General features: G+C 71.0%; 55 protein-coding genes and 4 tRNA genes (1 of these 59 running past the window's edge). 16 read left to right on the plus strand and 43 right to left on the minus strand.

Translation table 11 applies throughout. The features are described 5' to 3' along the window. The 6 genes in view from ACZLMO_RS09700 to thrS are tightly spaced (at most 9 nt apart) and all read right to left on the minus strand, a layout consistent with a single transcriptional unit that may run on beyond the window. A protein-coding gene (locus ACZLMO_RS09700; RefSeq protein ID WP_463653609.1) for a PrsW family intramembrane metalloprotease crosses the window boundary here: on the minus strand, positions 1-320 show its 5' portion. The gene continues 826 nt to the left of window position 1, outside the view; the window shows 320 of its 1146 coding nt (coding positions 1-320); it begins with the start codon at positions 318-320; its stop codon lies off the left edge, out of view. Between the two features lie 9 nt (positions 321-329). After that, positions 330-1688, minus strand: a complete 1359-nt coding sequence (locus ACZLMO_RS09705; RefSeq protein ID WP_463653610.1) for a glycosyltransferase family 4 protein — start codon at positions 1686-1688, stop codon at positions 330-332. Then, on the minus strand, positions 1685-2743 hold the full coding sequence (locus tag ACZLMO_RS09710; protein ID WP_463653611.1) for a phosphatidylinositol mannoside acyltransferase: 1059 nt from the start codon (positions 2741-2743) through the stop codon (positions 1685-1687). Before ACZLMO_RS09710 ends, ACZLMO_RS09705 begins: the two co-directional genes overlap by 4 nt. Then, positions 2740-3369 (minus strand): phosphatidylinositol phosphate synthase, encoded by a 630-nt coding sequence (gene pgsA, locus ACZLMO_RS09715; RefSeq protein WP_463653612.1) that lies wholly within the window; start codon positions 3367-3369, stop codon positions 2740-2742. The genes ACZLMO_RS09710 and pgsA overlap by 4 nt, the downstream gene beginning before the upstream one ends. Then, positions 3369-4001, minus strand: a complete 633-nt coding sequence (locus tag ACZLMO_RS09720) for an HIT family protein (RefSeq protein ID WP_463653613.1) — start codon at positions 3999-4001, stop codon at positions 3369-3371. The genes pgsA and ACZLMO_RS09720 overlap by 1 nt, the downstream gene beginning before the upstream one ends. Before the next feature lie 7 nt (positions 4002-4008). After that, positions 4009-6141: a threonine--tRNA ligase gene (thrS, locus tag ACZLMO_RS09725; RefSeq protein ID WP_463653614.1), complete on the minus strand. Its 2133-nt coding sequence runs from the start codon at positions 6139-6141 to the stop codon at positions 4009-4011. A 139-nt stretch (positions 6142-6280) separates the two neighbouring features. Here thrS and ACZLMO_RS09730 point away from each other — a divergent pair, with 139 nt between their 5' ends. After that, entirely contained in the window at positions 6281-6850 is a 570-nt protein-coding gene (locus ACZLMO_RS09730; RefSeq protein WP_463653615.1) for a hypothetical protein, read from the plus strand. Positions 6851-6984: 134 nt separating this feature from the next. Here the strand turns inward: ACZLMO_RS09730 and ACZLMO_RS09735 are convergent. From ACZLMO_RS09735 to ACZLMO_RS09745, 3 genes are all read right to left on the minus strand, one after another. Further along, positions 6985-7056, minus strand: a tRNA-Val gene (locus tag ACZLMO_RS09735). A 1-nt stretch (position 7057) separates the two neighbouring features. Continuing rightward, positions 7058-7128: transfer RNA gene (locus ACZLMO_RS09740), tRNA-Cys, on the minus strand. Between the two features lie 55 nt (positions 7129-7183). Continuing rightward, positions 7184-7255 (minus strand) — tRNA-Gly (locus tag ACZLMO_RS09745). A gap of 182 nt (positions 7256-7437) precedes the next feature. Here ACZLMO_RS09745 and ACZLMO_RS09750 point away from each other — a divergent pair. The 4 genes from ACZLMO_RS09750 to ACZLMO_RS09765 all read left to right on the plus strand — a co-directional run bounded on the left by ACZLMO_RS09750 (position 7438) and on the right by ACZLMO_RS09765 (position 8602). Next, positions 7438-7512 (plus strand) — tRNA-Val (locus tag ACZLMO_RS09750). Between the two features lie 108 nt (positions 7513-7620). Further along, on the plus strand, positions 7621-7974 hold the full coding sequence (locus ACZLMO_RS09755) for a DUF6907 domain-containing protein (protein ID WP_463653616.1): 354 nt from the start codon (positions 7621-7623) through the stop codon (positions 7972-7974). After that, the gene (locus tag ACZLMO_RS09760) at positions 7971-8276 is read left to right on the plus strand and encodes a hypothetical protein (protein ID WP_463653617.1); all 306 of its coding nucleotides are present in this window, start codon (positions 7971-7973) and stop codon (positions 8274-8276) included. Before ACZLMO_RS09755 ends, ACZLMO_RS09760 begins: the two co-directional genes overlap by 4 nt. Before the next feature lie 116 nt (positions 8277-8392). Then, the gene (locus tag ACZLMO_RS09765; protein ID WP_463653618.1) at positions 8393-8602 is read left to right on the plus strand and encodes a hypothetical protein; all 210 of its coding nucleotides are present in this window, start codon (positions 8393-8395) and stop codon (positions 8600-8602) included. Between the two features lie 3 nt (positions 8603-8605). Here ACZLMO_RS09765 and ACZLMO_RS09770 read toward each other — a convergent pair whose 3' ends face one another. The 15 genes from ACZLMO_RS09770 to ACZLMO_RS09840 form a co-directional block, all read right to left on the minus strand. Next, positions 8606-9172, minus strand: coding sequence for a bifunctional DNA primase/polymerase (locus tag ACZLMO_RS09770; RefSeq protein WP_463653619.1), 567 nt, complete (start codon positions 9170-9172; stop codon positions 8606-8608). A 544-nt stretch (positions 9173-9716) separates the two neighbouring features. Then, positions 9717-9902: a hypothetical protein gene (locus tag ACZLMO_RS09775; RefSeq protein WP_463653620.1), complete on the minus strand. Its 186-nt coding sequence runs from the start codon at positions 9900-9902 to the stop codon at positions 9717-9719. A gap of 9 nt (positions 9903-9911) precedes the next feature. After that, on the minus strand, positions 9912-10721 hold the full coding sequence (locus ACZLMO_RS09780) for a hypothetical protein (protein WP_463653621.1): 810 nt from the start codon (positions 10719-10721) through the stop codon (positions 9912-9914). A gap of 14 nt (positions 10722-10735) precedes the next feature. After that, a complete protein-coding gene (locus ACZLMO_RS09785) occupies positions 10736-11065 on the minus strand; it encodes a hypothetical protein (RefSeq protein ID WP_463653622.1) in 330 nt (109 codons plus the stop codon). Between the two features lies 1 nt (position 11066). Further along, complete coding sequence (locus ACZLMO_RS09790) at positions 11067-11255, minus strand: hypothetical protein (protein ID WP_463653623.1); 189 nt, start codon at positions 11253-11255, stop codon at positions 11067-11069. Positions 11256-11323: 68 nt separating this feature from the next. After that, on the minus strand, positions 11324-11473 hold the full coding sequence (locus ACZLMO_RS09795) for a hypothetical protein (RefSeq protein WP_463653624.1): 150 nt from the start codon (positions 11471-11473) through the stop codon (positions 11324-11326). Beyond that, positions 11470-11760 (minus strand): WhiB family transcriptional regulator, encoded by a 291-nt coding sequence (locus ACZLMO_RS09800; RefSeq protein ID WP_463653625.1) that lies wholly within the window; start codon positions 11758-11760, stop codon positions 11470-11472. Before ACZLMO_RS09800 ends, ACZLMO_RS09795 begins: the two co-directional genes overlap by 4 nt. After that, positions 11757-13313 carry a DUF3631 domain-containing protein gene (locus ACZLMO_RS09805; RefSeq protein WP_463653626.1) on the minus strand — a complete coding sequence of 519 codons (1557 nt, stop codon included), beginning with the start codon at positions 13311-13313 and terminating at the stop codon, positions 11757-11759. The genes ACZLMO_RS09800 and ACZLMO_RS09805 overlap by 4 nt, the downstream gene beginning before the upstream one ends. After that, positions 13310-13570: a hypothetical protein gene (locus ACZLMO_RS09810; protein WP_463653627.1), complete on the minus strand. Its 261-nt coding sequence runs from the start codon at positions 13568-13570 to the stop codon at positions 13310-13312. The genes ACZLMO_RS09805 and ACZLMO_RS09810 overlap by 4 nt, the downstream gene beginning before the upstream one ends. Continuing rightward, on the minus strand, positions 13567-13896 hold the full coding sequence (locus ACZLMO_RS09815; protein WP_463653628.1) for a hypothetical protein: 330 nt from the start codon (positions 13894-13896) through the stop codon (positions 13567-13569). The genes ACZLMO_RS09810 and ACZLMO_RS09815 overlap by 4 nt, the downstream gene beginning before the upstream one ends. Next, positions 13889-14104: a hypothetical protein gene (locus tag ACZLMO_RS09820; protein ID WP_463653629.1), complete on the minus strand. Its 216-nt coding sequence runs from the start codon at positions 14102-14104 to the stop codon at positions 13889-13891. The genes ACZLMO_RS09815 and ACZLMO_RS09820 overlap by 8 nt, the downstream gene beginning before the upstream one ends. Further along, on the minus strand, positions 14101-14349 hold the full coding sequence (locus tag ACZLMO_RS09825) for an excisionase family DNA-binding protein (RefSeq protein WP_463653630.1): 249 nt from the start codon (positions 14347-14349) through the stop codon (positions 14101-14103). Before ACZLMO_RS09825 ends, ACZLMO_RS09820 begins: the two co-directional genes overlap by 4 nt. A gap of 98 nt (positions 14350-14447) precedes the next feature. Further along, positions 14448-14723 carry a hypothetical protein gene (locus tag ACZLMO_RS09830; protein WP_463653631.1) on the minus strand — a complete coding sequence of 92 codons (276 nt, stop codon included), beginning with the start codon at positions 14721-14723 and terminating at the stop codon, positions 14448-14450. A gap of 170 nt (positions 14724-14893) precedes the next feature. Continuing rightward, on the minus strand, positions 14894-16042 hold the full coding sequence (locus tag ACZLMO_RS09835; protein WP_463653632.1) for a tyrosine-type recombinase/integrase: 1149 nt from the start codon (positions 16040-16042) through the stop codon (positions 14894-14896). 199 nt (positions 16043-16241) lie between these two features. Beyond that, positions 16242-17705 (minus strand): serine hydrolase domain-containing protein, encoded by a 1464-nt coding sequence (locus tag ACZLMO_RS09840; RefSeq protein WP_463653633.1) that lies wholly within the window; start codon positions 17703-17705, stop codon positions 16242-16244. Positions 17706-17750: 45 nt separating this feature from the next. Between ACZLMO_RS09840 and ACZLMO_RS09845 the strand changes: the two genes are divergently transcribed. Continuing rightward, positions 17751-18386 (plus strand): TetR/AcrR family transcriptional regulator, encoded by a 636-nt coding sequence (locus tag ACZLMO_RS09845; protein WP_463653634.1) that lies wholly within the window; start codon positions 17751-17753, stop codon positions 18384-18386. 75 nt (positions 18387-18461) lie between these two features. Here ACZLMO_RS09845 and ACZLMO_RS09850 read toward each other — a convergent pair whose 3' ends face one another. Beyond that, positions 18462-19178: a TetR/AcrR family transcriptional regulator gene (locus ACZLMO_RS09850; protein ID WP_463653635.1), complete on the minus strand. Its 717-nt coding sequence runs from the start codon at positions 19176-19178 to the stop codon at positions 18462-18464. 127 nt (positions 19179-19305) lie between these two features. On the opposite strand from ACZLMO_RS09850, the gene ACZLMO_RS09855 reads away from it, so the two are divergent. Together ACZLMO_RS09855 and ACZLMO_RS09860 are read left to right on the plus strand one after the other, a co-directional pair. After that, positions 19306-19968 carry a DUF4386 family protein gene (locus ACZLMO_RS09855; protein ID WP_463653636.1) on the plus strand — a complete coding sequence of 221 codons (663 nt, stop codon included), beginning with the start codon at positions 19306-19308 and terminating at the stop codon, positions 19966-19968. A gap of 61 nt (positions 19969-20029) precedes the next feature. After that, a complete protein-coding gene (locus tag ACZLMO_RS09860) occupies positions 20030-20563 on the plus strand; it encodes a sugar O-acetyltransferase (RefSeq protein ID WP_463653663.1) in 534 nt (177 codons plus the stop codon). Between the two features lie 45 nt (positions 20564-20608). Here ACZLMO_RS09860 and ACZLMO_RS09865 read toward each other — a convergent pair whose 3' ends face one another. Next, entirely contained in the window at positions 20609-21745 is a 1137-nt protein-coding gene (locus ACZLMO_RS09865; protein WP_463653637.1) for a cytochrome P450, read from the minus strand. Positions 21746-21858: 113 nt separating this feature from the next. Here ACZLMO_RS09865 and ACZLMO_RS09870 point away from each other — a divergent pair, with 113 nt between their 5' ends. Continuing rightward, the gene (locus tag ACZLMO_RS09870) at positions 21859-22896 is read left to right on the plus strand and encodes a YeiH family protein (RefSeq protein WP_463653638.1); all 1038 of its coding nucleotides are present in this window, start codon (positions 21859-21861) and stop codon (positions 22894-22896) included. 67 nt (positions 22897-22963) lie between these two features. On the opposite strand, the gene ACZLMO_RS09875 is transcribed toward ACZLMO_RS09870, so the two are convergent. Beyond that, complete coding sequence (locus ACZLMO_RS09875; protein WP_425714112.1) at positions 22964-23272, minus strand: DUF2249 domain-containing protein; 309 nt, start codon at positions 23270-23272, stop codon at positions 22964-22966. 51 nt (positions 23273-23323) lie between these two features. Here ACZLMO_RS09875 and ACZLMO_RS09880 point away from each other — a divergent pair, with 51 nt between their 5' ends. From ACZLMO_RS09880 to ACZLMO_RS09890, 3 genes are read left to right on the plus strand one after another with little or no spacing between them, the layout of a single operon-like run. Further along, the gene (locus tag ACZLMO_RS09880; protein ID WP_463653639.1) at positions 23324-23989 is read left to right on the plus strand and encodes a helix-turn-helix transcriptional regulator; all 666 of its coding nucleotides are present in this window, start codon (positions 23324-23326) and stop codon (positions 23987-23989) included. Then, a complete protein-coding gene (locus ACZLMO_RS09885; RefSeq protein ID WP_463653640.1) occupies positions 23982-25181 on the plus strand; it encodes a hypothetical protein in 1200 nt (399 codons plus the stop codon). The genes ACZLMO_RS09880 and ACZLMO_RS09885 overlap by 8 nt, the downstream gene beginning before the upstream one ends. Further along, the gene (locus tag ACZLMO_RS09890; protein WP_463653641.1) at positions 25178-27895 is read left to right on the plus strand and encodes a multicopper oxidase domain-containing protein; all 2718 of its coding nucleotides are present in this window, start codon (positions 25178-25180) and stop codon (positions 27893-27895) included. Before ACZLMO_RS09885 ends, ACZLMO_RS09890 begins: the two co-directional genes overlap by 4 nt. A 35-nt stretch (positions 27896-27930) precedes the next feature. On the opposite strand, the gene ACZLMO_RS09895 is transcribed toward ACZLMO_RS09890, so the two are convergent. Then, complete coding sequence (locus tag ACZLMO_RS09895) at positions 27931-28599, minus strand: response regulator transcription factor (protein ID WP_463653642.1); 669 nt, start codon at positions 28597-28599, stop codon at positions 27931-27933. Next, complete coding sequence (locus ACZLMO_RS09900; RefSeq protein ID WP_463653643.1) at positions 28596-29819, minus strand: sensor histidine kinase; 1224 nt, start codon at positions 29817-29819, stop codon at positions 28596-28598. The genes ACZLMO_RS09895 and ACZLMO_RS09900 overlap by 4 nt, the downstream gene beginning before the upstream one ends. A gap of 155 nt (positions 29820-29974) precedes the next feature. Between ACZLMO_RS09900 and ACZLMO_RS09905 the strand changes: the two genes are divergently transcribed. Continuing rightward, entirely contained in the window at positions 29975-30430 is a 456-nt protein-coding gene (locus tag ACZLMO_RS09905) for a hypothetical protein (RefSeq protein ID WP_463653644.1), read from the plus strand. A gap of 226 nt (positions 30431-30656) precedes the next feature. On the opposite strand, the gene ACZLMO_RS09910 is transcribed toward ACZLMO_RS09905, so the two are convergent. The 7 genes from ACZLMO_RS09910 to ACZLMO_RS09940 form a co-directional block, all read right to left on the minus strand. Further along, positions 30657-31910, minus strand: coding sequence for a Gfo/Idh/MocA family protein (locus ACZLMO_RS09910; RefSeq protein ID WP_463653645.1), 1254 nt, complete (start codon positions 31908-31910; stop codon positions 30657-30659). Between the two features lie 32 nt (positions 31911-31942). Then, entirely contained in the window at positions 31943-32938 is a 996-nt protein-coding gene (locus tag ACZLMO_RS09915) for an ABC transporter permease (protein ID WP_463653646.1), read from the minus strand. Continuing rightward, positions 32935-33951 carry an ABC transporter permease gene (locus ACZLMO_RS09920; protein WP_463653647.1) on the minus strand — a complete coding sequence of 339 codons (1017 nt, stop codon included), beginning with the start codon at positions 33949-33951 and terminating at the stop codon, positions 32935-32937. Before ACZLMO_RS09920 ends, ACZLMO_RS09915 begins: the two co-directional genes overlap by 4 nt. Then, complete coding sequence (locus tag ACZLMO_RS09925; protein WP_463653648.1) at positions 33948-35474, minus strand: sugar ABC transporter ATP-binding protein; 1527 nt, start codon at positions 35472-35474, stop codon at positions 33948-33950. The genes ACZLMO_RS09920 and ACZLMO_RS09925 overlap by 4 nt, the downstream gene beginning before the upstream one ends. A 109-nt stretch (positions 35475-35583) precedes the next feature. After that, positions 35584-36666 carry a substrate-binding domain-containing protein gene (locus ACZLMO_RS09930; protein WP_463653649.1) on the minus strand — a complete coding sequence of 361 codons (1083 nt, stop codon included), beginning with the start codon at positions 36664-36666 and terminating at the stop codon, positions 35584-35586. Between the two features lie 374 nt (positions 36667-37040). After that, positions 37041-38186, minus strand: a complete 1146-nt coding sequence (locus ACZLMO_RS09935; RefSeq protein WP_463653650.1) for an ROK family protein — start codon at positions 38184-38186, stop codon at positions 37041-37043. Between the two features lie 86 nt (positions 38187-38272). Next, positions 38273-39463, minus strand: a complete 1191-nt coding sequence (locus tag ACZLMO_RS09940; RefSeq protein ID WP_463653651.1) for a GDSL-type esterase/lipase family protein — start codon at positions 39461-39463, stop codon at positions 38273-38275. 119 nt (positions 39464-39582) lie between these two features. Here ACZLMO_RS09940 and ACZLMO_RS09945 point away from each other — a divergent pair, with 119 nt between their 5' ends. Then, complete coding sequence (locus ACZLMO_RS09945) at positions 39583-40716, plus strand: aminotransferase class V-fold PLP-dependent enzyme (RefSeq protein ID WP_463653652.1); 1134 nt, start codon at positions 39583-39585, stop codon at positions 40714-40716. Positions 40717-41034: 318 nt separating this feature from the next. Further along, positions 41035-41757, plus strand: a complete 723-nt coding sequence (locus tag ACZLMO_RS09950; protein ID WP_425714127.1) for a LysM peptidoglycan-binding domain-containing protein — start codon at positions 41035-41037, stop codon at positions 41755-41757. A 391-nt stretch (positions 41758-42148) separates the two neighbouring features. Here ACZLMO_RS09950 and ACZLMO_RS09955 read toward each other — a convergent pair whose 3' ends face one another. From ACZLMO_RS09955 to ACZLMO_RS09975, 5 genes are read right to left on the minus strand one after another with little or no spacing between them, the layout of a single operon-like run. Further along, the gene (locus ACZLMO_RS09955) at positions 42149-42418 is read right to left on the minus strand and encodes a hypothetical protein (protein ID WP_463653653.1); all 270 of its coding nucleotides are present in this window, start codon (positions 42416-42418) and stop codon (positions 42149-42151) included. Next, the gene (locus tag ACZLMO_RS09960) at positions 42415-44940 is read right to left on the minus strand and encodes an AAA family ATPase (protein WP_463653654.1); all 2526 of its coding nucleotides are present in this window, start codon (positions 44938-44940) and stop codon (positions 42415-42417) included. Before ACZLMO_RS09960 ends, ACZLMO_RS09955 begins: the two co-directional genes overlap by 4 nt. 43 nt (positions 44941-44983) lie before the next feature. Beyond that, positions 44984-48289: a DEAD/DEAH box helicase gene (locus tag ACZLMO_RS09965; protein WP_463653655.1), complete on the minus strand. Its 3306-nt coding sequence runs from the start codon at positions 48287-48289 to the stop codon at positions 44984-44986. Beyond that, positions 48286-49065 carry a hypothetical protein gene (locus tag ACZLMO_RS09970; protein WP_463653656.1) on the minus strand — a complete coding sequence of 260 codons (780 nt, stop codon included), beginning with the start codon at positions 49063-49065 and terminating at the stop codon, positions 48286-48288. Before ACZLMO_RS09970 ends, ACZLMO_RS09965 begins: the two co-directional genes overlap by 4 nt. Before the next feature lie 56 nt (positions 49066-49121). Next, the gene (locus ACZLMO_RS09975; protein ID WP_463653657.1) at positions 49122-49451 is read right to left on the minus strand and encodes a sulfate permease; all 330 of its coding nucleotides are present in this window, start codon (positions 49449-49451) and stop codon (positions 49122-49124) included. Positions 49452-49661: 210 nt separating this feature from the next. Between ACZLMO_RS09975 and ACZLMO_RS09980 the strand changes: the two genes are divergently transcribed. Continuing rightward, positions 49662-50663, plus strand: coding sequence for a DNA-processing protein DprA (locus tag ACZLMO_RS09980; protein ID WP_463653658.1), 1002 nt, complete (start codon positions 49662-49664; stop codon positions 50661-50663). A gap of 42 nt (positions 50664-50705) precedes the next feature. On the opposite strand, the gene mobF is transcribed toward ACZLMO_RS09980, so the two are convergent. Continuing rightward, the gene (gene mobF / locus ACZLMO_RS09985) at positions 50706-54266 is read right to left on the minus strand and encodes a MobF family relaxase (protein WP_463653659.1); all 3561 of its coding nucleotides are present in this window, start codon (positions 54264-54266) and stop codon (positions 50706-50708) included. Between the two features lie 383 nt (positions 54267-54649). Next, positions 54650-54879 (minus strand): hypothetical protein (locus ACZLMO_RS09990; RefSeq protein WP_463653660.1); only part of this gene is annotated, 230 nt, incomplete at its 5' end.

The raw sequence follows: 54879 nt of genomic DNA on the forward strand, positions 1-54879 counted from the left end.
GTGGCGACGCCTGCGCCCCAGGCCACGGCGACGATGAGGAGACCGCGCGGCTCCGGCTCCCACGCGTCGATCCACCGCACGAGGAGGAGCATCGCGACGAACGGGACGATCGCGAGGGCGACGGCCACGAGGATCTGGCCGGCACCCGAGGCGCCGCCGACGAGGCGCGGGAGGATCCACGCCAGACCCCCGACGGCAATCGCGACGGCGACGATCTCGGTGACGGTGAAGGCGCGGGAGCGGCGACGCGGGACGGGCCAGGCTGCGGGTGGCGGACCGTAGGACCCGGGACCTGGCGCGATGCCCATGTGCTGACTCACCGGGACACCCTACGAGGGACCCGGGTCTCCGTCCGACGACCGGGGCGGGGAGGTCTCGCCGGGGGTGCCCACGACCCGGCGGTAGACCTCCTCGACCCGGGCGGCGACGACGGACCAGTCGTACCGTTCGACCGCCCGGGCGGCCCGGGCGGCGCGCTCGAGGGCCGCGGTGCGCTCCGACAACGCCTCGCCGACGCGGTCGGCGAGATCGGCCGGGTCGTCGCGGCGGGCGAGGAGCCCGAGCGGGGCGGGGTGCGCCCCGAGGATCGCCGTGAAGGCCGGCAGGTCCGTGGCGACGACGGGTGCCCCGGCCGCCATCGCCTCGAGCAGGACGATCCCGAAGCTCTCGCCTCCGGTGTGCGGGGCGACGAACACGTCGGCGCCCCGCAGGAGCCGGACCTTCTCGTCCTCGCTCACGCGGCCCCGGACGTCGACGCGCCCGGCGGCGGCCGTTCCGGCGGTGTCGGCCGTGCCGGTCGTGCCGTCGCCGCCGTGCCCCGGGTCGAGGCGGCTGGCCAACGCCTCGACGGCCCGGTCGCCGCCTGGGCCCGCGACGACGAGGGTGGCTCCCGGGTGGGCGGCCCGGATCCGCGGCCACGCCTCGGCGAGGACGCGGAACCCCTTGCGCGGCTCCTCCGCGCGGCCGAGGAAGAGCACGCGCGGACCGCGGACCGGCGCCTCGCCGTCGGCCGGGGCGCCGACACGGTCCGCGGCGGGACCCGGGTGCTCGAGCGCACGACGCTCGTCGTCGTCGGCCGGCCCGTCGCCGGGTTCGGGGGCGGGACGCGGGTCCACGACCGCGCCACGCTCGTCGTCGTCGGCATCCGCCTCCCGAGGCCGGAACGCGGCGACGTCGAGGCCGTTGGGCACGACCTCGCACTCCGCCCCGAGCCAGCGGCTCTGGGTCCGGGCGGCCTCCTCGGACACGGCGATCCGGGCGGCGATCCCGCGCAGGTGCCGGCGCTGGAGCGCGGCCAGCGGCCCGAGGCGGTCGACGCGGTCGATCGCTGCGTGGAACGTGGCGACGACCGGGACGCCCTCGGCCCGGGCCGCGCGCAGGGCGAAGGCCGACGCCGAGGGGACGGTCGGCTCGTGGACGTGGAGCACGTCGAGCCCGCTCTCCCGCACCCAGCGGCGGGCGCGCCGCGCGGCGGCCGGGTGCGGGGCCACGTTCGCCACGGAGCCGTTGAAGCGGACCGGCAGCGACCGGCCGGCGACCTGCTCGTCCGTGCCTCGCGGCCGGCGTCCCGGCGCGAAGGTGACGACCTCGTGGCCGCGGGAGCGCAGCGCGGCGGCGAGCTGGCGGACGTGTACGTCGACCCCGCCGGGGTGCGCGACGTCGTACGGGTGCGCGATGCCGATCCTCACGCGAGACCGCCGGCGGCCCGCGCCTCCCGCGCGCGACCGGCGGCGAGCCGTTCGGCGTCGAGGTCCTCGACGAAGACCCGCTGGAGCATGTGCCACTGCTCGGGGTGCCGGAGCAGGAACGGCTCCGCCACCTCGACCCACGCGCGGGTCAGCGCGACGACGTCGGCGCGGTCGACGGGCCTGGTCGGCGAGGAGCCCGGCCGCGTGCCCGCTCCGCCGCCGGCACCGGAACCGGCACCGGAACCGGCCGCGGACCGCCCGGGCGCGATCCCCGGCGCCTCGGCCGGCGCACTGAACTCGGTGACGATCCCCCACCGCGAACCGGCGCGCCGTGCCCGCTCGCCGTCGAGGCGCTCGTGCCGGATGGTGATGACGACGAGCGGGGCGTCGAGCGCGAGCGCCAGGGCCGCGGGACCGGCGGCGACGAGGACGGGCCGCCCGGCCACCTCGGCCTCGACGCCCGTGCGGCCGAGGTCCCGGTCGGCGAGCAACGGGACCAGGTGGGGCCGGGTCGGCGCCAGCTCGGTGAGCCGGGGCAGGACCGGTGACCCGTCGTCGACGACGATCGTCATGCCGAGCTCGGTGCGCAGGCGGACGAACTGCTCGTGCAGGGCGTCGGGCTGCAGCCGCTCGGCGACGGTGAGCACCGGCGCCATCGCGAGGCAGGACCAGGCGCCGGCGAGGTCCCAGTTGCCCGCGTGCAGAAGGGCGGCGACGACGGGCCGTCCGGCGTCGAAGGTCGGCTGGACGTTCTCCCGGTGGACGTCGCGGAACCGGGCGAGGACCTGCTCGTCGGTCAGTCGGCCGAGCGTGAGGGCCTCGGCGAAGTAGCGCAGGTAGCCGCGCATGTTGGCCCGGACGGCGCGGCGCAGCTGGGGCGGTGTGAGGTCGGGGCGCAGGCGCGCGGTGTGGGCGGCGATGCGGCGCGTGCGCTCCGACGGCAGGGAGCCCGCGATGCTCCCCGCGGCGCCGACGATCCGGTCGACGACCGGTTCCGGCGTGCGCGCGACCAGCCGCGCGGCCGCGGGGAGCAGCCGGATGGGGTCGAGGCTCACGAGGCCTCCGTGGACCGGCGGGCCTGCGCGCGCACCTGGGCGACCCGCTGCCCGGCGGTGACGAACGACGCCAGCGCCGTCAGTGCGAGGACCGTCGTCAGCACCCAGGCGGGCGCGCCGAGCCCGTGCACGAGGACGCCGGCGAGGACGAGGACGAGCCGGTCGGCGCGCTCGGCGAGCCCGCCGCCCACCGCGAAGCCCTCGGCCTCGCCCCGGGCCTTCGTATACGGCACGAGCTGGTCGGCGACGAGGGCGGCGAGCGCGGCGACCACCAGGGCGTCGCCCTGGTCGCCGGGGACGTGCCGCAGGGCGTAGACGACGATCGACCCGAGCAGTACGGCGTCGACGAGCCGGTCGGTCGTCGCGTCGACGAACGCGCCGAAGGGCGACACGGTCCCCGTGGCGCGCGCGACCTGGCCGTCGAGGGAGTCGACGAGCACGACGACGCCGAGCACGAGCGCGCCGATCCACAGGTGGCCGGTCGGGATGAGAGCGAGGGTGATCGCGACGGTCAGCGCCCCGCCGGTCACGGTGACGGCCGTGGCCGGTACCCGGCGACGCACGAGCGCCCGGGTGACCGGAGCCAGCATCGCCTCCGTGATCCCACGGCCGCTCGAGGACAGCATCAGGGCCTCGGTCCTGATCTAGCCGGGTCGGCGGACGTCCGGGGGTCGTCGTCGGGCTGTTCGTCGTCGTACACCTCGTCGTCCCAGGCGTCCGCGAGCAGGGTGCGGGTCTCGGACAGCAGCTGGGGCACGGCCTTGGTGCGGGCGACGATCGGCAGGAAGTTGGCGTCGCCGGCCCACCGGGGCACCACGTGCTGGTGGATGTGCGCGGCGATGCCCGCCCCCGCGACCGCGCCCTGGTTCATCCCGAGGTTGAAGCCGGCCGGCGAGGACACGCCGCGCAGCACCCGCATCGCGCGCGCCGAGAGTCGGCCGATCTCGTCCCGCTCGGCGACCGTGAGGTCGGTGAGGTCGGCGACGTGCCGGTAGGTGCACACGAGCAGGTGGCCGGGGTTGTACGGGAAGAGGTTGAGCACGACGTACGCGTGCTCGCCCCGGTGGACGACGAGCCCGTCGGCGTCGTCGCGGGTGGGTGTCGCGCAGAACGGGCACGCCGCCGACTCCCCCGTGCGCGGGCGCACGTCTCCGCCGGTGTCGCCGACGTAGACCATCCGGTGCGGCGTCCAGAGCCGCTGGAGGGCGTCGGGCACGCAGGGCTGCGCGAGGGGGTCCTCGACCTCGTCGGCGCTCACGATCGGCTCAGGCTCCCGCCGGGGCCCCGGCGTCGGAGGAGGCGTCGGCCGCGCCCCCTGCCGAGGCGTCCTCCGAGGCGTCGTGCGGTGCCGCCGGGTCGGCGTTCACTCGCGAGCGGATGTGGGCGACGATCTCGGCAACGGCGTCGTCGACGGGCACCTGGTTGCGCTGGCTGCCGTCGCGGTAGCGGAAGGACACAGCGCCCGCCTCCTCGTCCTCGCCGCCGGCGATGAGGACGAACGGGGCCTTGACCTTCGCGGCGTTGCGGATCTTCTTGCCGAACCGGTCGTCGGACAGGTCGAGGTCGACCCGGACACCCTCGGCGCGGAGCTTGTCCGCCACCGAGGACAGGTGCCCCTCGAAGGCCTCCGCCACGGGGATCCCAAGGACCTGGACCGGGGAGAGCCAGGCCGGGAAGGCGCCCGCGTAGTGCTCGAGCAGGACGCCGAAGAACCGCTCGATCGAGCCGAAGAGCGCACGGTGGATCATCACCGGCCGCTGCCGCGAGCCGTCGCCGGCCGTGTACTCGAGCTCGAACAGCTCGGGCTCGAAGAAGTCGAGCTGGATGGTGGACAGCTGCCAGGTGCGGCCGATCGCGTCCTTGGCCTGGACGGAGATCTTCGGCCCGTAGAACGCCGCGCCGCCCGGGTCGTCGACGAGCTGGAGACCGGACTCGGTCGCGACCTCCGCAAGCGTGCGGGACGCGTCCTCCCAGGTCTGCTCGTCGCCGACCGACTTCTCCGGGTTGCGGGTCGAGAGCTCGAGGTAGAAGTCGTCGAGCCCGTAGTCCTTCAGCAGGTCGAGGACGAAGGTGAGCAGACCGGACAGCTCCTCCTTCATCTGCTCGCGCGTGGTGTAGATGTGCGCGTCGTCCTGCGTGAAGCCGCGCGCCCGGGTGAGGCCGTGGACCACACCGGACTTCTCGTACCGGTACACGTGCCCGAACTCGAACAGCCGCATGGGCAGCTCGCGGTACGAGCGGCCGCGCGAGCGGTAGACGAGGTTGTGCATCGGGCAGTTCATCGGCTTGAGGTAGTAGTCCTGGCCCTGCTTGGTCACCTGACCGTCGGCGCCGACCTCCTCGTCGATGTGCATCGGCGGGTACATGCCGTCGGCGTACCACTCGAGGTGCTTGGAGGTCTCGAAGAGGTTCTTCTTCGTGATGTGCGGGGTCTGGACGAACGAGTAGCCGGCCTCGACGTGGCGGCGACGCGAGTACTCCTCCATCTCCATGCGGATCATCGCGCCCTTGGGGTGGAACACCGGCAGGCCGGACCCGATCTCGTCCGGGAAGGAGAACAGGTCAAGCTCGGAGCCGAGCCGGCGGTGGTCGCGGCGCTCCGCCTCGGCGAGCCGGTCGAGGTAGGCGGTGAGCTCGGGCCTCGTCGGCCACGCGGTGCCGTAGATGCGCTGGAGCTGCGGGTTCTTCTCCGAGCCGCGCCAGTACGCGGCGGCCGATCGCATGAGCCTGAAGCCGTTGCCGATGAGCCTCGTGCTCGGCAGGTGCGGGCCCCGGCACAGGTCGCCCCAGGCCACCTCTCCCCCGCGCCGCACGTTGTCGTAGATCGTCAGCTCGGCGCCGCCGACCTCGACGCTCGCGCCCTCGGCCACCTGGGTGCCGTCCTCGGCGGCCCCGCCCGAGCCGGGACCGCCGGCGAGCGCGACGAGCTCGAGCTTGTACGGCTCCCCGGCCAGCTCGGCGTTCGCTTCCTCGAGGGTGACGACGCGGCGCACGAAGGTCTGCCCCTCCTTGACGATGCGCCCCATCACCTTCTCCAGCTCCTTGAGCTGCTCGGGCGTGAAGGGCTCGTCGACGTCGAAGTCGTAGTAGAAGCCGTCCGTGATCGGCGGGCCCACGCCGAGGCGGGCCTCCGGGTTGACCTGCTGGACCGCCTGGGCGAGCACGTGGGCCGCGGAGTGCCGCAGGATCGAGAGTCCGTCCGGGCTGTCGATCGTCACGCCCTCGACGACGGCGCCGTCCGGCAGCGTCCCGAGGTCGGTGACGAGGTCGCGCAGCTCACCGTCCACCCGGAGGGCGACGACGTCGCGACGGTCCGCGAAGTGGTCGGCACCCGTCGTCCCCGTGGTCACCTCGAGCAGCTCGTCGTCGAGGCGGACGGACACGGGCGCTGCAGACATGCGGGGCTCCTAGGAACGGGGACGGGTGCCGGCCCATGCTACCGACGCCCGGGCAGCAGTACCCGTGCATATCGCCCACGCGAGCCGGTGACCTCGGGGGACGATCGGGGCGGCAGGGACACGACGAACGGGGAGCTGGATGACGACGCGACCGGCGAGGGCCACGACGACGGACAGGCGGCCACCCCGCACGAGGCTCGCGGCGCTCGGCGTCCTCGGGGCCGTGCTCGTGCTCGCAGCATGCGGCGACGACGTCGCGGACCCCACCGGGACCGCGCCGACGGAGCCCGAGAGCCTGACCACGGTCGGGACCGGCGTCGGCGGCTGGAGCGAGGAGCCCGACCCGATCGGCGACGTCCCCGTCGACGAGATCACCGCTCTCATCCGGACCCAGGACGAGTACGACGCGTGGCTCGACGGCCTCCCGTCCCCCGAGATCGAGACCGAGACCCTGACCGCGGACGTCGACTTCGACACCTCCGTCGTCCTCACCTACGCCCAGCCGGTCTGCGACGAGTCCCTCCGCGTGGTCACCGACGGGACGGGAGCGGTCGGCGGCCATGCTGTCGCACCGACGGAGCCGGACGAGCAGTTCGAGTGCGAGATGAACTGGTTGCGGATCATCGTCCGCGAGATCACGCTCGACGAGCTCGGGGTCGACTCCGCCGACGACGTGCGGTACGACCCGTCGATCCTCGAGGACTCCTGACGGCCTACGCGGCCGTCGTCGGGACGCGACGGGCGCAGGGTGACGATCGTCATGCGGCTCCCTGGACGGCATCGGAGGGGCGCTCGGCCGGAAACGTCGAAGCCCCCGACCTGTTGGTCGGGGGCTTCGTCCGGTGGGCGATACTGGGATCGAACCAGTGACCTCTTCCGTGTCAGGGAAGCGCGCTACCGCTGCGCCAATCGCCCGAGGTGGCGACGGGATTCGAACCCGTGTGTACGGCTTTGCAGGCCGCTGCCTCGCCTCTCGGCCACGCCACCATGAGGTCCATGCCCCCTCTCGGGGACATGCTCCCACGTGGTGGTGGGACCTCCGAGCGGATGACGGGATTCGAACCCGCGACCCTCACCTTGGCAAGGTGATGCTCTACCCCTGAGCCACATCCGCATCGCACCTGGGCCGCGTGGCAGCCCCTCGTGCGACCAGAACCTTAACCATCGGTCCCGGCAAAACTCAAACCAACCGGGCCTGTCTGGAGGGTGAACGCTGTCACGTCCGTCGAGGTCGTGATCAGGGCCGTCGATCGGATAGAGTTGACGACCGTCCCCGTCGCGCGAGCGGCAGGGCGCGGGCGATTGGCTCAGTGGTAGAGCGCCTCGTTCACACCGAGGAGGTCACTGGTTCGAACCCAGTATCGCCCACCAGTACGAGACTGCCCCTGACCTGCGGAGACGCAGAGTCAGGGGCCGTTCTCGTTGGTCCGCGTGTCCCACACGTGTCCACGGTCGGCCCCCCGATGAAGGGGACCCGCAATGAGCACCACGACCACGACGACCACGACCCGCCCGAAAGTCCCGCCGATCGTCTGCCAGCCTTGGTGTCGCGACGGCGACGGGCACGTCGACGAGGTCCACGTCGACGACCAGCGTTGCCAGTCTGAGGACGACAGCACGGTCCGCAGCCTCGCCCCGAAGTGGGACGACGTCAACGGGGGTTGGCACGCCCGGCAGGTGGACGTCTTCTGCTGGGCCGGGCCTCGCGAGCCGGCGGCCGTCGTGCTCTACCAGGCTGACGACGTCGAGCTGCGCTTCACGGCCGCCGAGGCTCGGGCGCTGGCCCGGTCGATCGCGGAGACCGCGGACCTGCTTGAGGGGACGGACCGATGATCACCACGGCCACGATCCCGACGCACCGACCCTGGTGCGACCCCGACGTGTGCACGACCGACGACGGGGTGTGGACGATCCACCGATCCACGCCAGTCAGGCTCTCCTACCGCGGAGGGTCCCTCGAGGCGTATGTCTCCGACGTCGAGAACCACGACGGTCACGAGCCCGACGAGCCGGTCGGTGTATGGCTCGAGGGCGGCGCACAGGACGTCATCACGGCCGCGCAGGCACGCGAGATCGGGACCACCCTCCTCGCGCTCGCCCAGCAGGCCGAGGACGCCGTCGCAGCGGGCCGCTGAGGGTCGCCCAGGGGTACGCGCTTCTGTGTACCCCTGGGCCTCCCTGAGCGGCTCGCGCATAGCTGCGCCGCCAGATAGCGTCATGGCTCCTGGCACCAACTCGACGAGGAGACGCCATGCAGACCCGCAGAGAGGCTTTGAACGAAGCCCGAGCCAATATCGGCAACGGGACAACAACGGCTGCCGAACTGTCCGAGCGTGCGCATTCCGACGAGATCCGTCAGCTCGCCAAGGCGGTGCACCAGATCGGATATGGAGCCCAGCAGATCGCGTTGGCGCTCACGGACCCGAAGATCAACGACCTAGATCTCGACCGTCGATTCTGAGCCTCACCAGTCCAATGCGGGGCTGAGGTCTCCGAGGGTGCTCGCCGAGCCGGCCCACCGGTTCCCGGTCACGGTGACGTACCGGTCGCGGCTGTAGGTCTCGACGCTGACGCCGTTCACGGTGCGCACGGTCCCCGGGGCCTCGGGGAGCAGTCCGAGGACGTGGAGCCCGCGGCCCGAGGGCGAGATCTCCACGTAGGTCCGCGGCAGGGATGCCAGGAGCTCGGCGGCCGCCGGGTCGAGCCGGCCACGGGTGTCGAGGACGTGGTCGAGGTCGAGCGCACCGATCCCGTCACCGAGGACGAAGCCGATGCCGTCGCCCCGGGTCGAGCTCTTCACGGCCGTGTGCGACGTCCAGGTCGTCGGGTCGGTGACCGAGGCGGCGAAGCCGGCGACCGTGACGGGGCGCTTGCCGAACCGGCGGACCCACCGGTCCCGTGAAGTCAGCTCGACCGGGAGGCGGCCGGCGCGCTCGTATCGCTTCCGGCAAGCCTCGGTGCAGTACTTCCGCGGGCGCCCGCGACCACCGATCGGCAGAGGTTCGGAGCACTGCATGCAGGTGAGGACCACGCGCCCCATACTACCGCAGAGCGTCCGCTTATTCACGCTTGACCTGCGTAAACGCAGGCCCGTCCATCGTCGCAAGGATCTAGGACCTCGAAGAGTCTCGGAGGGGCGCGCCGGTGGTCCGGGGAGCGAAAGTGGCTCAGATCGGCGCACAGGAGGCTCGTCGGGCCCGAGAAAAACGAGGGAGCGCCGCATGCAGTTTCGGAACTGCTATCCGGCGGTAGGAGGGCGACCGAGGGGCGGGGGGTCACCCCCCACCCTCGTCGGCGGTCGGTGCTCGCTCACCATACTTCGGCGGCGCGAGCTCGTCGCGTTCCTCGTCGTCGCGTCGACGAACATCGCGTCGACGAACATCGCGTCAGCGCGGACGACTCGACCGAACGGACTCACTGAGTCACGTCCGGCCGAGTCGCCGTCGTGCGCTGGTCGGGTCATCGCTGGAGGTGATCGCTCTCCGACCATCGTTCCGCGACGCGTTCACCCGGGTTCGCTTCACGGTGACGTTGACGCACGATCCCCGGCTCGGCGGCCGGGAGTTGGTGGAGGCTCACGCCGCGGGTGGGTCGGGGGCGTCGTCCCCGGACCCGACGTGGCTCTCACCCGCGACGGGGTGGAGCCTGATCGCGTGCCCGGCGGCGACGAGGTGGTCGGCGCGGGCGGCCGGGATGATCCCTACTTCCCCGACGGTGTGCCGGCCGTTCGTGCGGAGGTACTGCACTTCGACGTTCGTCATCTCGATCTCCTATCGGCTGTACGGGTAGATGACCCGCCGGTCACGCTGGCGGGCCTGGTCGGCGGCATCCACCACGCTGGTGGGGTCGGCGGCCTCGGCCCGGGCGGCCTCGGTCTCGGTGTAGATGCCCGGGGTGGACCCGCCCTGGGCGATGTGGACGAAGCCGGCGAGGGTGTCGTCGGGGCGTCCGCGGTGTCCCATCGACGTGTCCCACTCCCAGCACGACGTCTCCCGTTCGGTGGCCGCGATGCAGCGCAGCCGGCGCAGCTGGATGGCGACGGAGTGTGCCTGACGCAGTCGTGCATACGCGCGCTGTGCCTCGACCCGGCCCGTGAGCAGGGCGTCGGAGTTCCGGTCGCCGGGCCGGATCGTCGCCGCCATGCTGGCCGGGATGTCGGCCAGCACGCGGGCGGCGAGCTCGTCCACCACGGGGCGCAGGATCTCGGTGACCCACCGGTCTTCGAGCTCGGCGAGCGCGGTGCGCGCCCGAGATGCCAGGCGCGCGCGGGCCTTGGTGTAGATGCCGTGCAGGGCGCTGGACCGGTCGGCGGCGAGCGTGGCGGCCACCGCCGCGGAACGGACCTCGTCCACGCCGATGGTGCCCTCGGCGTACTTCTGTGCCGTCGTCGTGGTGAGTGCGTCCGAGCCGGCCAGGTCGGCGGTCGCGGTCGTGGCGATCTCCCGGTCGCGCTCGGCGAGCTTGCGCGCCGCGGCGATCTCGGGGTGGTCGAGGTTGCAGCCGAGCTCGTCGAGGGTGTCGAGCAGCTGCATCATCGACTTCATGTCGGGGCGGGGCTTCTCTCTCAGGTCGAGAATCATGGGTCGCTCTCCTGTCAGTAGTTGCCGAACATGCGACGCGCGAGGCCGTCGAGGTCGGTCGGCTCGGGGGCGGGCTCGGGCTCGGGCAGCTCGAGGTGTCCGTAGCGCTCGCCGAGCCGGCCGAGGGCGTCCTCGGCCTCCCGACGGGCAGCGAGGAAGTCGCCGGTCTCCCGGTGGGCGTTGATCTTCCGCGCGGCGCTGGTGACCTCGGCGCGGGCGGCGACCGGGATCGTGTCCAGCTCGGCCTTCGTGGGCGTACCGCCCGACGAACCGAGGTCGTGCAGCAGCTGGTTGAGCGGGTGCTCGCGGGTCCGCCAGTTCGGCGGGGTGGGGTCGTAAGGCATGTCAGTTCTCCTCTTGTGCGGTCCGACGCCGGGCGGCGACGGAGGTCTGTGGGGTCAGGGCGTGCGCCGCGCGCCGGATGGCGTCGGCACGTTCGGTCGCGGTCAGGGCCGCGGGGATCCGGTCGGAGACGAGAGCGCCGTCGACGCGGAACGGGCTCGGGATGCCGCTGGCCGGAACCACCGGCTTCACGGCCGGTTCCTGCGGCGGGCGCCCCGGCCCGCGGACCCGACGCCGGCCGGGGTTCGCGCTACGGGCGGTCACCAGGTGCTCGCCTTCTCGCCGGCGCCGAAGCACGTGCACCGGACGGTCGCGGGGTACGCGAGCTCGCGGCCGCACCGCGGGCACGTGGTGTCCGCCTCGGGCTCGTCCCACGGCCACGGCGGGAGATCAGTCGGGATCGGGATCATGCGGTCCTCCGTCGGGTCTGTCGTCTCTCGGTGGGGGTTAGGCCGCCCCAGACGCCCACGGGCTCGTGGAACGTCAGGGCGTAGTCGCGGCACCGGTCCAGCAGCGGGCAGTCGGCACACAGCCGGGCGACGAACCGGGCGTCGTCGGCGTCCTCCGTCGTCCACAGCGGGTCCGGGTTCGTCAGGCACGGAACGTCGCGATGGTCGGCCGCCGCGATCTCCGCGAGCAGCCGGGCGTGCGCGGCGAGCTGGTCCTCGGTCGCGGTCATGGGCAGCGGGGTCGTCATGCGGCACTCCCGGTGTCGCAGGACGGGTGTGTGCCCGTGCCGTCGTCGAACGCGAGGGCGGTCCCGCAGACCGAGCAGGTGGTCGCGGCCTGCGGTTCCCCGCGTGTCTCGCCAGGAAGGGCGACATCCGCGACAAGCGCGACACTGGACTGTTTGCCCTGGTCAGAGGTCTGATCGGTGTCGCGGATCGTGTCGCGCTTCTCCGCGGGTGTCGCGGAATCCGCGACAGCTTCCGCAACGCTGTGACCTGCGATGTCGCCCGTGTCGCGGATGTCGCGCTTCTCCGGGGAACCTGTAGGCAGGTACCGCTGCCAGGCATCCCAGAGGTCTTCGCGCCGGTACCCCTTCCGCACTCCGAACGGGGTGCGGACGTCGGTCGAGCTCGCGCCGTAGCCGGTGAGCATCTGGGCCAGCTTGCGCGGCTTGAGCCCTTCGCCGTACAGGTCGGCCCACGGGGCTTCGTCGAGCTCGCCCAGGGCGGTGAGGATGTCCGCGGTGGACATCACCGACTCCCCCGCCGGCCATACCGAGCGCAGGTCCCCGAGCAGCCGTACCCCGAGGCTCACGCTCGAGGCCGGCTTGTCGGCCACGAACTGCAAGCACGCGGCACGTGCCCGCTCGGGCCACGATCCGCCGGCCGCGTCGGCGACCATGATCAGCGGCTCCCACACGTCCGCGTCCCTGTCCTCCACGCCCTCGGGCATCGACGGGTAGACGAGCTCACCGGTCGACCCGGCCCACTCGGACAGCCGGCCCTGGATCGCCTCGCCGGTCGGGCGGTGGAGGCGGTCGCGCCAGGGCTCGACCCGCTCTCCGGGCGCGCGGCGCTTCATCGGCAGGACGATGGACCTCGACATCAGGGTGTCGGGCAGGTTCCCCAGCCCGGCCATCGCCACCGGGGTGAACACGCGGAAGGACTGGACCTCGTCCCTGTTCTTCCCGCCGACCCGCTGGACGACCGCGCCGACCCGATAGCCGTTGTTGATCACGCGCCGCAGATCCTCGGTCCCCTCGGCCTTGGACTTACCGGTGAAGATCGCGTCGACCTCGTCGAGCAGGATGGTCGGCTTCTGCTCGTCGACGATCCGGAAGAACGCCGACATCGACAGGTCCAGCGCGAGCAGCGGGTTCGCGCACAGCACGTCGAGCACCTCGAGCACCCGGGTCTTGCCCGAGCCCGGCTCCGGGGACAGGCACGCCAGCCGGCCGGTCGTCTCGAGCTGGTCGACGAAGTGCGTGTGCGCGGCCCACAGAGCAACAGCGGCGTAGGCATGCTCGGACGGCAGGACGCAGAACCGACGAACGAACGCCTCGAGCTCGTCGAGCACCGCAGACCCGTCCTCCACGACGTTGTCGTGCACGGCCTCGCCCGCACCAGGCTCAACCGCCTCGGGCCACTCCCGGTCCTCGCCGTCCACGTGTTCCACGGACTCCGCGACATGCGCGACGTCCGCGACGTCCCTGCCGACCTCGAACGGGTCTTCTCCACCGGCGGCGTCCTCCGCGGCCGGCTTGTCGAACAGGGAGTAGATGCTCAGCTTGTCGTCGCTCACGCGATCCCCCGATCCGCGAGCAACGCCCGCTGACGAACCGCACGTTCGTGCTCACCACGACGCTCGGCGAGATCGGCATACGGACCTCGGTCGGCAGCACCTCGAGCGGACGCGACCGCGACCCGCTGGATCGCGGCGAGCTCGGACTCCTCTCGCCGGCGACCGACCTCGACCCCGGCGACATAGCCGGCCTCGTACCACTCGAGCGCGATCTCCTGAGCGCGCGGGGCCATCGCCCACAGGTCTGGCGAGATCACCGAACCACCCCCACGGGGACGATGCGCGAGAGCACGATGTGCGCGACGTGGCCCCGGTCCTCGGCGCGACGAACAGCACGTTCGGCGGCCGCGAGAGTGAGGTGCACGCGACGCACGTGCCGGTCGGCGTAGGTGTGCGTGACGACCACGAACGCCCCGTTCGCGCACGCGGCCGCATCCTCGGGAGTGAACGTCGGCAGGGGCGTGGCGACCGGGCCGACGTCGACGGTGGTCGGTAGACTCGATCGCGGGTCGCCACCCTGGAAGTTGTTCCGCTCGCCCTCGGTCTCTCCACCGGGGGCGGCGGTGTTTCTGGGCTCAAGCAACGCGACCACCGCCCACCGCGACGTGACGGTCGATCTGCGCCGCGATCCACGAGGCCGGCGGCAGCATGGCGAACATCGGTCCGGCGGCGACGCAGCCCTCGCCCCCCGGGATCAGCCGGTAGCGGCCGCTGTCCACACCGTCGGCGAGTGCGAGGTCGTACAGGTGTCGGCCCTCGTCGAGCAGGGCCTCGTGGCGCGATGCGCTCATCGGGCACCACCGCCCGTCGTGGGGATGCGGCGGAGCAGGGCGTCGACGTCGTTGAGGTCGATACGCAGCATCCGCTTGCCGACGCGGTAGGCCGGCAGCTCGCCGGCGGCGATCATGCGCCGGATGGTGCGATCGGTGATGCCGAGGTGTTCGGCGGCGACTGCCTGTGACACCCAACGCCGTTCGGTCGGCGTCGACCTGTCGGCGGCGTGCTGTCGGTCGAGGACTGGAGTGCTGGAGGGCATGACTGCCGTCCCCCTTCGGGGTCCGGCGGGTCGCTATCTCTCCCGCGTCCGCACTCTCCAGTGCAAGCGCTACGTACTGACAGACCGGACTCTACCGGTCAGGACTGCACCTGATGCGTAACGGGTCCGCCCGGTGTGTCGCCGAGTACAACGTGCCGGCGTCCCGCGTCGAGGTCCGAGCGGATCGCGGCGACGGTGAGGACGCGCGAGACGTGCGAGACGTGTCGGCAGCTCGTGAGATTCGCCAGCGACGAGGACCCGGCGAGCACTGCGAGATCGTCGAGCGGGATCGCGAAGTCGGTGGTGCTCTCGGGCACTCGGCGCCCGTGCGCGCGCTCCGCCGGGCGGTACAGCAGGTGTGTCCCATCGTTCATGGCGTACACAGCCAGGAGTAGGCAGCCGCGGTTGCTGCCCCGCCGCGCGGACGAGCACCGATACTCGAGCGCTGGACCCCTGCCGTCAGACTTCCGCAGGAGGCGGGCGACGGCTGTCCAGCGGGGCCGCTCGTCCCCGACGCGTCGATTCACGGTCGCCTTGTCTTCCATCACGCTGCACCTCCCCCCGCGAGCTTGGATAGCGCCGCGGCGATCTCGGCATCGCGGCCCTGGGCGACGTGCTGGTATCTCAGCGCGGCGCCCGGGCTCGAGTGCCCGAGCCGGCCCATGAGCTCAGCGAGCGTGGCGCCGGTTTGAGCGGCCAGTACGGCGCCTGTGTGCCTCAGGTCGTGCCAGCGAAGATCGGGCCGTCCTGCGGCCTCCCGGGCGGGATAGAACGACCGGTACAGCGTCGAGGTCGCGAGGTGGCTCTCGCCGTCGGCGGCGGGCCACAGCAGCGCATCCTTGCCCGGGCGGACGTGGTCGTCGAGGTGGTCGCGGATCGCCGGCACCAGGTGCGGCGGGATCGCGACGTCGCGGACGCCGGCCTCGGACTTCGGCGTGCCGACGACCGTCCGCCCGTTGACGCGGACGACCGCCCGGCGGATCCGCAGCAACCCGAGCTTGAGGTCGACGTCGCGACGACGGAGCTCGGCCAGCTCGCCGAACCTCAGCGCGCACCACGCGGCCACGAGCACCATGCTCCGGTACTTCTCCGGCATCGCGACGACGAGGGACTCGAGCTCGGGGAGCGACGCCGGTCGGATCTTCCTCGATCGCTTCGCGGTCCCCGCTCCGCGGATCTGGCACGGGTTCCTCGAGATCAGCTCGTCGCGCTCGGCCTGGCCCATGATCGTACGCAGCAGGGCGTAGGCGTGCGCTCGCATCGTCGGCGTGCTTGTCGCGGTCAGCGTGTGCCACTGGCGCACCTGCGTCGATGTGACGCTGCCGAGGCCGAGGCCGCCGAGCTGCGGGAGGAGCAGGCGGTCGAGCAGGTTCCGGTAATGGGCGCGCGTGCGGGGCTTGAGGTCCCGATCCCGCAGCCACGCCTCCGCGTACTGCCCGAACGACACAACGGCCTTCCTGGCGGCCTCCTGAGCCGCCCGGCGGTCGGCCGGCGAGGTCCACGCTCCCGCCCCGACGAGGCGACGCTCGTCGACGAGCCACGCCTCCGCATCGCCCTTCGTGTCGAACGTCCACGGGGCGTTGTGGCGCAGCGGATCTCCGTTGGGTGCGCGTCGCCCCTCAGGGTCCGTGTACCGCGCCCGGTACCGCCCGCTCGGCAGCTTGGTGATCTGTCCGAACTGTCGTCGCGCCACTGGTGCCGTCCTCAGATCGTGTCCACTACGTGTCCCTTCATAGGCTACTCGTGTCCCCTTGTGTCCGGTGGAGGCGCGCGCTACTGTTCCGAGTATCCGCAGGTTGACGGGCTAGATCGCAGGTCACACCCAGTGACGCGAGTCCGGGAGGTCACTGGTTCGAACCCAGTATCGCCCACCCGTACGGCACGGCCCCTGATCAGCGGACACGCTGCTCGGGGGCCGTTCTCGTCCGTGCCCGACGACGCAGTCCCGTGACGACGAGGACGAGCGCGACGACGACCCATCCGACGATGCCGGCGACCGCGGGGACAGCGGCGTCCGGGGTCCAGACGCGGAGCACGTGCCAGGTCGCGCCCTGGAGGCTCGGGGCGAGTGCGAGCAGCACCACCATCGCGGCGGCGACCACGCCGAGGACGATCCGGCCGGTGCGGCCGCGCGGACGCCCGAGACCGTGCGCGACGAGGGAGAGCACGGCGAGCCCGACGGGCATGAGCAGCACCCAGGGCAGGGCGGAGAGGAACGGGTCGCCGCCCGAGGGTGTCGCCTCCCCGCCGTCGTCGATGGCAGCGATGTCCGCCGCCGCGGCCGCGAGGCTCGGCGCACGGCTCTCGGCGTACGCGTTCGCGAGGACCACGACGGCGCGGTCCTCGTCCGGGACGGGCAGGACGTGCGCGAAGTAGCCGGGGGTCGCTCCCGTGTGGTGCACGTGCGTCGGCTCGGCGTCCGTGTCGATGCGCCAGCCGTAGCCGTAGGACTGGTCGGGCCCGGACTCGACCTGCGGCGACCAGGCGCTCTCCCGCGTCCCGCCCGGGCGCAGCTCGCCCTCGAGCTGGGCGGCCGCGTAGGCCACGAGGTCGTCGAGCGTGGAGACGACGTAGCCGTAGGGCGCGCCCGAGGGTTCCGCCGGCGGGGCGTGGGAGACGCCGAGCCCGAGCATCTGGCGGTGCCCCGGCGGGAGGTCGATCCCCTCCTCGCCGCTCGCTCCCGTGCCCGCCATGCCGGCGGGCCCGGTCACGCGCTCGTGCAGCACGTCGGCGAACGGCTGCCCGGTCACCTCCTCCACGAGGGCACCGAGCACGAGGTAGTTCGCGCTGCTGTAGGCGTACTCGCCGATCGTCCCGGAGTGCTCGAGCCGGCCGGCGCCGTCGGTCACACCCTCCTCGCTGCGCCCGCGCTCGGAGACGTCGAGACCGTCGGCGGCCGTGTAGCCGGCCGTATGGGTGAGCAGCTGCTCGACGGTCGCGTCGTGCTCGACCTCGTCGAGGTGGTCCCGCACGGGGTCGTTCAGGGCGAGCTCCCCCTCGTCGACGAGCTGGAGCACGACGGCGCTCGTCATCGACTTGGCGACGCTTCCGACGAGGAAGGGCGTGGATGACGTGACGGGGTCGCCGTCGCCGTCCTCGCCGAGCACGTGGGTCTCGACGTCGCCCCCGTCGACGACGGCCGCCGCCACCCCGGGCAGGCCGTTCTCCTCCTGCCACTCGCGCAGGTAGGCCTCCACCGGGCCGTCACCGCCCGCCGCTTCCTCATCCTCCGCAAGGATCTCGCCCTCAGCCGCACTCTCGACCGGGACCGGGTCGGGCACGGAACCCGCCGCCGGGACCGCCGCGCCCACGAGCATCATCGACAGAGCTGCTGCTGCCACACGTCGTCGAGTCATCGGACGACCATAGCAATACGTTCATACTTTTATTAGGGTGCCGACATGCCCCGCACCGCCGACCACGACGCCCGGCGCGCACAGATCTGCGCGGGAGTCCGGCGCTCGGCGCTGGAGGTCGGGCTCGCCGGCGTGACCATGAGCGGGGCCGCGCGGGCGGCGGGCGTCTCGGTCGGGCTCGTCCAGCACTACTACGAGTCGAAGGAGCACCTGCTGGTGGACACCCTCCGCCGCGTGCTCGCCGACGTCCAGACCCGGGTCGACCGCGCGACCGCGCTCGCGGAGTCGAGGGGCGCCCGCATCGAGCACATGATCGGGGCAGGTCTCGAGCAGCTGCTCCCCCTCGACGCCGGGCGGCAGGAGGAGGCGCGGCTCCGGCTCTCGTTCGCCACCTTCGCCCTCGACGACGAGGCGCTGCGCGGCCACCAGCGTGAGTTCTCCCGGATCATCCGCGACCGCCTGGCCGGTGCGGTGCGGAACGGCACCGAGTGCGGCGAGGTCCCTGACCCGGCCGACGTCGATCCGCAGGCGGAGGCGGTCGCGCTGCTCGCTCTCGCCGACGGACTGTGCGGCCAACTGCTCATCGAGGGCGGGCCGGACGATCGGGCGCGTGCGCGCGGGGTGGTCGCCGCACGGATGAGCGTCCTGTTCCCCGGGGCCTGCACCCACGGGCAGGGGTGACCCGGGCGATCGGCACGACGAGCACCGGGGCGTCGCGCCACGGGATGCCCACGGCGGGTCACGGCCACGTGCCCGCTACCCCTCGTGGCGCAGCCGCTCGAGCCCGTCGAGCACGATCGTCAGGCCGACCTCGAACGAGTCGCCGAAGTCGTAGCCGGGCGCGAGGACGTGCTCCTGGGCGAGCTCCGCCATCCGGGGCACCCGCTCGAGCGGGATCCCGCTGAGCGTCTGCTCCGCCTCGCCGATGCCGGCCGCCGCGAGCTCGGCCTCCTGCAGCGCGAAGCCGTAGACGAACGCGTCCACCACCGCGTAGGCATGGGCCGTGGCCGGCACCGAGAACCCGGCCGTCCGCAGGACGTCGAGCACGTTCTCGTGATGCTCGAGCGTGGCGGGTCCGGGGCTGCTGCGCGTCTCCATGAGCGCGAGCGCCCACGAGTGCCGCCCGAGGGCCGCCCGCATCGAGCGGCAGCGCCGGGTCAGCTCGTCTCGCCATTCCTCCCCCGGCGTCATGAGCACGATCTCGTCGAAGACCGCGTCGACGAGCGCATCGAGCAGCTCCTCCTTGTGCGCCACGTGCCGGTAGAGGGCCATCGGCCGCACGCCGAGCTCGTCGGCGAGCGATCGCATCGTCAGCGCCCCCAGTCCGTCCCGGTCCGCGAGCCCGACGCCGGCGCTCACCACCCGCTCCCGGCTCAGCCGGGCCCGGGGGCGCCCCGCGCTCGTCCGGTCCTCCATGACGACCTCCATCTCCTTCGCGCACGTCGTCCACCTCGGGCCGTGCGCGTCGCGCACGTGCGCACCTCGCCGCCCCCTCGAGCTCGGGCCAGGACACCACGCCGCACTCGCGAGCCCGGGGTGGCGCGCCCGCGCGCGGGTCGAGCCTCTTGTCGCCGACCCACCGATAGTGTACTAAGTACACATGCGCTCGAGCACCCCCGTCTTCCCCATCTCCCCCGCCCCGTCCACCGCCGCCGCGCCGCTCACGCCCGGCACGGCACGCACACGCCGGTCGGCACGGCCGTCCCTCGTCGCCGCCGCGGCCCTCACCGCGATGGCGGTGCTCGCGCCGATCGCCACGTTCGCCTTCCTCCCGGACGGCCGAACTTCGGTCGCCGGTTGGCTCATGCTGGTCGTCGCCGCGCTCGACGTCGTCGTCGCGCTCGCGCTCATCCCCGTGCTCGAGCCCGCCGGTCGCACCCTCGCCCGCGTCTCCGCAGCGCTGCGGCTCGGCTACGGCCTCGTCCTCGGGTACGCCGCGGCCGGCCTCGTGGTCGCCGGGGACGCCGAGCGGTTCGACCGGATCTGCGACCTCGCCCTCGGTGTCTTCGGACTCTCGCTGGTCGGCGTCGGCGTGCTGCTGTGGCGGCTCGCCGGCGCACCGCGGTGGCTCGCCGCGCTCGTCGTCGTCGCGGGAGCCGGGTACGTGGTCGACGCCGTCGTGTCACAGGTCGGCCCCGCGGGCGCGTTCGAGGTCAGCACGATCTCGTTCGTGGGCGAGGTGGCCCTCATCGTCTGGCTCGTCCTGCACGGGCTCCGGGCGCGCAGGGCCCTCGCCTACGCTCGTCGACGTGACGACGCCTGACCCCGAGCCGGACGCGACCTCCCACCACTTCCCGGGCGACCCCCGGTCGAACCGCGAGCGGATGCTTGCCGGAGACCTCTACGTCGCCGACGACCCCGAGCTCGAGCGCCTCCAGGAGGAGGCCCGCCGCCTCCAGGAGGCCTACCACCGGGCGCACAGCGCGGCCGACGGCACCGCCCCGGAGCTGCTGCGCCGCCTCCTCGGCCACGTCGGCGACGGCGTCGAGGTCCGGCCCCCGCTCTACGTCGACTACGGGAGCAACGTGTCGATCGGCGCCGGCTCGTTCGTCAACTACAACCTCATGGTGCTCGACGTGGCGGCGGTGACGATCGGGCAGGACTGCCTGATCGGGCCGAACGTCCAGCTCCTCACGCCCACGCACCCGGTCGCGGCCGAGCCGCGCCGGGCGAAGCTCGAGGCCGCCGCGCCGATCACGATCGGGGACAACGTGTGGCTCGGCGGGGGCGTCATCGTCTGCCCGGGCGTCACCATCGGGAACGACTCCGTCATCGGCGCGGGCGCGGTCGTCACCAAGGACGTACCGGCGGGCGTCGTCGCCGTGGGCAACCCCGCGCGCGTGATCCGTCCGATCTGACCCGCCCGCCGCGCGCGGCCCCGGGGCGGACGGCCGTGCGCCCCGTCAGCCGAGGACGACCGGCACCCGGCGGTAGCCGCCGAGCGGTGCGGTCTCCCGCTCCGGCTCGCCGGCCCAGGTGATCGCCCCGCCCCGGGCGAGCAGCTCCTCGGTGAGGACGCGCAGCTCCATCGTGGCGAGCGGCCGGCCCGGGCAGACGTGCGGGCCGGTGCCGTAGACGAGGTTGTGCCCGGCGTTGCCCTCCGGGTCGAACCGGTCCGGATCGCCCACCACCGACTCGTCCCGGTTGGCGGACGTCCAGTGGAGCGTGACGACGTCCCCGGCAGGGATGTCCGCGCCCCCGACGCGCACGGGGCATACCGTCCGCCGACGGTTCGAGAGGAACGGGTTGTCGATCCGAAGGATCTCGTCGATCGCGGACTCGAGCTCGGCGGGGTCCGCGGCACGCAGGTGCTCGACGTGCCTCTCCTCCGCGGCGAGGAACGCGACGACGACGCCGGTGCACAGGGCGATCGACCCGAGATCTCCCCCGGTCCAGTTCCGCAGGATCGACGTGATCTCGTCGTCGCTGAAGACGCGGCCCGCGACGTCCTGGTGCATGAGGCGCGTCGTCACGTCGTCCGGCGCCTCGTCGCCGAGCGCGCGCCGCGGCTCGACCACGGAGGCGATGATCTCGTCGAACGCCGCCGCCACCGCGGCCGTGCGCGCCCTGTCCCGCGAGCGGGTGGCGGCGTGGTTCTCGGCCACCCAGTCCAGGAGCGGCGCCTCGAGCTCCACCGGCCAGCCGAGCCACGCGCTCTGGGCGCGCACGGCGAACCGCGCACCGAGCTCGACGGCGTCGACGATCTCCCCGGGCCCCACGCCCGCCACGAGCTCGCGGGCGATCGTGCGCAGGACCGGCTCGAGCCCGGCCAGCTCGCCGGGCGAGAAGAAGTGGTCGGTCGCCTCACGGACCGCTCGGTGCTCGTCGCCGTCGAGGCCGTTGGGCACCTGCAGGTGGGCGGAGACCGCGCTCGAGAACCGCTGGGCGTCCCGCGCGGCCTCGACGACGTCGCCGTGCCGCAGGAGCACCCACTGCTCGCGGTCGTTGCGCACGACCGGGTGGTCCGGCCGTAGCTCGTCGGTGTAGGCGCGCAGGTCTCTCCCTGCGGGGTCCAGCTGGTCAGGGACGTGGTCGGGCACGACGCTCCTTCCGTCTCGGGCGCGGCGCCCGCGCCTCGTCCTCGATGATGTCAGCCCGCGTGTCCGCGGACACGTCGCTCACAGGTCGGCCGGGCGGGCGCATCCTGTCGACCATGCCTGCCACCCGGTCCGACGCCGTTCGGGAGAAGCTGCCCGGTCTCGCCCTCGCCGCCGCGATCGCGGTGCTCGCCTCGCTCGTCGGGCGCGCGGTGCCGGTGGTGGGCTCCGCGGTCGCGGGGATCGTCATCGGCGTCGTGCTCGGTCAGCTGCGCCGGCCGGGCCCGGTGCTCTCGCCGGGCCTCGCCCTGTCCGCCAAGCGGGTCCTCCAGCTCGCGGTCGTCCTGCTCGGCATCGGCATGTCGCTCGGCCGGGTGTGGGAGGTCGGCGTCGACACGCTGCCCGTCATGCTCGGGACGCTCGCGATCTGCTTCCTCGCCGCCGTGCCGCTGGGCCGGCTCCTCGGGGTCTCGGGCGAGCTCCGCACGCTCATCACGGTCGGTACCGGCATCTGCGGCGCGTCGGCGATCGCGGCCACCGCCCCGGTCATCCGGGCCAAGGGTGCGAGCATCGCCTACGCGGTCTCGACGATCTTCCTCTTCAACGTGGCCGCCGTCCTCCTCTTCCCGCCGCTCGGCCGGGCACTGGGCATGTCCGACGAGGCGTTCGGGCTGTTCGCGGGCACGGCCGTCAACGACACGTCGTCCGTCGTCGCGGCGGCGAGCGTGTTCGGCGCGGCGGCCACGAGCTACGCCGTCGTCGTCAAGCTCGCGCGGACACTGATGATCATCCCCATCTCGGTCACGCTCGCGGTGCGCGAGCAGCGCCGGGAGCGCCGCGCCGCGGCCGGTGCCGGCGAGAACGTCGAGAGGCTCACGGTGGCCGGCGTCGTCGGGCTCGTCCCGTGGTTCCTCGTCGGGTTCCTCCTCATGGCCGCGCTGACCACGCTCGGCGCGATCCCCGGCTCGGTCCAGCCGTTCGCGGGGGACGCCGCGGCGTTCCTCATCACGATGGCGCTCGCGGCGATCGGGCTGCAGACGGACCTCGCCGCGTTCCGCCGGGCGGGCTGGCGTCCCCTCGCGTTCGGCGGCCTGCTCTGGGTCGTCGTCGCCGTCGCCAGCCTCGTCCTCATGCGGCTGACCGGCGCGTTCTGACGCCTCGTCCGCACGCTCGCCGACCCGCACGCGGACGAGGCTGGACGCGCCGGTGGGCGGTCGAGACTCAGCCCTCCCGACTCCGCCTGAGCTCGAGGACGAACTCCTCGGGGCCGCGCTCGCGGTAGCTGACGGCATACTCCCCCGGCGCACGCTGCTCGAGCTGGTCGAGCAGCGGAATCGGGTCGTGGGTCGCGCGGATGACGAGCCCACCCCCGGGGCGCAGCTGGCCGAGCGCGCCGAAGATCGCGCCGTGCCGGACGGCGTGCGGGATCTGCTGGACGTCCAGCTCGGGCAGGGCACCGTCGTCGTGGTGTCCGCAGGCGCACCCGCCCTGGCTCGTGGTCTCGGCGCCGATCTCGACGTGTGACTTCATCGTGCTCCTCCTCGGTAGGTGACGTGCTCAAACTTTACTACGATGAACCCCGTGGAAAAAACATCCGGGTCCGGGCCGCAGAACCGGCGCGCGCACTCCCACTCGCGCGCCCAGGTGCTCGAGCTCGTCCGCCGCAACCGGGGCGTCCGGCTCTCGGCGATCGCCCGGTTCACCGGCCTGCACGAGAACACCGTGCGCGGCCACCTCGAGGCGCTGCTCGACGAGGGTCTGGTCGAGCGCTCCCGCGGCACCGCGACCGGACGGGGCCGGCCGCCGTGGGTCTGGCGTCCCGCCCGGCCCGACGACGCCGGCTACGCCGGTCTCGCCTCCGCCCTCGCGCGCTCGCTCACCGGCCTGCCGGACGCGGGATCGATCGCGCACGAGGCAGGTCGCGCCTGGGCGGCCGATCTCGAGCCGGCCGAGGGCGCGACGAGCGCCGACGACGAGACCCCCTCGTCCCCGACCGCGATCGTCGTCGACCTCATGCGCCGGCTCGGCTACGAGCCGCAGCACGAGGCGGGGACGCCGCGCGTCACGCTGCACTCGTGCCCGCTCCTCGAGGCCGCCGCCGAGACGCCCGAGGTGGTGTGCGCGGTCCACCACGGGCTCGTCCGCGGGGCGCTCGAGGCGCGGGGCGCCGGGGATGTGCCCACCTCGCTCGAGCCGTTCGCCTCCCCCGGGACGTGCGTGCTGCGGGTCGGCGGCAGCGATGAGTGACGAGACCGCGACGCGCGCCGCTCCGCCCCCGGCAGCCCGGCCGGGCACCACGGGGACGGACGGCACGACCCCGGCCTCGCCGGCCGCCCACCCACGAACCGCCCGGCCGCTCCCGGCCCGCGCGCTCCTGCTCCTCCCTGGCGGCCTCGCGATGCTCGCGGGGCTCGGCGGCGCGCTCGCCCTGCTCGGTCTCGCACCCGACCTGCCCGGGGTGCTCGCCGACGAGCACGGCTGGCTGATGACGCTCGGCTTCCTCGGCACGGTCATCGCGCTCGAGCGTTCCGTCGCCCTCGACCGGACCTGGGGCTACCTGGCCCCCGCTCTGCTCGGGGCCGGCGGCCTCACCCTGCTCGCCGGGCGCGCAGAGGGTCGCCTGCTCCTCGCGGCCGGTGCCGTCGCTCTGGCCGTCACCTACCTGCCCCTGTGGCGGCGCACCCGGGACGACGCCGTGCTCGTCCAGCTCCTCGGTGCCGTCCTCGCCGCCGGCGCCGCGATCCTCGGCGCCCGCGGCATCGGGATGGAGGTGCTGCACCTGTGGCTGGCGGTCTTCGTCGTCGCGACGATCGGGGGCGAGCGGCTCGAGCTCGCCCGCGTCGCCATGCCGCGCAGCGCCGGGCGGGTGCTCGTCGGGCTCGTCGGCGCGCTCGCCGCGGCGTGCGCGGTCGCGCTGCTGTGGCCCGCGGTCGGGTTCCCGCTCGCGGGCGCCGCGACGCTCGGGCTCACGGGCTGGCTCGCGGTCCACGACGTCGCCCGGCGCATGGTCCGCCGTCCGGGTCAGCCCCGCTTCATGGCGGCCGCGATGCTCGCCGGGTTCGCCTGGCTCGCGGTCGCGGGGGCGATCTGGCTGCTCGGCCCGCCGGCCGACGCGGCCTACGACGCCGTCATCCACTGCGTGTTCGTCGGCTTCGCGCTCAGCATGGTGATGGCGCACGCGAGCGTCATCCTGCCCGCCGTCGTCCGCCGCCCGCTGCCCTACCACCGCGCCATGTGGGTGCCCGCGGGCCTCCTCCACCTCGGGCTGCTCGCACGGGTGTGGCTCGGCGACGGCATGGGCCTCACCGTGGTCCATCGCATCGGCTCGACGGCCACGGTCGTCGCGCTCCTGGGTTTCGTCCTGGTCGCCGTGGTCGCGGCCCTCACCGCGGGGCGGACCACCGCCGCGCCCCGCACGTCCGAGAGGACCCGTCCGTGAGATCCCCGTCCGCGCGCGGCTTCCGCCCGCTGCGCGACCTGCCCGCGCTCGTCTGGCTCGCCGCACTCGTCGTCGCCGTCCTCGTCCACCCGTGGGTGCCGGCGCCGCGCTGGCTCATGCTCCACCTCTTCTTCCTCGGTGCGATCACGCACTCGATCCTCGTGTGGAGCGAGTACTTCGCCACCGCGCTGCTGCGGGCCGGGACCGACCGCCGCGCGCAGGACATCCGGCTCGCTCTGAGCAACGGGGGTGCCGCCGTCGTCGTGGCCGGGATCCTCACGGACACCTGGGCGCTCGTCCTCGTCGGGGCCGCGCTCGTCGCGGCCGCCGTGCTCTGGCACGGGGCCTCGCTCGCCGTCCGGCTGCGCCGGGCGCTCGGGTCCCGGTTCGCGGTCACGGTGCGGTACTACCTGGCGTCCGTCGCGTTCCTCTGCGTGGGGGCGACGCTCGGCGTGCTCCTCGCGCGCGACCCGGCCGGGCAGACCTACGACCGGCTCATCCTCGCGCACGCCCTCGTCAACGTCCTGGGCTGGATGGGGCTGACGATCCTCGGCACCCTCGTCACCCTGTGGCCGACGATCCTGCGCACCCGCATGCTCGACGGCGCCGTCACCGTCGCCCGTCGCTCGCTGCTCGTCCTCGCCGGTGGGCTCGCCGTGGCCGCCGCCGGGGCGTTGACCGGCCGGCCCGAGGTCCTCGCGCTCGGCCTCGCCGGCTACGCGGTCGGCACCGCCTGGTCCGTGGCCCGGATGGCCCGCACCGCGGTGCACAAGCGTCCGACGACGTACGCCGCCTGGTCCGTCGCCGCCGGCGTCCTGTGGCTGCTCGCGTGCCTCACCTGGCTGGTCGTCGGCGCGCTGCGCGGAATCCCCGGCGACCTCGCGCCCGCCGCGGCCGCGCTCGACGATGTCGCCCCCTACCTCGCGGCCGGCGCGGGTGCCCAGGTGCTCATCGGCGCGATGTCCTACCTGCTGCCGGTCCAGCTGAGCCGGGGCCCGGCGTCGGCCCGCGCGGCGAACGCGGCGATGGACCGGGGGGCGGCGCTGCGGGTGGGCGTCGCCAACGCCATGCTCCTCATCTGCGTCCTCCCGGTGCCCTCCGCGGTCCGGGTCCTCGCCTCGGTCGCCTACCTCGTGGCGATGGCCGCGTTCGTCCCGGTCACGGTCGGGTCCGTCCGCGCCGCGCGTCGCAAGCGCACCGGCCCGACGGCGACAGGCCCGACGACGACCCCCGCGGTGCCACCCACCGACCCCGCCCCGGGCGGCACGACCGACGCGGCACGCGTCGGGCTCTCCGCGATGTCCGACGGCACCGCGCCCGCCGCCGCCACCTCCGCCTCGCACCGCCCCCAGCTCGCGGGCGTGCTCGTCGCGGTGCTCGGCGTCGTCGTCGCGGGGGTGCTCGTCGACCCCACCGCGGCCGGGCTCGGCACCGCCTCCGCCTCCTCGGTCCCGGCCAACGGGCGGACGGAGACCGTCGAGGTCGTGGCCGAGGGGATGACCTTCACCCCGGACCGCATCGAGGTCGAGGCGGGCACCGAGCTGATCCTCGAGGTGACCAATTCCGACGCCGGTCAGGTCCACGACCTCGTCCTGCCGACCGGCCACTCCACCCCGCGCCTGGCACCGGGCGAGAGCGCCACGCTCGAGGTCGGCGTCGTCGGGGAGTCGTTCGAGGGGTGGTGCTCGATCATCGGTCACCGGCAGCAGGGCATGATCCTCGACGTCGTCGTCTCCGGCGGGGTGGTGGACGCGTCCACGGGCGATGACGCCGATTCCTCGGCCGCGCACGGCGAGCACGGCTCGTCCTCCGACGTGTCGGAGAACGCGACAGTCGACCCCGCCGCTGTCCCGCCGGAGGAGTTCGAGGCCCGCGACGCCTCTCTCGAGCCGCTCCCGGAGGACCAGGGCCCGGTCACGCACCGGGAGACGTGGTCGATGACGGAAGAGGTGATCGAGGTGGCGCCCGGAGTGACCCAGCAGATGTGGACGTTCGACGGCTCCGCGCCGGGGCCGACCCTCCATGGCCGGGTCGGCGACACGTTCGAGATCACCATCGTCAACGAGGGGACCATGGGCCACTCGCTCGACTTCCACGCCTCCGAGGTGGCGCCGGACGGCCCGATGCGCACGATCGCGCCGGGCGAGTCGCTGACCTACACCTTCACCGCCAACCGCTCGGGGGTGTGGATGTACCACTGCGGCACGGCGCCGGCCTCGCAGCACATCGCCTCGGGAATGGCGGGCACGGTGGTCATCGAGCCGGAGGGACTGCCGGAGGTCGACCGCAGCTACGTCATCTCCCAGTCCGAGCTCTACCTCGGCGCCGAGGGCGGCGCGCTCGACACCGAGGCCCTCGCCGCGCAGCGGCCGAGCGCGATGACCTTCAACGGGTACGTCGACCAGTACCTGCACGACCCCCTCGAGGCCCGGGTCGGCGAACGCGTCCGGTTCTGGGTGATGGACCTGGGCCCGAACCGGCCGACCGCGTTCCACGTCATCGGCGGCCAGTTCGACACGGTGTGGACCGAGGGCGACTACCTGCTGCGGGACGGCGGTGCCACGGGCGACGGGGGATCGCAGGCCCTCGCGCTCGGCCCCTCCCAGGGCGGCTTCGTCGAGCTCTCCTTCGCCGAGCCCGGCAGCTACACGGTCGTCACGCACCACATGGTCGACGCCGAGATGGGCGCGCGCGGGATCATCGAGGTCGAGTGACGGCGAGGCGGATCGCCGCCGAGACCGCACGAGCGTCAGCCGTCGCCGCCCCCCGGGGTGACGAGCCCGGACTCGTAGGCGAGGACGACGAGCTGCGAACGGTCCCGGGCGGCGAGCCGGGCGAGGAGCCGGCTGACGTACGTGCGCGCGGTCGCGGGAGAGATGAGCAGGGCGGCGCCGATCTCGGCGTTGGACTCCCCCAGTCCTACCCGGGCCAGGACCTCGCGCTCCCGGGCGGTCAGTCCGTCGAGGAGCGCGGGCCGCACGTCACCGGCCGTCCCGCGGGCGACGTGCGCCAGGAGGGTCGTCGTCACCGCCGGCGAGAGCAGCGCCTCCCCGCCCGCGACGACCCGCACGGCCTCGCGCAGATCGGTCGGCGACACGTCCTTGAGGAGGTAGCCCGACGCGCCCGCGCGGACCGCGGCGAGCACGTCCGCGTCGTCGTCGAAGGTGGTGAGCACGACGACACGGACGTCGCTCAGGCGGGAGTCGGCCACGACCTGTGCCGTGGCCGCGATGCCGTCGAGCCGGGGCATCCGGATGTCCATGAGCACGACGTCGGGGGCGCGGGTCCGGACGGCGGCCATGCCGTCGAGGCCGGCGGCGGCCTCCGCGACCACCTCGATGTCGCCGTCCCGCTCGAGGAGGGAGCGCAGGCCGGTGCGGACCAGCTCCTGGTCGTCGACCAGGACGACGCGGATCACGTGAGCCTCGCCGGGACGCGTGCCACGACGACGAACCCCTCGCCGGGCGCGGACGAGGTGGTGAGCGAACCGCCCAGGAGGCGGAGCCGTTCGGCCATGCCGGTAAGGCCGTAGCCGGCGGTGACCTCGGCGGCGCCCACGCCGTCGTCGGCCACCGTGAGCTCCAGGGTCCCGCCGGCGAGACGGGCGCGCACCGTGACCGTGCGCGCGCGGGCGTGGCGGAGCACGTTCGTCAGCGCCTCCTGCACGACCCGGTAGCCCGCCGTGTCGACCGGCCCGGACAGCTCGGCGACATCGACGACGACGTCCGCCGACACGTCGATCCCGGCCTGGCGCGCACGCTCGACGAGCGGGCCGATCGCGTCCAGCGAGAGCACCTCGCGCCGACGATCCTCCGCGCGCAGGACGCGCACCATCGTCCGCAGCTCTCCGAGCGCACGCGCGCCCTCGTCGCGGATCTCGGCGATGGCGTGGCCGGCGGCGGACACGTCGGGCGCCTGCCGGGCGGTGGCACCGACGCCCGGCGGGCGGGGCGTGGTGGAGCGACCCTCGTCGCCGTCCCGCCCGAGAGCCTCCAGCCCCACGCTCGCATGGAGGGTGATCGCCGAGAGCGCGTGGCCCACCGTGTCGTGCAGGTCGCGGGAGATCCGGTCACGCTCGACCTGGACCTGCATCCGTCCCTCGCGTTCGAGCTGCTCACGGGTCATCTCGGCGATCCGCGCCTGCTGCTCCGCCCGCGCCCGCCCCGCGCGCACCCCGTACCCGAGTGCGATCGCGCCGCCGATGAGAGCGAGGTTGGCGACCGACTCGTACCCGAGGACGTAACCCGCCGGGCGGGGATCGTCCCGGAGCCGGAAGAGCTGCGCGACGACGAGGACGACGGACCCGCAGGCGATCGAGGCGCGGGTCGCCCCCGCCTCGGCGGCCGAGTACAGCGCACCCAGGATCGGGACGGCCACCCCGATCACCGGCAGGTCGGCCGCGTAGTAGCCGAACGTGCCCAGGGCGCTGACGACCAGGACGCCCACGGGAAACCGACGGCGCAGGAGGAGGACCGCACCGAACCCGACGGCGAACAGGTGCGCCAGCGGCCGCGGCGCGCCGCCCGGCACCGGCTCGGCGAGCGCGACGATCATGACGAGGGCCGCGGAGACCCCCACCGCGAGCAGCAGGTCGACGACCCGGGGCGCGGGTCTCGCCGAGACCGTGGCGCCCGTCATCCCGTCAGCCTAGGCAGCCGTGCCCCGTTCCGGGATCGGCCGCAGGGCGGACAGCGGTGTCGCCTCCGGACGTACGGCGTCGTCGTCGGAGCACGACGGGACGAGCGTCCCGGTGCGGACGCGGGTCCCGGGACGCCGTCCCTAGCGTCGCGACCATGAACACTCACCACGCATCACGGTCCTCGGCGGACGGTCCCACGCGACCCTGGCACGCCGGCATCGGCTGGGCCCTCGCCGTCGGGCTCGGCCTGTTCGGGCTCGTGCGCCCGCTCGCCCGGATCGTCACCGGCCAGGCCGAGGTCGAGACCGGTGCCGCGCTCCCGATCGGCGCCACCGTGCTCGTCACCGTCGTCTGGGTCGCGGTCGTGGGACTGGGCCGGACGCGGCGCCCCTTCGCCACGCTCGTCGTCACGGGACTCGTCTACGCGGTGGCGTCGATCCTGCTCAGCGGGATCCTGTCGCCCCTTCTCGACGGCCGGCTCGACGGGCCGCTGGCGAACCCGATCGCCATCGTCCCCGTGCTTGCGGTCAACGCCGGTTGGGGTGCGGTCGCCGGTCTCCTGGCCCTCGCCGTGCGCTCGACCCGGGACGACGCCGAGGTACGGCGCTGACCCCACGGGGCCGCCGCACGGTCGTCGTCCGAAGGACCGCACCGCGCGGTACGTCCTCCTGCACCCGTCGCGAGGGACGGCGTCCGGACGCGCGACGACGCCCCGGCGGTAGTCGGCGGAGTCCGCCGGGGCGTCGCGCTGGTGCGGTCGGTCGGTGACGGGAGCGGACCGTCACCGGGCCCCGACCGCGGACGGGAGGGAGCGATGAGGCCCTCCCGGGCTGGGGTCAGGCGCGGGGGTTCCACTCCCCGCGCGCGACGGCGGGCACGTAGTCCGTCAGCTCGAACGGGAAGCGCACCGTCTGGCCGGTCTCGGCCGAGTGGTAGGCCGCCATGAGCAGGCGGACGACGTCGAGGCCCGTGCGGAGGTTCTCCACCGGCTGGCGACCCGCGAGGAAGTCCGACGCGAACGTGGCGTTCTCCCCGGTGTAGCCGTAGGTGACGGACTCGTCCGAGACGATCGGCATGAGGCCCTGCTCGGCGTTCTGCTTCTCGACCATGTCCTCGCCCTCGGCCTGGACGAGCGCGCGGGAGAGGAAGATCTGCGACTCGGTCGACAGGGTGTCCGACTTCATCGAGTACTCGGGGCCGAGCAGCTCGAACGACAGCCGCAGGCCGGCGCCGACGTAGCTCCACGAGGTCGTGGCCTCGACGACCACGGGCTCGCCGTCGCCGTTGACGAACTCGAAGACGGCGTGGGCGTAGTCCTCGCTCGGGGTCTTCGTGTAGTCGACGACCCCCGGGTACGTGTCCGAGAGCTGCTTGGCGTACGCGGCGCGGCCCCACTTGAGGGACGCGATGGTCGCGGTCACCGAGACCGGGGTCAGCCACTCGGCGGAGTCCTTGCCGGGGGGCGTGAGCAGGAACCGGCCGGACTCGACCGAGTGGCACATCATGTCGTTGAGGACGCCGCCGCCCTCGTCGGCGCCGTTCCAGAACCACGTGTTGTGCGGGCCGGAGTGCTCCTCGGCGGCGCGCGCGAGGTAGGGCGTGCCGGCCACGGAGGCGCCGCGGTTCCACAGCAGCTCGTGCGCCCGGGTGATGCTCGGGGAGAAGACCTGGTTCTCGAGGTAGCCGTGCAGCAGGCCCGCGCCCTCGACGAGCTCGAGGACCTGGACGGCCTCCTCGATCGTGCGGCCGAGCGGCTTCTCGATGGCGATCGCCTTGAGCTCCGCACGCCCGGACGTCACCTCCTCGGTGATCGCGCGGACGACCTCGAGGCGGGTGAAGTTCGGCGTGAGGACCCACACCGCGTCGACGCGGGGGTCGCGCACGAGGGCGGCGACGTCGTCGTGCACCGCGACGTCCGACCCGACGCCGGTGGCCTCGGCCTTCTCCGCGAGGGCCTGGGCGGAGGCGCGCGTCCGGGAGGTGACGGCGACGATGTCGGCGTCCCGGACTCCCTGCCACGAGTCGACGTGGAAGTTGCCGATGAATCCCGCCCCGACGATTCCGACGCCGAGGGTGGTGCGCTGGGACATGATGGATCTCCTTGTGAGGTCTGTCGTGGTGGTCAGGAACGGAGCCGGCGTTGGCGTCCGAACAGGGCGAGGATGGACAGCAGGACGAGGCCGGTGATGATGGTCCGCCAGGACTCGGGGATCCGCACGGTGGTGAGGAAGCTCTGCAGGAACTGCAGGAGGACCGCGCCCACCGCGGTGCCGGCGTAGCCACCGATGCCGCCGGCGGCGAGCGTGCCGCCGATGATGACGGCCGCGACGGTGGTGAGCGTGTAGTCGTCGGCGAGATTGAGCAGGACGGACTCGTTGTAGCCCAGGAGCATGAGCCCGCCGACGACCGCGAACGCGCCGGAGGCGGCGTAGGCGCCGACGACCGTGCGGTTGACCGGCAGTCCCGAGAGCCGAGCGGCCCGCCGGTTGGTCCCGACGGCGTAGAGGTTCCAGCCGTAGGAGGTCCGGCGCAGCAGGAGCGTGACGACGACGACGAGGGCGAGCCACACGTAGACCACGCCCGGGACGCCGAGGAACCAGCGGGTGTTGACGAGGCTCGTCAGCATAGGTGCGCTGCGCCCGGCCGCGACGCCCTGGGTGTAGGCGAGCGAGAGGCCGCCGGCCACACCCATCATCCCGAGCGTCATGACGAACGGCGGGAGCCGCAGGGCCACGATGCCGAGGCCGTTGATCGCTCCGAGGCCGGCGCCGAGGGCGACCGGGATGAGGATGCCGAGCAGGAGGTTGGAGTTGTCCCCGTCCATCACCCGCGCACCGACGATCGCGCCGAAGGTGGCGACCGCGCCGACCGAGAGGTCGATGCCGGTGTTGCCGGACAGGATGACGATGGTCTGGCCGATCGCCATGATCCCGAGGAAGCTCGCCACGCGGAGCATCGAGATGATCTGGCCGTAGCTCGCGAAGCCCGGCGAGACGAGCTGGCCGACCACGAGGATGGCGATCGCCGCGAGGGCGGCGACGACGATGGGCTGACGGAGAGCCGTCACGAGCCGTGCCCGCAGGTCGCCGTCAGAGGTCAGGTCCGTCGCGGTGCTCATTCGGACTCCCTCCGGTTGGTGAGGACCGACAGCGCGAAGGCGGCGATGATGACCAGGCCGCTGATGAGCGGCCGCCAGAAGGTCGGGACGCCGAGCGGTCCGAGCACGTTGTCGATGATCGTGAGGATGACGGCACCGGCGACGGCGCCGATCGCGGTCCCGCGACCGCCGGACAGGGCGATGCCACCGAGGACGACGGCGGCGATGGAGTCGAGGATGAACGCCTCCCCGATGAACGGGTCGCCCGATCCGGAGTTCGCCAGGATGGCGAGCGAGGCGGCGCCGACGAACGCGCCGGCGACCGTGTAGGTCAGCGCGCGCGACTTCACGACGGGGACGAGCGAGGTGTAGGCGGCCTGCTCGTTGCCGCCGACGGCTCGGATGTGCCGCATGAGGCGCGTCCGGTCGAGGGTGACCCAGGCGGCCATGCCGGCCAGCACGATGAGTGCGGCGACGGGCAGCCCGATGATCGTGTCGCGGTACATGCTCACCATCTCGCCGGGGACGCTGCCACCCGGCGAGGGCAGGACGACCAGAGCTGCACCGGCGAACACGGAGCCGGTCGCGTAGGTGGCGATGAGGGGCTGGAGCCGGACGACGGCGATGACGAACCCGTTGACGAGGCCGCACAGCGCCCCGGTGAGGATGCCGGCGGCGAGGCCGACGAGGATCCGGCTGTCGTCGCCGTCCATCGCCTTGAGTGCGACGACGCTGGAGAGCGCGAGGTTCGAGCCGACCGAGAGGTCGAGCCCTCCCCCGATGACGACGATGCCCTGCCCGATCGCGACGAGCACAAGCGGCGCGAACGTCGCGAAGTTGCTCGTGATCGAGTACTCGGTGAAGAACGTCGGCTGGAGCGCGGCGTTGAGCGCGATGACCGCGACCAGCAGGCCGAGCGTGACCCAGCCGGACAGGGAGAAGGTCAGCCGGCGCTGCCAGCCGCCGTCCCGGAGCCGGTCGGCGATCGTGGGTGAGGTCGAGCCCTGCGTGGAGCTCTCGGTGGTCTGCGTCATGAGGGCATGGCCTCCTTGTCGTCGTCGACCAGCAGGGCGCTCGCCACGAGGGCAGAGTGGGTGATCTCCTCACCCTCGAGCTCGTTGACGACCCCGCCCTCGAACAGGACGAGCACGCGATCGGCCAGCTCCTCGAGCTCGGCGTCGTCGCTCGAGTTGAGGACGACGGCGACCCCGTCCGCGGTCAGGGCCCGGATGATCGAGTAGATCTCGGCCTTCGCGCCGACGTCGACGCCCTTGGTCGGGTCGTCGAGGAGGACGATGCGCGGGTCGGCCGGCAGCCACTTGGCGATGACGACCTTCTGCTGGTTACCGCCGGACAGGCTGCTCACCGGGTGGTCGAGGGAGCCGATCTTGATGCTCATCGCCTTGACCTGCTCGCGGGCGACCGACCGCTCCTTGCGCATGGAGATCGCGCCGAGGAGGGCGCGGGCGCGCAGCGAGACGGTCGAGATGTTCTCCTGGATGGAGCGCTTGTCGTAGAGCCCCTCCTTGCCCCGGTCGCCGGGGACGAGCGCGACGCCGGCGCGGATCGCCGTGCGGGTGCGGCCGAGGCGGCGCGGCGTGCCGTCGATCGTGATCTCGCCCGAGGTGGCGGGGTTCGCGCCGAACAACGAGAGCAGGAGCTCGGACTGGCCCTGGCCCTGCAGGCCGCCGAGGCCGAGCACCTCGCCGGGCCGGACCTGCATCGTCACCTTGTCGACGCCGGGAGCCACGAGGTCGGTCGTCGCGATGACGGGCTCGGACCCGGGTCGACGGTTCGTCTCGGTCGCGGCGCCGACGCGCGCGGCGAGCTCGTCGCCGACCATGAGCCGGACGAGCTCCTTGTCGGTGGTCTCGGCGACCTCGACGGTGGCGACGTTGAGGCCGTTGCGCAGGATGGTCGCGCGCTGGCACAGCGCGAGGACCTCCTCCATGCGGTGGGAGACGAAGACGACGCCGACGCCGTCGGCCGTCAGCTCGCGGACCACGGAGAACAGGAGCTCGACCTGGTCGCGGTGCAGCGAGGCGGTGGCCTCGTCGAGCACGAGGAAGCGCGGGTCGCGGAGCCAGGCCTTGCCGAGCTCGAGGATCTGGCTCTGGCCCGGGCCGAGCCGCCCGGCGCGGGTGTCGGGGCGCACCTTGGGGCCGAGGCCGGGCGCCAGGCGCTCGAGGACCTCGTCGACCCGCTTGCGCTGCTTGCCGGGCGTGAGGAAGCCGGCGCTCGTGGCCTCCGTGCCGAGCACGAGGTTCTCCGCCACGGTCAGGTGCGGGACGATCGAGAGGTGCTGGTAGACCGACGCGATGCCGTGGTGCTGGGCGTCGAGCGGCCGGTCGATGGAGATCTCGGTGCCGTCGATGGCGATGCGGGCGCGGTCGGGCTTGACGGCGCCCGACATCACCTTGTTGAGCGTGGACTTGCCCGAGCCGTTGGGGCCGAGGAGTCCGTGGACCTCGCCGGCGCGCAGCTCGAGCGAGGCGTCCTTGAGGGCCTGGACGCCGCCGTACCGTTTGTCGACCTGGTCGATCGTGAGCGTGCTCATCCGGGCACCTCCTGAGGGCGGATGTCGTGGGGCGGGACGGGGTCCGGGTCAGGGACCCCCTGGCGCACGAGGGGCGGCGCCACCGGTGCGGTGGCGCCGCCCCGTCGCGTCACTCGGCGAAGTACTGGTCGACGTCGTCGGCCGTGAGGACCGAGTCGAGGACGTAGGTGTCGGGCTGGTCGGAGACCTCGGCCCACTGCTCCTCGATGTTGTCGTTCGTCACCGGGTCGGCGAGCTCGAGGACGACCGTGTTGCCGTTCTCGAGCTGCGACTCATCGAGCTCGTCGCCCTGGAGCAGGCGCATGGCGATGTGCAGCGCCGCGGCCCCGGTCCCCGGGGGGTTGATGACGCCGATGCTGGAGAAGTCGGTGCCCTCCTCGAGCATGGTGGTCCAGCTCGACATGAACTGGACGCGGGCCTCGCCGCCGATGACGAGGTCCTCGACGGCGTCGGCGGCCTGGACCGCGCGCAGCACGCCCTGGGCCATGCCGTCGTAGGTCCAGATGCCGTCGATGTCCGGGTTGGTCGAGATGAGGTCGGTGGCCGTGGTCTGGCCGACCGACTGGTCCCAGCCGCCGTCGCCGCGGGCGACGACCTCGATGCCGGCCTCCTCGAAGACCGGCTCGGCGCCGGCCCAGCGGGCGTCGGTGGCCGGGTTGCCGGACGCGCCCTCGACCGTGACGATCTGCGCGCCCTCGCCGACCTGCTCGGCGAACCACTCCGCGCTCGTGCGGCCGAGGTCCTCCTGGGAGATGCCGACGTTGACGACGTCCGCGGTCTCGACCGCCTGGTCGATGGCCATGACGATGATGTCCTGGCCGATGGCCTCCTGGAACACGGCGTCGAGGGCCGTGGCGGAGTTGGGGTCGACGATGATGACGTCGACGTCCTGGTTGATGAGGTTGCGGATCTGCTGGATCTGGCCGTTGACGTCCGCGTCGGCGTTCTCCATGACGAGCTCGTCGACGAGGCCCTGCTCCTCGTACTCCGCGAACGTCTCCTCGATGACCTGGATCATCTGGGTGCGGTACTCGCTCCCGACGAACGCGTTGCTGACGCCGACGGTGAAGGGGCCCTCCGCGGCCTCTCCACCCTCGCCGCCGCCGCCCTCGTCGTCCCCGCCGCCGCAGGCGGCGAGGACCATGGCGAGTGACAGGCCTGCAGCGGCCGTCGCTACTGTGCGCTTGCGCATGACAGTTCCTCCTTGAACCGGTGGCCGACTTATTTTTGGGGTGATGCAAAGTCGTGCCGTGAAGCTACCCCGGCGCTCCGCCAGGCGTCAAGCACATTCGATCACGCGGCGCGGCGCGCCCCTCGGAGCACCGATGAACGGATCGGCCACAGCTCGGCCACGGATCAGCCACGGCCCGTCGAGACTGCGGTTCGTCGTCGTCGAGATTGCGGTTCGTCGTCGTCGTCGAGACTGCGGTTCGTGGTCGTCCGGGGTGGTGCGAGGACCCGCGCCGACATGCCGAGAGTGCGGCTCGGACCGGGCCGAGCTGTCGAGAGCGCGGCTCGGGCCGCCTTCTCTCCCACGGCCTGCCCCCGCACCGCCGACGCGACCGGTCAGCCCGTGATGAGCGAGCCGAGCCCGCCGCTCTCCTGGAAGGCGCGCAGGCCGGCGCCGACGAGGGCACCGGTCGGGCCGATCGAGGGGCGCTCGAGCCGGGGCATCGTCACGACCTGCCCCTCCATCCGGGAGGCCAGCAACGGGATGACGAGGTCGCCCCAGCGGTCGAACAGGCCGGAGAGGACGACGACGTCCGGCTCGAGCAGCGCGCACACGTTGACGAGCGCGAACGCGTAGTCGTCGAGGAGCTCGCCCAGCAGCGCGCGCGTCCCCGGCTCCCGGGCGGCGGCCCGCTCGAGCACGACGTCGGCGTCGCGCGGGTCGTTCCCGGTCACCAGCCCGAGCGCCGAGGCACGGGAGGCGATGCCGACCCGGCCGAGGTGAAGCTCGAGGTCACCGAAGCCGCCGAAGGTGGTCCCGAGCGCGTCGGGCGAGAAGAGCATGCGGCCGATCTGGCCGGCGGCCCCCGTCGCGCCGCGCCACACCCGGCCGCCCTCGACGATGCCCATGCCGACGCCGTCGAAGACGGCGATCGTCACCAGCGTCTGGACGTCCTCCCAGGGGCCGCGGGCGAACTCCGCGAGCGCGATGAGGTTGGCGTCGTTCTCCACGACCACGCTGAGGCCGGTCGCCTCCTCGAGCAGGTGGCCGAGGGGGACGTCGTGCCAGTCGAGGGACGGCGCGAACTGGACCGTGCCGTCGTGGTGGACGGGCCCGGGCACGGAGACTCCGATGGTGAGGACGGGCGGGCCGTCCTCGGCCGCGGCGGCCGCGGCGATGTGGTCGATGACCACCTGGAGGCGGTCCTGTCCCTTGGGCCCGGGCGTCGGCACCCGCTCCGTCGTGATCGCCGAACCGGTGAGATCGAGGTGCGCGAGGTCGATGTGCCGGTCGGCCACATCGACCGCGAGGACGACCCCGTGGCGCTCGTCCAGCTCGACGAGCACGGACGGCCGGCCGCCGGTCCCGAGGTCGGCACCCACGTCGCGGACCAGCCCCGATCGCATCATCCGGGCGACCCACCGGTTGACGGTGGCCGGCGCCAGACCGGTGCGCCGAGCGACGTCCACCCTCGAGATCGGCCCGAGGTCTCGGATGCACTCGACGACCCGACGGCCCGGCGGGACCTCCTCCTCCGGCACGTCGCCCTCCCCCTCGTCTCGTCGATGCACCCGCGGGTGCGCCGGCGTTCGGTGGAGCGACGGCGTCGACGGACGATACCGCCGGATCAGGGCCCTTGGTGCGAGTCCGGGGTGGAAGTCCTCCCCGGCGAGGATCCTGCGAACGGTCCGCCGGGGCCGAATGCACGGTTCGCGAACCGGGAACCCATGAGCTCGTGAGTCGCGGTGTCCGGGTGCAGGGCGTCCGGCATCGGGTGCGCGACCGCGTCCGACTCGCCGTAGAGGTCCCGGCCGTCGAGGAGGTGCAGGTGTGGATCGTCCCTGCGCGCGACGACGTCGGCGAGCACCTCGCGCACGACCTCCAGCGTGAGTCGGCCGAGCTCGACGTCGCCCTCGGTCCCCGTCGCGGCGAAGCGCACCTGCCCACGCGCCAGGGCCTCGGTGTCGAACGCGCCGGGCCCGGGCGTGCGTTCGTGGATCGCGCAGAAGATCGGGGAGACGACGAGGAGCGGGGTGTCGGGGTGCCCGTCGCGCAGAGTGTCGAGGAACCCGTGGACCGCCGGGACGAGCGTCCGCACGCGCATGGCGTCGGCGTTGACCAGGTTGATGCCGAGCTTGACGCTGAGGAGGTCGGCGGGCGTGTCCCGCATGAGCCGGGCGAGGCCCGGATCGACGAACGCGTTGCCGCCGAGTCCGAGGTTGCGCAGGTCGACGCCTCCGAGCCGCGCCGCCCGCGAGGCCCAGGTCCCCGCCGGCGTCGCCGCGTTGGACCCCTGGCTGATCGAGCTGCCGTGGTGCAGCCACCGCCGGCTCGTCCGCGGGGCCGCCGCCACCGGTGCGTCCGAGCGCAGCTCGACGAGCTCGACCGTCTCGTTGTGCGGCAGCCACAGCTCGAGGCGCTTCTCCCCCGCCGCCAGGCCCCCGAACCGCGCGACGTGCGCCGGCCCGGCCACGAGCTCGGTCTCCCCGGTGGTCAGGTCCGTCACGAACGCGTCACCCCCGGTCAGCTCGTCCGTGGCAAGGAGCTCGGACCCGACGACGAGGTCGACGGCGCCGCGCGGGCGCTCGATGCCCCGGTAGGCGAGGTGCGTCGGGTGCAGGACGAGCTCGAGAGACGTCGCGGCCGTGTCCACGACGATCCGCGCGCCGGCCGGCTGCGCCTCCATCGCCGCCATCCGCGGGTCGGGCACCTGCTCGCAGACCCAGGCCGGCAGCCGGTGGGGGCGCAGGCCGCGGGCCGTCGTCTCCAGGCGGTCGATCCCGACCACCAGGTCGGGGGTGACCGGAGTGCTGATCATGTGCGTCCTCTCGTCCGTCCGCGCCGGCCGGCGCGGCGCGGCACCCACCACCGTACGGACGCCGGCCCGGATGCCGTACGGACGATCGCCCCGCCGCGTATGCGTGGCACAGTGTCCGCGTGAGCCTTCCGCACGACGACGTCGACCCCGACGGCCTCCTCGAGTACTCGGTCGTCTTCACGGACCGCGCCCTCAACCACATGTCCGCGCGCTTCGTCTCGGTCATGCAGGAGCTGATCGACATCCTGGCCGAGACGTACGCGGCGCACAGCGTGGCGATCGTGCCCGGCGGCGGCACGTACGCGATGGAGTCCGTCGCCCGCCAGCTCGTCACGGGCCGTCGCGCCTTGGTCATCCGCAACGGGCTCTTCTCCTACCGGTGGTCGCAGATCCTCGAGCGGGGCGCCATCGCGGACGAGGTCACCGTGTGCGCAGCACGCCCGACGACGACGGGGCACCGGTCGGTGTGGACCCCCGCGCCCGTGGCGGAGGTCGTCGAGGCGATCCGCACGGGCCGCCCCGACGTCGTGCTCGCCCCCCACGTGGAGACGGCGGCGGGCATGGTGCTGCCCGACGACTACCTGCGGGCCGTCGCCGAGGCTGTCCACGAGGTGGGCGGCCTGTTCGTCCTCGACTGCGTGGCCTCCGGGGCCCTGTGGGTGGACATGGCAGACATCGGCGTGGACGTCCTGCTCACCGCGCCGCAGAAGGGGTGGAGCGGGTCGCCGGGCGCCGGGTACGTCATGCTCGGCGAGGCGGCCCGGGAGGCCGTCCTCGCGACCGATTCGACCAGCTTCGCGGCAGACCTGAAGAAGTGGCTCTCGATCGCCGACGAGTACCGCGAGGGCCGCGCGCCCTACCACGCGACGATGCCCACCGACACGCTGGCCCACAACCTCGAGCTCATGCGCGAGACGGTCGGGCGCGGGCTGGAGACCTTGCGCACGTCGCAGGTCGAGCTCGGCACCCGGGTCCGGGAGCTGCTCGCCTCCCGAGGCCTGCCGCCGGTGGCCGACGGAGAGTTCGCGGCGCCGAGCGTCGTCGTCGTGCACACCGACGACCCGGCGGTGCGCACGGGCGCGGCGTTCAAGCAGGTCGGCCTGCAGGTCGCCGCCGGCGTCCCCCTGCAGTGCGGCGAGGGCGAGGACTTCTCCACCGTCCGGATGGGGCTGTTCGGGCTCGACAAGCTGGGCGACGTCGATGCCGCGGTCGGCCGCCTCGAGGCCGCTCTCGACGCGATCGACCCGCGCTGAGACTCGACGACGGCGTGGCCGACGCCACGGCCCACAACGCCGAGGCACGGTAGACAGCACGCCCACCTCTTCCTTAGCGTGGCGGGCGCGATGCGTTCAGGTCACGGATCGGCAACGCCGGACCGACCGCCAGGCCAGTCGTCGACTGGAATGGCGTGACCTGGGCAGTCACGTGTGTCACGGTTCCGCAACGCGGAGCCGGGGTGACGTCGTGCACGTCCCACGGGCGTCCGCCAGCCTCAGTCGCTGCCGGGCGGGCGCCCTCCTGACAGTCGATCAGCAGGTGGCAGCCTGACGTGAGGCACCCAGGAAGAGATCATGCGAACTCGAAAGACCACGACCGCAATCCGCAGCCTCGCCGTCGCCGGCGTCCTCGCCGCAGGAGGCGTCATGGGCGCCTCGGCCGCGAGCGCTGCCCCCACCTCCGTCTGGGACGACCTCGCGCAGTGCGAGTCCGGTGGCAACTGGTCGATCAACACCGGCAACGGCTACTACGGCGGGCTCCAGTTCCACCCGCAGACCTGGGCCGCCTTCGGTGGCACCGGCAACCCGGCCGACGCCTCGCGCGCCGAGCAGATCCGCGTGGCCGAGAACGTGCTCGCCGTCCAGGGCTGGGGCGCATGGCCCGCCTGCTCGGCCCAGCTCGGCCTCTCCGGCAACTCCGTGCCGGGCGGCGGCGAGGCCGCGCCCGAGCCGGCTCCCGAGGAGCAGGCGCCGGCACCCGAGACCGTCCCGCAGGAGCAGGCTCCCCAGGAGCAGGCCCCGCAGCAGCCCGCGCCCGAGCCGGAGGCCGCCCCGCAGGAGCAGGCTCCCCAGGAGCAGGCGCCCGCACCGCAGGCCGCTCCGCAGGAGCAGGCCCCGGCGCCGACCGTCCAGGGCTCCGGCGAGGAGTACGTCGTGGCCGAGGGCGACACCCTCAGCACGATCGCCGAGGCCCACGGCATCGCGTCGTGGGAGGACATCTACGCCCTCAACGCCGACACGGTCGCGGACCCCGACCTCATCTTCGTGGGCCAGGCCCTCGAGCTCCCGGCCGCCTGAGGCGACCGGCACCAGCCGCTCCCCTGACGGGGACCTGCACGGCAGGCACCACGGACCGCCGGTCCACCGCGAGGTGGGCCGGCGGTCCGTCGTCGTGGGACGAGGATGGGTGGGGAGCAGAAAGGGCCGCCTCCCGCGTTTCCGCAGGACGGCGGCCCTTCAGCTGTTGTCGGGCTGACAGGATTTGAACCTGCGACCCCTTGACCCCCAGGCGTCTAGACAGCCTGGTCGAGGCCGGAAACCGCGTGATTCCGGACCTCAGATCATGCAGAGCAAGCCACGAGATGCATGGATCGCATGATTCTGGTCCCCTTTTGGTCCCCCTGCGGAAGACATTAGAGAAGGCTCTGCGGGCGCCACCGAGACATGAGTGGTCTGTTGGCGCGCTCGGTTACACGTGCTTGCGAATCCACTCCCAGGTGTCCTTCGTCAGCCAGCCCTGACGATCCTGGCCCGAGATGTCGACGACAAACAGCCAGCCGCTGTCGTCCATCGCGCCTCGTAGGTGGGTATACACGGCGTCCGCCGACGTGTTGGAGACCACGATCCATGTGGACTTCATCAAGTTCGCCCATGTCCCGTACGACTTGATGCGTTCTATCAGCGCTTCATAGTCCTGGCCCGGCGCGTTCAGGTCATAGGTGACCAGATACGCGCTCATGCGTTTTCTCCTCTCAGAACGTGCTCCGCATTTGTGCTCGATTGGCTACCTGCGGGGCTCTCAACAACAGTTTCAGGCTCGCCAGCGATAGCCGGCGTTGCCTGGTCTTCTTCAGTTTTGGGGGCGGGAAGGGTTGGCTCGGTCGCAGCTTTGCGCTTTCCGAGATAGGCAAGTGACCGAAGAGCGGCGTGAAGCTCCTCAATGTCTTCGATGGCCTCACGCGGGTCCTCGTCGAGATGGAACCGAGGCCGCCACGAGCGCATTTCAGCCCGGACGTCTTCTGCTTCCTCAGAGTTGTCGAGTTGCCCTGAGATCTCCTCGATGAGCAACAGCACATGTTCTCGCGTGGCCGTCGAGACATGCTCTCGTATGAAACGGTCTCGTGCACGGTTGATGCGGCTGGAAACCCGCTCGACGCTCTCGGCGCGGACAGCTTTTCGTTGCCTGACACCGAGGGCTTCGAATAGCTGACGGAAGTTCCTGGATAGGGTCTGGCGATCCTGCTCTCGCGTGGCGTCGCTTGCGAGTTCGGCGAGGACGCTCCGAGCGAAACCGATCTTGTTCAGTTCGAAGTTCTCCTGAGCAGTGAGCCTGCGGATCGTTTGCTCCAGAGCGTCAATCGTTCCCTTCGCCCCTGCAGCCGGCGGCTCCCCTCCCGAGCCCTCACCGAACACCGGGCCGATGCTCAGTCCGAGCTTCGGGATGTCGATGTCTGGGACGAACTCGGCGCAGTAGCTGCCTGCAGCTGCGATCGCGATGTCGATCGGTATCAGGTCCTCAATGGCGACTCTGCCATGTGGGTTGTCGGTTGTGACGTCATCGAGTTCCGCGTCGGAAAGTTGAAGCACAAGGTCGTCGGCAATGAGCGGCTTGCGCCGCGCACCGCCTTTACGGATTGTCGCCCGAGCTTCGTTACCTGCTTTGTCGCCGTCGAGGAGCGCGATCACTGCTGGCTGTTCAACGTCACGCCCTCTGGCGAGATAGATCAGATACGGCACCTGACTTACACCACCGGCAGGGACGAGGGTAATACGGTTGAGATCAAGCCTTTCGCGATCGGGAGCATTCTGGCGACCCAGCCAGCTTGAGATTCCGGCGAGCAGAATCTGATCAGATGGACCCTCCAGCATTAGGTTGCAGGTACCGATGAAGGCTGTCTCACCTACAAAGCTCCCGAACGCAGATCTGAGCGGTTCGTAGTGATTCTGTGCGACGCTTGCGACGATGCGTGTCCCCTCGTCGTATTCGCCCTTTTCGAGTACTCGAATACGCTCGGCGTGGTTCTTGTCGATCAGGAACGGTGAGTGCGTGACGTAGAGGACTTGTACTGGAGCGCGGGCGTCGTCTTCGGGTTCAGCGAAGTCTGCGAACACTCTCAGGAGGTCCTGTTGACCGGAACTCGATAGGAAGCGGTCGGGCTCGTCCATCAGCAGAATTTCCGGTCGGCCGTCGCTAGGGGCCTCGTGGGCCAGGTACTGCACGAAGTAGCTCAGGAAGTACTTGAGGCCATCGCTTCTCTCGTCGAATCCATAGGAGCGTCCAGTCCGGTCCCGGATCATGAAGACCAAGTCGTACTCGAAGAGCGCGACGAACAACTCGAACTGACTGTCCTGCGTCCACCAGTGCGGGAAGTTGAGCGCCTTCGACAACTCACTGTTGATCGTGTCGACGATGCTGTTCGCGTACCCGTTCTTTGTGCGGACTGCGGTCTGCAACTCCACAAACTGGGAGCGGTCGAGGCCTGCGACCTTGAGCAACAGGTCAGCGGCGAGATGGTACTTCTTGAGTTCTTTCTCGTCGATTGATGTCGAAGTCTTGAAGGATGTCGAGATTTCGCTCGCCTGGCTGACAACGGAATCTTTCGAGTCAAACCAGGTGGAGTTGTTCGTGAAAGCGTCCCAGATGCTACGAAGCACGCTGCGCCCAACGGCTGCCGCCGGTTTGCCAGTGGCCAGGAACTCCAGCGGGACGCTATCCGGCAGGGGAATGTCGGCATCGATGTTGAACGGGGCTGGAAGCCCGGCATCGTTCAAGAGCGACGGCTTCTTGACGTGACTAGGTTTCGTCCACTGATCGCCTCGATGAGCGTATAAACGTAGTTGCGGGGTCGTATTCATCCGGAAGATGGCGACACGATCAGTTCCAGTGAGTCCCGTCTCACCGGTCGCTTCTTCAATCGCTTCGATGTCAGCATGACTGAGGTCTCGGAACTCGGCCCCGAACTCTGGTCGAATGAGCGTTTTATCGACAGAGAAGAACGGCGAGTATCGGCAGAAATCACTTCTCTCGTATCCTTCACCGGTAAGTGCCGCGCGCACCGCCGCTAGCACCTGGCTCTTGCCCGACTCGTTGCCGCCGACAACAGTGGTGATCTGGTCTTCCAAGCGCAGCCGCACGAAGGGATATTGCGCTCCGGAAGGCGTGCCGTCCCACGGGTCAGGGCTGTAGTTCGGATTCGAAAGGCGAACGTAGTCGTAATTCAGCGAGCGGAAGAATCTTGCGTAGATGGCGGTGAGCTTCATTGCGTGCGCCTTTCAGGGCGTGGAGACGGGTATGGTGCGGCGATCAGTGCGATCCCGATTGAGCTTGTTCTGCCTTGCCCGCGGCGGTCCTAACACCAGGATCACCAGCGCTACCTGACAGCACCTGCCACAGGTCCCGCAGGTCAGACCCCGCCAAGTCTGATCCTCTCGGAACGTGCCGACCCCAGTCCGCGTCTGAGAGTTGCGAAAGGAACTCTCGCGCCTCCGAGGGACGGAGGGTGCCCGACTCATGGCCCTGTGCAAACTCTGCGCCGAGCGAGTTCGCTGCCGTTCTCGGAACTGAACTCATCCGCATCACTACGCCTGCCTCAGTGTTGACGCCGTGATACAGCATTGCACCGAGCAGATTGATGCTTCGCAGGTCACTCTCGCTCACGTTCTCGAAATCAATACCGCTCGTGGGCAGCTTCGACAAGGCGGAAATCCCCCACGTGCCGGCGGTCGCAAGGTTCCGGTAGATTGCCTTGGTTGCCTCCGTAAGCGCGGCAGTTGGGCTTGCCGCATCGCCGAAGTATCGCTCGGCGATGGACTTGATGGAGACGCCTGCCACCCAATCAGCGGCGATCTTTGCCGCTCTGTCGCCGATCCCGGCGCCGACGCCGCTCAGTTCATCGATGCTCTCTCTGATCTGCGGTAGTTGAAGCATGACCCGGATGAGGTCAGGTAGAGCGCTAGAGGTGACGTCGCCAAACAAACTGCCCGGTTGCCAATCGCTCACGTCGAGGGACTTGTCCATCCGACGCATCTCGCCCATCGCTGAACGGATGCCTTCGGGAGTGAATCCCGTGCTGTCAGCGAGCGTCGTCGTTTCAACGTTCTGAGCGAGTTCAGCAGCATAAGCCCGCGTCGCTTCCAGCAACCTAAGTCCCTTCTGCCTTTTAGCGGGACTCGCCTCGGCTAGGGATGAGTATCCGAACGTGTTGCGTAGCAGCAGCTCTGTTTCAGATAGGACAGCATCTAGATTCTTCTTCTGAGCGAAGAGGTGTGCCACGTAGCTACGGAAGTCTGCCCATTGATCGTTGTAGAGCGATCGTTCTAGGTTGAGCAACCGACCAGCATCTTCAAGTTCATCCAGAAGAACCACGAGTCTGGAAACGAGCGCTCCTGCTTGTTCGGACAAGAACTGCGCCAGCGACTCGCGGTCGCCTTCTTTGCTGGATATCCCAACGACGCCGATGCTGTCCTGATCTACACGACCTGCCCTGCCCGCGAGGTTCCAGAACTCGCGGGCGGTCATGGGGCGGTTGAACTTACCGCTGGGCAGGTTCCGACTTGCTAAGAGGATGGACGAGACTGGGAAGTTCAGGCCCTGAGAAAGCCCGGTAGTCGCCACCAGAATCCGTAGCTTTCCCTGCTCGGCGAGCCATTCCATCAGTGCGCGCGTTTCGTCCGAGAGTCCTGCGTGATGCACTCCGACCTGGCGCGCGAGCATGCCAATGAGGGCGTAGTCCTCGCTGATTTCTGCTGCTAGGTAGCGCTGCACCAAGGCGACGTCGGGATCATCCACTTCCGGAAGCTCCTCGGACAATTCCTCGGCGATTGTCCATACGGTGGGGATAGTGGGGCAGATTACGATCGCAGTTCCTCGCTCAGACAGCGTCAGCGCCGCTGCGCCAGCGATCTTGCTGAGACTGTTCTTGATACTGGAAAACGTGCGATCAAGTTGTGGTGCTTCACCAATCTGGTAGAGGCCGGAGACGTTCATCGATGAGCCGCTTGTCAGCATGGGCTCGAAAGACAGCCGCCAGTCCCTACCCCGTCCAGCGGTCGGGGCCACCGCTGAGACAAGACCAATCAGCCGATCGTTGGGCTGCCAAGGGGTTGTTGCAAGACTGATGCTCTTTCCAGTTCGCGGTGCCAGCCATCGGGCGAGGTCATCGCCGTTCGGGACGTAAGGCATGAGCAGCAAGAAGTTCGCCTGAGTGCAGTCTCGTTTGACCGTGGCCAGCAGCAACTCGATTCGGATGCCGCGGTCGGAATCTTCGATGTTGTGCGCCTCGTCAAGCACCAACAAAGCGAGCGGTCGATCGATTGCCGCATTGCGGATAGCCAGGTGGAGCTTTTCCGGAGTTGCCACCAACACGTCGAACGGCGATTCGTTGAGCATTCCGGCTTCGATGTCATCAATCTCCACCGCGGAGGTGAGCTCTTCGACCCGAATGCCGCTTGGTCCGAGGTCACGCCTCAGCCGTCGTGTGATCTGCGAGACCAGCGCCCGTGTTGGCGCCACGTATGCGACCCACCCCTTGTCCTGCTTGAACTGGCTAATCGCTTGAACAATCTTGAACTCAGCGAGGATAGTCTTACCGGCGCTCGTAGGCAGATCGACAACGACCGCTGCGCTTGCCGGGTCCAGCAGTCCCTGTTCCTGAATCGCGATACGCTGCGGAGGCAGCATCTCAAACATCGAGCGGTGTCGGGTCGCAGTTTCGACGATGCTCCGAATCTCGGGACCGATTCGTGTGACAGACCACAGGGCACCCGCCACCATGCGCTGAGCCATCGCGCGCTGCCACTGGAGAACCACCACGAACGCTGGATCAGCAGACTGCTGTGCCGCGGAGATCGCTCGGTCGAAGTGGAAGTCGAGTTGCGTCGCGATGTCGGCTGGCTCCCCTTGCATGAGGTAGGTAGCGACCATCTCCGAGAGCCTGGCCCAGTGGTACAGGGCTACGAGGCGCCACCCAGCGACCTGCAGGTCTTCGGGCCGTGATTGCGCGTTGAAGAGAAGCTCCTCGTTCTCTTTCTGTTCGGCTCGCAGCCGCGCCACGGTTTCTGCGACGCCTTCCAGGTCTTGCCATCCGTCTTTGCGAAGAAGCCGAGTCCAAATCTGCCCTAGGTCACTTAGAACACGTGTGTCCCATGAGCCGTTGGATCGGAAGAGCTCGGGGTTGACTTCGCGCTCGCGCATCCAGGCCCGGTACTCCGCCCAGCGGTCCGAACAGTATGCGAGCGCGCCGAGCTGAAGGACTTGATGTACCAGCGCATCCAACGAGTCGAGCTTCAACGGAAGCGCCCGAAGTAGAGCGAACGCCTCGTGGGCCGCGGCCTCCGCCACCGCGGCGTCTGATGCGCCCGAGTGCAGCGACACCTGCGTGAGGGCCTCGATCCCTTCGCTGGCGACAATCTCGTATGCGAAGGCGACGTCGCGGATGAGAGTCTCGGTCGCGGCGTCGTGAGAGCCCTCGCGGTGAAGCTGGCGACCAAGGTTCGAGTCAACGTACATGGAGGCAGCCGCGTCGTGGGCCGCCTTCACCCGGTCGGCTCCGAGCGCTTCGATTGCCCAGTGCGACCTGAGGCGACTGATTGCTTCGCGGGAGACAGTCATGCCGCGGTCTCCAATACGACCGAAGCATCTGCGACCTGAGCCAGTAGATCGGCGGTTAGGTAGATCGCGACGAGCGCCATGCTGGTTGGTTCTTTCACGGATTGGGCAAGACTGGAGGCTCTGGCCCGAAGGTCTGCCTGGTTTGGTTCGGTCGCGTGGATGAGAACGCCGTAGATGACGACATCCAGGCTGTCTGCTAAGTAGGTCGCAAGCGCCTGACGGAAACTCTCCAGCCACGACTTACCTACCGAGTTCATCGTGAGGTATCGAATCGCCCACCTGCTACGGTCGTCGCCCGCGTTGAGTCCGGACAACTGACTATGAAGTCCGTGGCTCCGGCTCGTCAGCAAGCCGGGAGGCCATGCCTGCTGGTGGCTGGTCTTCACTTCGGCAAAGACGAACCGAACTCGATCGCTCGCGTGGAATCCAACAAGGTCCACGCCCCCTCCGCTGCTATTGGGGTTTCGCGTCGATCGACTGTCGGGCCATGGGAACTCGCATCCGACTTCCGTGATCAGATGATGTTCGGCGAGCGCCTCCCCTACTCGCCATTCATCGAATGAATCAGGAGAAGTGAGGATACTTTCCAAACGCTCGTTCTCGAAGTCGGTCTTTGCCAGGTCGGCGAGCGCCTCGCGCGCTTCTTGGACGCCAGTGTCATCTCGCAGAATCGATTGCACACCAGACGCGATGTCGGCGACATCAGACTCTTCGAGGAGGTGGCCGATCGCGGAGACTGCGCCATGGTCTACGGTGTAAGCCAGCGATCCGACCACTGCACCACCTCTCCCGAGCCCCGGATGCGGAAGGGGTAGACTCCGCTGGCGTCAGTCTACTTGGCACCCTCCGACAGCCAGGCTTCCCGGCGCCCGCGAGTCCTCGATCTGGACAGCACTAGCAGGCTGACGGGTCCGATCCAGAGGAACTTGAAGGCGTTCCAGACGAACAGCAGGACCAGCAGGTACAGCCAGCCGGGGCCGCCGTCGTTGATGATCGTGGTGCAGATCGCCGCCGCATAGAAGTAGACCGCGGCCAGGAGCATGGCGGGGATGCCCCACTTGAGGCCGCGTCTGGTGCGGATGGCGTTGAGCAGCAGGTTGGTGGGGGCATAGCGGAGTACGCCGTAGCTTCGTGCGCTGAGTGCCACGGATGTGCGGAACATTGCGGGCCTCTTTCCTCGTCATAGCGCGACGGTCTTCCGTCGTGGAGGCGGCTATGAACCGAGTGCCCTCAAAGGGGCTGTCCCGAAGGACCCGCGTAGCTATGGAACCTGCCTCGTCATCCAGTCTACGAGCGTGCTCTGACAGGCGGAACCCCCTCGGCGAGAGGGCGTGTACCTCGTCGGTGACCTTGGAGTGAGAGGACACCGATCATGGCGACGCTGGCGGAGCAGATACAGGGCGAGCGGATGGCGCGGATCGCGCTGTCGATGATCGCCGAGCCCAACGACCGAGCCACCGGGCACGTGCTGGCTCGTGTCGGAGGGGTCGAGACGCTGCGGCTGATCGAGTCTGACGATCCCGTGCCGGGCTTGGCTCGCGCCGACGCGCTGATGTGGCGCGAACGCCGCGCTGCACGGATCGCGCCTGCCCTGCTCGGCCGCGTGGCCGAGACTCAGGGCGGGGAGTTCGGCACGCTCATCCCGTCCGACAAGGACTGGCCGGCCGGTCTGGATGATCTGGGCGACCGTGCCCCGTACCTGTTGTGGACGCGCGGAGCGACCTCGTTCCTGACGAGGGCGCTGAGCGATCGCGTCACGGTCACTGGCTCCCGCTCCTCGACCTCTTATGGCGAGCATGTCACGGGCGAGCTGGTGACAGGTGTGGCCGATGAGGAACGCATCGTCGTCGCAGGTGGCGCCTACGGGATCGAGGGAGCCGCGCATCGCGGCGCTCTCGCCGCCGGTGGGCAGACTGTCGCGGTCCTCGCGGGCGGTCTCGACCGTCCCTATCCCGCTGGTCACAGTGAGCTGTTGAACAGGGTCGGCGACGTCGGCCTGCTGGTGAGCGAGGTGCCGCCAGGGTCCGCGCCGACCAGGAACCGGTTCATCGCCCGGAACCGGATGCTGGCGGCGCTGTCCGGTGCGACCGTGATTCCCGAGGCCGGCGTCAGATCGGGGTCAATGAGCACTGTCCTTGCGGCACGTGACCTCGGCCGAGGCGTTGGCGCGGTGCCCGGCCCGGTGACCAGCGCCGCCAGTAGCGGGCCGAACGAACTCATCCGACAGGGCCTCGCGACGCTCGTCACCCAGCCCAGCGACGTGATCGCGTTGCTCGACGCCGACGCGCCCGGCCGCGCGGTCACACGGCCGGAAGTCGGACGGGACCTCGGCCAGCGGCGGCCGTCACCGGGCACGCCGGGACGCTCACTCTGACCGCTCCCCCAACCTTTCTCCTGCCGCTCCGAGCCGGGGTGGTCACAGGCGCGGTGCGGGTCGGGTCACGGCGCTCGGCCGCACCTTCTCCCTCGTCGGGTCGTCGCCTGCGATGGACCGTGCACGGTTGAGGGCGGCGCGCGCTCGCGCGGCGTCGATCATCTGGCTGGTGCTCTCCACTGCCGGACCAAGCGGGTTCCGACTGTCGGTGACCTGGTAGCGGTCGCGATAGGCCGCGATCGTGCGGGCGGCACGCCACCATGCCGCATGCTTCTTCTCGTCCTTCGGCGGGGCGCCGAGCTTCGCCGTCCACAGCTCCTTGTCGGTGAAAGCACTGTGGAGCACAGCGTCGGCGCGTTGCTCGATGAGGTCTCGGCGCTCGTCCAGGGCTCGGCGCATCTCGTCGGCCATCGGCCCACCGGCGTCGGGGATCAGACCGGCGACAAGCCGGGGAGGTTTGCGGGTGCGACCGGACCCGGCCGGTCTGGCCGTGGCGCGTGCGAGTCGAGCATGGAGGACGGAGGCGATGTCGTCGGCATCGTCCAGACTGCGGGCTCCGATCAGCCGTGGGAGCAGGGTGTCAAGGTTGTGGTGGTTGGCATCGGCGTGCCGCAACTCCGCCGAGAGTGCGCCATAGGCGTCGGAGTCGAACACGTCGCCGACCTGCTCAGGCGTGAGACCGGACGCAGCGAGCAGGGTGGCCCAGCGGTCGTGCTGGGCAGCTTGGGCGATCGTCTCGAACTCGGCCGCGAGCTGCGTGATGGAGCCCCAGTGCTCGTGCTCGGCGGTGATCGTCTCGCGCGCCGACAGCTCCGCGCCCATGTGCTGGAGAACGCCGTACAAGACACTGCGGGCAGTGACGTTGGGGTTGTCGCCGGGATGCGGCTCGGTGTGCTCGTGATCGTCGCGGTCAACGGTGACGTAGGCGTAGTTGCCTTCCGCGCCGCGGGTCATCGAGACGTAGAGGTTCTCCCGCGTGGTCGTCGGGGACACAACAACGTGCGAGGTGTCGGTGGTCACGCCTTGCGCCCGGTGCGCGGTGATCGCGTAGCCCAGGTCCAGATGCTCGGATACGTAGTCGGCGGGCAGGACGATCCCACCGCCGAACCGGCGTGCGGCGGGGCGGATGCTGACCGATCCGTCCTCGCGGACGTTGGTGACGATCCAGCGGGCACCGTTGCGGACCCAGGTTCTGCCGTTGCGGAGCCGGCGGTCGTTGTGGCGGGTGATGACCAGATCGCCTTCGGACGCCGCGGTGCCATCGTGCAGACCGACCTCGCGGGTCGGGTTCACGGCACCGTCGATGATCCGGTCGGCCCGTGCTCGGGCGTTGAGCGTGGTGACGGACTCGTGGGTCTCGGCGACGAGGATCGACACACGCCCGGTGGCGAGGTCACGCTGCCAGGCGGTGTAGGCGGCGTCGATCATCGCCTCTGCCTCGCCGCCGGTGATTCGCCCGTGGTCGATGAGCGTGTCGATCGCTTCGGCGCGGCCGTGGCGGAGCTGCAAGGAGGTGGTCTTCTCCCAGGCGTGGGTGAAGCGGTGCAGGTCGTGAAGCTCCGGGGCGTCGTCGCGGGCGTGGACGAGCAGGCCGAACGCGCCGCCTGCGTCGACCGATTGGAGCTGGCCCCAGTCTCCGACCAGCAGGGCTTTCGCTCCGGCCTTCTCGACCTCGCAGGTGATCCGGTCCAGCGACGCGGTGCCTGCGAGGGAGGCTTCGTCGATGATGACGAGCTGACCCGCGGCGAACGTGGTGCCGTGCATGAGGTGGTTCTGCCACCACTTCGCCGTGTTCTCCGTCGCGATCCCCAGATCGTCGGCGAGGACCTGCGCGGCGACCGCCGAGGGGGCCAGGCCGACCACGGACCCGGCGCCGTGCTCTTTCTCCCATGCCCGGCGCAGCGCGCTCATGGCGGTGGTCTTCCCGGCGCCGGCCGGACCGACCAGCACGTCCACGACCCGACCGGAGACGGCGATCGCGGCCAGGGCGGCGGCTTGATCCTCGCCGAGCACCCGGCCGCGCGTGTCGGGCTTGTGGGCGATCCGTTCCACCGTCTCCAACGGCGCCGCGGGTCCGGTCGTCGCGTCTGCGCGGGCCAGGAGGCGGTCTTCGGCGGCCAGCAGCGCCTCGGACGAGAACAGCATGGAGTGCCGGGGACGGAACCGGGTGGTGCCGTCCGGGCGGCGGAACTCGAGCGGGCTGGTCGCCAGCTCTGGCGGGGTGAGCCGCAGAGAGGCGCGCTCGGCCGCGTCCACGACGAGGCCGGTGATCGCTTCGCGGTCTTCGATGCTGGCAAGCCGCCAGCCCATGAGCTGCCTGGATGCTTCGGCGTGCAGGTTCCACCGTGTCCAGGTCGAACGCTTCTCGCCGACCGTCTCCATCACGGCCTGCCCGACCTCTCCCACCACGTCTAGCGGCACGTCATCGGCACGCAGCACCCGACGCTGCTCGCCGCCGCTGGTCAGGGCGAGCGCCCATCCGGTTGCGTCCTGGTTGAGCATGCGGCCGGCGCGCTGTCGCCACTCGCCGGTGAGGTCGGCCAGCGATCTGATCTGCTTCTCCGGCCGGGTGGCGAGTGTTGCCTGCGCCCGAAGTTTCAGCACCGTCCGCGCTGAGGGCTGCCGGCCGTGCTTGGTGACGTACTCCGCGATCAGGCGATCCTTCTCGGTCTCGATGTGCCGGGTGCGGGTGGAGAACTCGGCCACCAGCTCGTCGGGCACGCCCTCGATCTCCCAGGCTGGGTTCCGGTCCCGACCCCGCTCCCTTGCCTCCCAGGCCAGTCCGAGGGTGCGGGTCATCCGGTCGGCGAGGGCGGCGTTGTACAGCTCGGAGACCGCCACGACCGCCGCGTGCATCGGCCGTCCGGCCAGAGTCCGCCAGCGGCCGTCTTGGACGGTGAGCACTTTGTTGCTGATGACGACGTGGGTGTGCAACTGCGGGTCACCCGAGCGGCTGTCGTAGTGATCGAACGCAGCCGCGACGACCCCAGCGACATCGACGTGCGCAACCGCTCCGTCCGGGCCGGTTGCACCTACACGGGTTGCTGCAACCTCGCGTTCGAGGAACGCAACCAGCTCTGCAACCGCCGCATGATGCGCGTCCGCGATCAGCGCCTGCGTGCCCGCGTCCGCAACCGCCCAGATCGCGGACACCGACTTCGGCACGCTGAACGTGAAGTCGAACCCCGCCACGGCACGCCGTGTGCCGCGTTCGGCTTCCTCGGCCTCGATCGCGGTCACTTCCTGCGCCCGGGCCGCTGGACCGAGTTCGGGATCGAGTGCGTCGACGCGCTGCTTGACCCGCTCCGCGATCGACGCGAACTGCTGGTAGGCGCGTCCGAGCGGTTCTCCGGTGATCGGGTCATGCCCCATCCCGATCAAGAGCTGTAGCTGGGCCTCCGACACCTGGGCGCCCTCGCCCAGCTCGCCGTGCCCAAGACGACCCAGGCCCGAGCCCATCCAGAACCCCGGTGGCGCGCCAGCCTCGGCGTAATAGCGGGTCAAAGGTGTGCTGAGACTCCGGTCTCCGTCGCCCGCGGCGACCGACTTCAACAGGTACTTGTAGCCGTCGCCGGCCGACATCACACGCATCGAAACCGTCACCGTCGCGCCCCTTCCTCGGGCACCAGGTAGGCGTGACACGACCAGCCAACGCCGCTCCTACACGCCGCCCTCGGGCGGCGTCGGCCTCGTCTGAAAGACGTGTGGTGGCTCTGAGGTCGGGGCTCCTGCGGAAAGCTGGCTCAGACGAAGTGGCGTCGGTCGGCAGAACAAAGCGCTGCACTTCGACATGGTGGCGGGCGCACCACAGACACGCCGATCGCAGTGCTTGCCCGTGAGGTGGGGTGGAACGATCCTGATTTCGCGGCCCGTCAGTTCCGTCGTAGCGTCGGCGTGACGCCGAGCCGCTACCGAGCCATCGCCCGCGCGCGTGCCGCTACCGGGGCCGGGTGAAACGCGCATCGAGCCGGGTCATATCCGCAGGATCAGCCGCCTCCGCCCCACAGCTCCCGAGCGCTCCGGTACTCCGGTAAGGACTCGTCGGGTTCATCGCGGAGCCTGACGGTCGCCAGTCTCGTTCCGTCGTCCGTCTCGTCTTCCTGATCCGCCCGGCGTACCTCGTGGTCGCACGGCTGCTGCCTCTCGGCGTGGCCCGGCGGAGGGAGGTCAGGCATGGCTATGAGGAATAAGACACGTGAAGCGAAGCTCGAAGCTC

It is taken from the genome of Georgenia sp. G2120 (assembly GCF_055326485.1).

Coding starts and splice junctions, on each gene's coding strand:
- ACZLMO_RS09965 (WP_463653655.1), bottom strand. CDS start 48,289: ATGACTGTCTCCCGCGAAGCAATCAGTCGCCTCAGGTCGCACTGGGCA.
- ACZLMO_RS09925 (WP_463653648.1), bottom strand. CDS start 35,474: ATGAGCACGCTCACGATCGACCAGGTCGACAAACGGTACGGCGGCGTC.
- ACZLMO_RS09775 (WP_463653620.1), bottom strand. CDS start 9,902: ATGACGAACGTCGAAGTGCAGTACCTCCGCACGAACGGCCGGCACACC.
- ACZLMO_RS09855 (WP_463653636.1), top strand. CDS start 19,306: ATGCGCTCGAGCACCCCCGTCTTCCCCATCTCCCCCGCCCCGTCCACC.
- ACZLMO_RS09950 (WP_425714127.1), top strand. CDS start 41,035: ATGCGAACTCGAAAGACCACGACCGCAATCCGCAGCCTCGCCGTCGCC.
- ACZLMO_RS09765 (WP_463653618.1), top strand. CDS start 8,393: ATGCAGACCCGCAGAGAGGCTTTGAACGAAGCCCGAGCCAATATCGGC.
- ACZLMO_RS09955 (WP_463653653.1), bottom strand. CDS start 42,418: ATGAGCGCGTATCTGGTCACCTATGACCTGAACGCGCCGGGCCAGGAC.
- ACZLMO_RS09840 (WP_463653633.1), bottom strand. CDS start 17,705: ATGACTCGACGACGTGTGGCAGCAGCAGCTCTGTCGATGATGCTCGTG.
- pgsA (WP_463653612.1), bottom strand. CDS start 3,369: ATGCTGTCCTCGAGCGGCCGTGGGATCACGGAGGCGATGCTGGCTCCG.
- ACZLMO_RS09800 (WP_463653625.1), bottom strand. CDS start 11,760: ATGACGACCCCGCTGCCCATGACCGCGACCGAGGACCAGCTCGCCGCG.
- ACZLMO_RS09785 (WP_463653622.1), bottom strand. CDS start 11,065: ATGCCTTACGACCCCACCCCGCCGAACTGGCGGACCCGCGAGCACCCG.
- ACZLMO_RS09825 (WP_463653630.1), bottom strand. CDS start 14,349: ATGCCCTCCAGCACTCCAGTCCTCGACCGACAGCACGCCGCCGACAGG.
- ACZLMO_RS09940 (WP_463653651.1), bottom strand. CDS start 39,463: ATGATCAGCACTCCGGTCACCCCCGACCTGGTGGTCGGGATCGACCGC.
- ACZLMO_RS09920 (WP_463653647.1), bottom strand. CDS start 33,951: ATGACGCAGACCACCGAGAGCTCCACGCAGGGCTCGACCTCACCCACG.
- ACZLMO_RS09875 (WP_425714112.1), bottom strand. CDS start 23,272: ATGAAGTCACACGTCGAGATCGGCGCCGAGACCACGAGCCAGGGCGGG.
- ACZLMO_RS09980 (WP_463653658.1), top strand. CDS start 49,662: ATGGCGACGCTGGCGGAGCAGATACAGGGCGAGCGGATGGCGCGGATC.
- ACZLMO_RS09730 (WP_463653615.1), top strand. CDS start 6,281: ATGACGACGCGACCGGCGAGGGCCACGACGACGGACAGGCGGCCACCC.
- ACZLMO_RS09795 (WP_463653624.1), bottom strand. CDS start 11,473: ATGATCCCGATCCCGACTGATCTCCCGCCGTGGCCGTGGGACGAGCCC.
- ACZLMO_RS09910 (WP_463653645.1), bottom strand. CDS start 31,910: ATGTCCCAGCGCACCACCCTCGGCGTCGGAATCGTCGGGGCGGGATTC.
- ACZLMO_RS09885 (WP_463653640.1), top strand. CDS start 23,982: ATGAGTGACGAGACCGCGACGCGCGCCGCTCCGCCCCCGGCAGCCCGG.
- ACZLMO_RS09915 (WP_463653646.1), bottom strand. CDS start 32,938: ATGAGCACCGCGACGGACCTGACCTCTGACGGCGACCTGCGGGCACGG.
- ACZLMO_RS09820 (WP_463653629.1), bottom strand. CDS start 14,104: ATGAGCGCATCGCGCCACGAGGCCCTGCTCGACGAGGGCCGACACCTG.
- ACZLMO_RS09870 (WP_463653638.1), top strand. CDS start 21,859: ATGCCTGCCACCCGGTCCGACGCCGTTCGGGAGAAGCTGCCCGGTCTC.
- ACZLMO_RS09860 (WP_463653663.1), top strand. CDS start 20,030: ATGCTTGCCGGAGACCTCTACGTCGCCGACGACCCCGAGCTCGAGCGC.
- ACZLMO_RS09830 (WP_463653631.1), bottom strand. CDS start 14,723: ATGAACGATGGGACACACCTGCTGTACCGCCCGGCGGAGCGCGCGCAC.
- ACZLMO_RS09960 (WP_463653654.1), bottom strand. CDS start 44,940: ATGAAGCTCACCGCCATCTACGCAAGATTCTTCCGCTCGCTGAATTAC.
- ACZLMO_RS09845 (WP_463653634.1), top strand. CDS start 17,751: ATGCCCCGCACCGCCGACCACGACGCCCGGCGCGCACAGATCTGCGCG.
- ACZLMO_RS09755 (WP_463653616.1), top strand. CDS start 7,621: ATGAGCACCACGACCACGACGACCACGACCCGCCCGAAAGTCCCGCCG.
- ACZLMO_RS09975 (WP_463653657.1), bottom strand. CDS start 49,451: ATGTTCCGCACATCCGTGGCACTCAGCGCACGAAGCTACGGCGTACTC.
- thrS (WP_463653614.1), bottom strand. CDS start 6,141: ATGTCTGCAGCGCCCGTGTCCGTCCGCCTCGACGACGAGCTGCTCGAG.
- ACZLMO_RS09930 (WP_463653649.1), bottom strand. CDS start 36,666: ATGCGCAAGCGCACAGTAGCGACGGCCGCTGCAGGCCTGTCACTCGCC.
- ACZLMO_RS09760 (WP_463653617.1), top strand. CDS start 7,971: ATGATCACCACGGCCACGATCCCGACGCACCGACCCTGGTGCGACCCC.
- ACZLMO_RS09900 (WP_463653643.1), bottom strand. CDS start 29,819: ATGACGGGCGCCACGGTCTCGGCGAGACCCGCGCCCCGGGTCGTCGAC.
- ACZLMO_RS09780 (WP_463653621.1), bottom strand. CDS start 10,721: ATGATTCTCGACCTGAGAGAGAAGCCCCGCCCCGACATGAAGTCGATG.
- ACZLMO_RS09905 (WP_463653644.1), top strand. CDS start 29,975: ATGAACACTCACCACGCATCACGGTCCTCGGCGGACGGTCCCACGCGA.